Origin of the sequence: Acinetobacter harbinensis, from assembly GCF_000816495.1 — a bacterium.
GTDB lineage: Bacteria > Pseudomonadota > Gammaproteobacteria > Pseudomonadales > Moraxellaceae > Acinetobacter > Acinetobacter harbinensis.
Genome location: NZ_JXBK01000001.1, coordinates 2,422,512 through 2,480,182 on the forward strand (window position 1 = coordinate 2,422,512; position 57,671 = coordinate 2,480,182).

At 41.8% G+C, this 57,671-nt stretch carries 53 protein-coding genes; 21 read left to right on the forward strand and 32 right to left on the reverse strand.

Annotation, left to right across the window (positions count from 1 at the left end; translation table 11 throughout):
• Positions 1–359: 359 nt before the first annotated feature.
• The 3 genes from dut to SE27_RS11270 all read right to left on the reverse strand — a co-directional run bounded on the left by dut (position 360) and on the right by SE27_RS11270 (position 3,664).
• On the reverse strand, positions 360–812 hold the full coding sequence (gene dut, locus SE27_RS11260; protein ID WP_039623464.1) for a dUTP diphosphatase: 453 nt from the start codon (positions 810–812) through the stop codon (positions 360–362).
• 35 nt (positions 813–847) lie between these two features.
• The gene (locus SE27_RS11265; RefSeq protein WP_039623467.1) at positions 848–2,887 is read right to left on the reverse strand and encodes a UvrD-helicase domain-containing protein; all 2,040 of its coding nucleotides are present in this window, start codon (positions 2,885–2,887) and stop codon (positions 848–850) included.
• Positions 2,888–3,013: 126 nt separating this feature from the next.
• Positions 3,014–3,664, reverse strand: a complete 651-nt coding sequence (locus tag SE27_RS11270; protein ID WP_039623469.1) for an OmpA family protein — start codon at positions 3,662–3,664, stop codon at positions 3,014–3,016.
• Positions 3,665–3,908: 244 nt separating this feature from the next.
• Between SE27_RS11270 and SE27_RS11275 the strand changes: the two genes are divergently transcribed.
• The 6 genes from SE27_RS11275 (at position 3,909) to SE27_RS11300 (ending at position 8,307) form a co-directional block, all read left to right on the forward strand.
• Positions 3,909–4,862 (forward strand): acyltransferase, encoded by a 954-nt coding sequence (locus tag SE27_RS11275; RefSeq protein ID WP_052251737.1) that lies wholly within the window; start codon positions 3,909–3,911, stop codon positions 4,860–4,862.
• A complete protein-coding gene (locus tag SE27_RS11280) occupies positions 4,849–5,922 on the forward strand; it encodes a hypothetical protein (RefSeq protein ID WP_039623471.1) in 1,074 nt (357 codons plus the stop codon). The genes SE27_RS11275 and SE27_RS11280 overlap by 14 nt, the downstream gene beginning before the upstream one ends.
• A 119-nt stretch (positions 5,923–6,041) precedes the next feature.
• Complete coding sequence (gene minC / locus SE27_RS11285) at positions 6,042–6,773, forward strand: septum site-determining protein MinC (RefSeq protein ID WP_039623473.1); 732 nt, start codon at positions 6,042–6,044, stop codon at positions 6,771–6,773.
• Positions 6,774–6,839: 66 nt separating this feature from the next.
• Complete coding sequence (gene minD, locus SE27_RS11290) at positions 6,840–7,652, forward strand: septum site-determining protein MinD (RefSeq protein WP_039623474.1); 813 nt, start codon at positions 6,840–6,842, stop codon at positions 7,650–7,652.
• Positions 7,653–7,654: 2 nt separating this feature from the next.
• A complete protein-coding gene (gene minE / locus SE27_RS11295; RefSeq protein WP_039623476.1) occupies positions 7,655–7,927 on the forward strand; it encodes a cell division topological specificity factor MinE in 273 nt (90 codons plus the stop codon).
• Between the two features lie 92 nt (positions 7,928–8,019).
• Entirely contained in the window at positions 8,020–8,307 is a 288-nt protein-coding gene (locus tag SE27_RS11300; RefSeq protein ID WP_039623478.1) for a PA4642 family protein, read from the forward strand.
• A gap of 186 nt (positions 8,308–8,493) precedes the next feature.
• Here SE27_RS11300 and SE27_RS11305 read toward each other — a convergent pair whose 3' ends face one another.
• Positions 8,494–11,562, reverse strand: a complete 3,069-nt coding sequence (locus SE27_RS11305) for a DNA translocase FtsK (protein WP_039623480.1) — start codon at positions 11,560–11,562, stop codon at positions 8,494–8,496.
• A 286-nt stretch (positions 11,563–11,848) separates the two neighbouring features.
• Between SE27_RS11305 and trxB the strand changes: the two genes are divergently transcribed.
• The 3 genes from trxB to SE27_RS11320 all read left to right on the forward strand — a co-directional run bounded on the left by trxB (position 11,849) and on the right by SE27_RS11320 (position 14,488).
• On the forward strand, positions 11,849–12,802 hold the full coding sequence (gene trxB / locus SE27_RS11310; protein ID WP_039623482.1) for a thioredoxin-disulfide reductase: 954 nt from the start codon (positions 11,849–11,851) through the stop codon (positions 12,800–12,802).
• Between the two features lie 114 nt (positions 12,803–12,916).
• Positions 12,917–13,648, forward strand: a complete 732-nt coding sequence (gene aat / locus SE27_RS11315) for a leucyl/phenylalanyl-tRNA--protein transferase (protein WP_039623484.1) — start codon at positions 12,917–12,919, stop codon at positions 13,646–13,648.
• A gap of 21 nt (positions 13,649–13,669) precedes the next feature.
• Positions 13,670–14,488, forward strand: a complete 819-nt coding sequence (locus SE27_RS11320) for an arginyltransferase (RefSeq protein ID WP_039623486.1) — start codon at positions 13,670–13,672, stop codon at positions 14,486–14,488.
• An 8-nt stretch (positions 14,489–14,496) separates the two neighbouring features.
• Here the strand turns inward: SE27_RS11320 and rimI are convergent, their stop codons facing one another.
• From rimI to SE27_RS11350, 6 genes are all read right to left on the reverse strand, one after another.
• Positions 14,497–14,958, reverse strand: a complete 462-nt coding sequence (gene rimI / locus SE27_RS11325; RefSeq protein WP_039623488.1) for a ribosomal protein S18-alanine N-acetyltransferase — start codon at positions 14,956–14,958, stop codon at positions 14,497–14,499.
• A 309-nt stretch (positions 14,959–15,267) separates the two neighbouring features.
• Positions 15,268–16,458 carry an elongation factor Tu gene (gene tuf, locus SE27_RS11330; RefSeq protein WP_039623490.1) on the reverse strand — a complete coding sequence of 397 codons (1,191 nt, stop codon included), beginning with the start codon at positions 16,456–16,458 and terminating at the stop codon, positions 15,268–15,270.
• Between the two features lie 90 nt (positions 16,459–16,548).
• Positions 16,549–18,687 (reverse strand): elongation factor G, encoded by a 2,139-nt coding sequence (gene fusA, locus SE27_RS11335; protein ID WP_039623993.1) that lies wholly within the window; start codon positions 18,685–18,687, stop codon positions 16,549–16,551.
• A gap of 131 nt (positions 18,688–18,818) precedes the next feature.
• Positions 18,819–19,289, reverse strand: a complete 471-nt coding sequence (gene rpsG / locus SE27_RS11340; RefSeq protein WP_004648014.1) for a 30S ribosomal protein S7 — start codon at positions 19,287–19,289, stop codon at positions 18,819–18,821.
• 179 nt (positions 19,290–19,468) lie between these two features.
• Complete coding sequence (gene rpsL / locus SE27_RS11345; protein ID WP_002050319.1) at positions 19,469–19,843, reverse strand: 30S ribosomal protein S12; 375 nt, start codon at positions 19,841–19,843, stop codon at positions 19,469–19,471.
• A gap of 170 nt (positions 19,844–20,013) precedes the next feature.
• The gene (locus SE27_RS11350; protein WP_039623495.1) at positions 20,014–21,450 is read right to left on the reverse strand and encodes an EcsC family protein; all 1,437 of its coding nucleotides are present in this window, start codon (positions 21,448–21,450) and stop codon (positions 20,014–20,016) included.
• 277 nt (positions 21,451–21,727) lie between these two features.
• Here SE27_RS11350 and SE27_RS11355 point away from each other — a divergent pair, with 277 nt between their 5' ends.
• Both SE27_RS11355 and hemJ read left to right on the forward strand, forming a co-directional pair.
• Complete coding sequence (locus tag SE27_RS11355) at positions 21,728–22,957, forward strand: beta-ketoacyl synthase N-terminal-like domain-containing protein (protein ID WP_039623496.1); 1,230 nt, start codon at positions 21,728–21,730, stop codon at positions 22,955–22,957.
• 18 nt (positions 22,958–22,975) lie between these two features.
• On the forward strand, positions 22,976–23,428 hold the full coding sequence (hemJ, locus tag SE27_RS11360; protein ID WP_039623499.1) for a protoporphyrinogen oxidase HemJ: 453 nt from the start codon (positions 22,976–22,978) through the stop codon (positions 23,426–23,428).
• 427 nt (positions 23,429–23,855) lie between these two features.
• Here hemJ and SE27_RS11365 read toward each other — a convergent pair whose 3' ends face one another.
• The 5 genes from SE27_RS11365 to SE27_RS11385 form a co-directional block, all read right to left on the reverse strand.
• On the reverse strand, positions 23,856–24,719 hold the full coding sequence (locus tag SE27_RS11365; RefSeq protein ID WP_039623995.1) for an IS982 family transposase: 864 nt from the start codon (positions 24,717–24,719) through the stop codon (positions 23,856–23,858).
• A 165-nt stretch (positions 24,720–24,884) separates the two neighbouring features.
• Positions 24,885–26,312: an amino acid permease gene (locus tag SE27_RS11370; protein WP_039623500.1), complete on the reverse strand. Its 1,428-nt coding sequence runs from the start codon at positions 26,310–26,312 to the stop codon at positions 24,885–24,887.
• Between the two features lie 169 nt (positions 26,313–26,481).
• Positions 26,482–26,841, reverse strand: coding sequence for a RidA family protein (locus SE27_RS11375; protein ID WP_039623502.1), 360 nt, complete (start codon positions 26,839–26,841; stop codon positions 26,482–26,484).
• A 53-nt stretch (positions 26,842–26,894) separates the two neighbouring features.
• Entirely contained in the window at positions 26,895–27,998 is a 1,104-nt protein-coding gene (gene alr / locus SE27_RS11380) for an alanine racemase (RefSeq protein WP_039623505.1), read from the reverse strand.
• Positions 27,999–28,031: 33 nt separating this feature from the next.
• The gene (locus SE27_RS11385; RefSeq protein ID WP_039623506.1) at positions 28,032–29,291 is read right to left on the reverse strand and encodes a D-amino acid dehydrogenase; all 1,260 of its coding nucleotides are present in this window, start codon (positions 29,289–29,291) and stop codon (positions 28,032–28,034) included.
• Positions 29,292–29,429: 138 nt separating this feature from the next.
• Here SE27_RS11385 and SE27_RS11390 point away from each other — a divergent pair, with 138 nt between their 5' ends.
• Positions 29,430–29,894 carry an Lrp/AsnC ligand binding domain-containing protein gene (locus SE27_RS11390; protein ID WP_039623509.1) on the forward strand — a complete coding sequence of 155 codons (465 nt, stop codon included), beginning with the start codon at positions 29,430–29,432 and terminating at the stop codon, positions 29,892–29,894.
• Between the two features lie 77 nt (positions 29,895–29,971).
• Here SE27_RS11390 and SE27_RS11395 read toward each other — a convergent pair whose 3' ends face one another.
• A complete protein-coding gene (locus tag SE27_RS11395) occupies positions 29,972–30,631 on the reverse strand; it encodes an HAD-IA family hydrolase (RefSeq protein WP_039623511.1) in 660 nt (219 codons plus the stop codon).
• A 101-nt stretch (positions 30,632–30,732) separates the two neighbouring features.
• Here SE27_RS11395 and SE27_RS11400 point away from each other — a divergent pair, with 101 nt between their 5' ends.
• Positions 30,733–31,500: a hydroxymethylpyrimidine/phosphomethylpyrimidine kinase gene (locus SE27_RS11400; RefSeq protein WP_039623513.1), complete on the forward strand. Its 768-nt coding sequence runs from the start codon at positions 30,733–30,735 to the stop codon at positions 31,498–31,500.
• 217 nt (positions 31,501–31,717) lie between these two features.
• Here the strand turns inward: SE27_RS11400 and SE27_RS11405 are convergent, their stop codons facing one another.
• From SE27_RS11405 to acnD, 10 genes are all read right to left on the reverse strand, one after another.
• Complete coding sequence (locus tag SE27_RS11405; protein WP_039623515.1) at positions 31,718–32,059, reverse strand: zinc ribbon domain-containing protein YjdM; 342 nt, start codon at positions 32,057–32,059, stop codon at positions 31,718–31,720.
• Between the two features lie 93 nt (positions 32,060–32,152).
• Positions 32,153–32,506, reverse strand: a complete 354-nt coding sequence (locus SE27_RS11410; RefSeq protein ID WP_039623997.1) for a DUF488 domain-containing protein — start codon at positions 32,504–32,506, stop codon at positions 32,153–32,155.
• 182 nt (positions 32,507–32,688) lie between these two features.
• The gene (locus tag SE27_RS11415) at positions 32,689–35,088 is read right to left on the reverse strand and encodes an AI-2E family transporter (RefSeq protein ID WP_227504640.1); all 2,400 of its coding nucleotides are present in this window, start codon (positions 35,086–35,088) and stop codon (positions 32,689–32,691) included.
• A gap of 405 nt (positions 35,089–35,493) precedes the next feature.
• On the reverse strand, positions 35,494–35,877 hold the full coding sequence (locus SE27_RS11420; RefSeq protein WP_039623517.1) for a ribonuclease E inhibitor RraB: 384 nt from the start codon (positions 35,875–35,877) through the stop codon (positions 35,494–35,496).
• A 206-nt stretch (positions 35,878–36,083) separates the two neighbouring features.
• Positions 36,084–36,785: a DUF1003 domain-containing protein gene (locus tag SE27_RS11425; RefSeq protein ID WP_039623518.1), complete on the reverse strand. Its 702-nt coding sequence runs from the start codon at positions 36,783–36,785 to the stop codon at positions 36,084–36,086.
• 64 nt (positions 36,786–36,849) lie between these two features.
• Positions 36,850–36,996 (reverse strand): DUF6868 family protein, encoded by a 147-nt coding sequence (locus SE27_RS14260; RefSeq protein ID WP_406564549.1) that lies wholly within the window; start codon positions 36,994–36,996, stop codon positions 36,850–36,852.
• Between the two features lie 629 nt (positions 36,997–37,625).
• The gene (locus tag SE27_RS14045) at positions 37,626–37,760 is read right to left on the reverse strand and encodes a zinc ribbon-containing protein (RefSeq protein WP_081406898.1); all 135 of its coding nucleotides are present in this window, start codon (positions 37,758–37,760) and stop codon (positions 37,626–37,628) included.
• Between the two features lie 187 nt (positions 37,761–37,947).
• Positions 37,948–38,232 (reverse strand): hypothetical protein, encoded by a 285-nt coding sequence (locus SE27_RS11430; RefSeq protein ID WP_039623520.1) that lies wholly within the window; start codon positions 38,230–38,232, stop codon positions 37,948–37,950.
• Between the two features lie 57 nt (positions 38,233–38,289).
• Positions 38,290–39,189 (reverse strand): HNH endonuclease, encoded by a 900-nt coding sequence (locus tag SE27_RS11435; protein ID WP_039623522.1) that lies wholly within the window; start codon positions 39,187–39,189, stop codon positions 38,290–38,292.
• A 94-nt stretch (positions 39,190–39,283) separates the two neighbouring features.
• Positions 39,284–41,890, reverse strand: a complete 2,607-nt coding sequence (acnD, locus tag SE27_RS11440; RefSeq protein ID WP_039623524.1) for a Fe/S-dependent 2-methylisocitrate dehydratase AcnD — start codon at positions 41,888–41,890, stop codon at positions 39,284–39,286.
• A 260-nt stretch (positions 41,891–42,150) separates the two neighbouring features.
• Between acnD and ygfZ the strand changes: the two genes are divergently transcribed.
• Together ygfZ and SE27_RS11450 are read left to right on the forward strand one after the other, a co-directional pair.
• Entirely contained in the window at positions 42,151–42,873 is a 723-nt protein-coding gene (gene ygfZ, locus SE27_RS11445) for a CAF17-like 4Fe-4S cluster assembly/insertion protein YgfZ (protein WP_039623525.1), read from the forward strand.
• Between the two features lie 61 nt (positions 42,874–42,934).
• A complete protein-coding gene (locus SE27_RS11450) occupies positions 42,935–43,333 on the forward strand; it encodes a hypothetical protein (RefSeq protein ID WP_148308936.1) in 399 nt (132 codons plus the stop codon).
• Between the two features lie 64 nt (positions 43,334–43,397).
• Here the strand turns inward: SE27_RS11450 and SE27_RS11455 are convergent, their stop codons facing one another.
• Entirely contained in the window at positions 43,398–43,649 is a 252-nt protein-coding gene (locus SE27_RS11455; protein ID WP_039623530.1) for a hypothetical protein, read from the reverse strand.
• Positions 43,650–43,997: 348 nt separating this feature from the next.
• Between SE27_RS11455 and SE27_RS11460 the strand changes: the two genes are divergently transcribed.
• Positions 43,998–44,804: a tetratricopeptide repeat protein gene (locus SE27_RS11460; RefSeq protein ID WP_039623532.1), complete on the forward strand. Its 807-nt coding sequence runs from the start codon at positions 43,998–44,000 to the stop codon at positions 44,802–44,804.
• 66 nt (positions 44,805–44,870) lie between these two features.
• Here the strand turns inward: SE27_RS11460 and SE27_RS11465 are convergent, their stop codons facing one another.
• The 3 genes from SE27_RS11465 to SE27_RS11475 are packed head-to-tail and all read right to left on the reverse strand — an operon-like array spanning position 44,871 to position 49,154.
• Entirely contained in the window at positions 44,871–45,794 is a 924-nt protein-coding gene (locus tag SE27_RS11465; protein WP_039623534.1) for an AEC family transporter, read from the reverse strand.
• A gap of 52 nt (positions 45,795–45,846) precedes the next feature.
• Positions 45,847–46,974 carry an NADH:flavin oxidoreductase/NADH oxidase gene (locus tag SE27_RS11470; RefSeq protein ID WP_039623536.1) on the reverse strand — a complete coding sequence of 376 codons (1,128 nt, stop codon included), beginning with the start codon at positions 46,972–46,974 and terminating at the stop codon, positions 45,847–45,849.
• Between the two features lie 11 nt (positions 46,975–46,985).
• A complete protein-coding gene (locus SE27_RS11475; protein WP_039623538.1) occupies positions 46,986–49,154 on the reverse strand; it encodes a TonB-dependent receptor in 2,169 nt (722 codons plus the stop codon).
• Positions 49,155–49,482: 328 nt separating this feature from the next.
• On the opposite strand from SE27_RS11475, the gene mutM reads away from it, so the two are divergent.
• Positions 49,483–50,337: a bifunctional DNA-formamidopyrimidine glycosylase/DNA-(apurinic or apyrimidinic site) lyase gene (gene mutM, locus SE27_RS11480; RefSeq protein ID WP_039623539.1), complete on the forward strand. Its 855-nt coding sequence runs from the start codon at positions 49,483–49,485 to the stop codon at positions 50,335–50,337.
• Positions 50,334–50,615 (forward strand): peptidylprolyl isomerase, encoded by a 282-nt coding sequence (locus SE27_RS11485; protein ID WP_039623540.1) that lies wholly within the window; start codon positions 50,334–50,336, stop codon positions 50,613–50,615. The genes mutM and SE27_RS11485 overlap by 4 nt, the downstream gene beginning before the upstream one ends.
• Before the next feature lie 88 nt (positions 50,616–50,703).
• Here SE27_RS11485 and mscL read toward each other — a convergent pair whose 3' ends face one another.
• Positions 50,704–51,141, reverse strand: a complete 438-nt coding sequence (gene mscL, locus SE27_RS11490; protein WP_039623542.1) for a large conductance mechanosensitive channel protein MscL — start codon at positions 51,139–51,141, stop codon at positions 50,704–50,706.
• A gap of 223 nt (positions 51,142–51,364) precedes the next feature.
• Positions 51,365–53,200: a translational GTPase TypA gene (typA, locus tag SE27_RS11495; protein WP_039623544.1), complete on the reverse strand. Its 1,836-nt coding sequence runs from the start codon at positions 53,198–53,200 to the stop codon at positions 51,365–51,367.
• Positions 53,201–53,373: 173 nt separating this feature from the next.
• Here typA and SE27_RS11500 point away from each other — a divergent pair, with 173 nt between their 5' ends.
• The 3 genes from SE27_RS11500 (at position 53,374) to SE27_RS11510 (ending at position 57,313) form a co-directional block, all read left to right on the forward strand.
• Complete coding sequence (locus SE27_RS11500; RefSeq protein ID WP_039623546.1) at positions 53,374–54,744, forward strand: uracil-xanthine permease family protein; 1,371 nt, start codon at positions 53,374–53,376, stop codon at positions 54,742–54,744.
• A gap of 65 nt (positions 54,745–54,809) precedes the next feature.
• On the forward strand, positions 54,810–55,844 hold the full coding sequence (locus tag SE27_RS11505) for a class I SAM-dependent methyltransferase (protein WP_039623547.1): 1,035 nt from the start codon (positions 54,810–54,812) through the stop codon (positions 55,842–55,844).
• Positions 55,844–57,313, forward strand: coding sequence for an amino acid permease (locus SE27_RS11510; RefSeq protein WP_039623549.1), 1,470 nt, complete (start codon positions 55,844–55,846; stop codon positions 57,311–57,313). The genes SE27_RS11505 and SE27_RS11510 overlap by 1 nt, the downstream gene beginning before the upstream one ends.
• Positions 57,314–57,671 lie beyond the last annotated feature (358 nt).

Genomic DNA, 57,671 nt, shown 5'->3' on the forward strand with positions numbered 1-57,671 from the left:
AAAAAGACCATTTATATGCGGATCAATAAAAAACAGTAAATGACTCTAATTTTTTTGTTTTTATTTGTTTATCCTTCCACCAAATTTAAGCTTTAAAGCATACATTCATACAAACCATCACAGCAAAAACCTTAATCTGTCTATTAAAAACACAACGCTCTGTATTGCAGTGGATGTCAATGAAAAAGTGACATTTAACTGAATTGACAGCGTATTGAACTCTTTTTCAATACGATCGAAGATAGAGCGAATATAGTCTTTTTCTCAGTTAAGCAGGATCGGTTTAATTCAATAAAATGCTGCTAAAAAGAAAAATCTTATTTAGCAGCATTTCATGTGAGCAAAACAAAATTGCTGACTTAGTTTTGACCCGTATGCCCGAAACCGCCCGCACCACGTTCAGTGGCAACAAACTCTTCTACCTGTTCAAATTCAGCTTGTAGCACTGGAACCAACACATATTGAGCCAAACGCTCGCCCGGCTCTAAGGTAAATGCAGTTTGGCTACGGTTCCAAACAGATACCATCAGCTCACCTTGATAATCAGAATCAATTAATCCCACCAAGTTACCCAGTACGATGCCATGTTTATGCCCCAAACCTGAACGTGGCAAAATTAAACCGGCAAACTGAGGATCTTCGACATAAATGGCAAGACCAGTTTTAACCAATACTGTTTGACCCGCTTCAATCACAGTGGCTTGCTCAACGCACGCGCGTAAGTCTAATCCTGCTGAACCTGCTGTTGCATAACTTGGCATCGGCCATTCTTTGCCTAAACGGCTGTCGATTACTTTGACTTGAACTTTCATGTGTTCTGTCCTTGGGAGTGAGTTTAAATAAAATTTTAACGCTTGATCAGCGCACGTAAATTTTCCAAATAATGCTGTGCTTGCAACTTTGGATCAATATTACCGGCGAGTTTTTTCTTACGCCCCAGCCAATCTAAATCGTCTTGAGGTAATTCATCCAGAAAACGACTTGGCGTCATTTGCTTCATCTGTCCGCCATTCTTGCGCTGCTCAGCCAGCGTTAAGGTCAGACCTTGGCGCGCACGCGTAATGCCCACATACATTAACCGACGTTCTTCCTCAATCGTTTCGGCTGCAATCGAGTTTTTATGGGGCAGTAACTCTTCTTCTAAACCAATCATATAGACATAAGGAAATTCCAATCCTTTGGCGGCGTGCAGCGTCAGCAGATTGACTTTATCGGTATCCTCTTCTTCTTGTTGCTGCTCTAACATATCCAGCAGCACCATTTTACGAATCACACTTTCAATATTTTTATCATCAACATCTTCAGCGCGATTAATCAAGCTTTGAATACTGCTATACAGCACTTCAATATTATCCAGCTTGGTTTTTTCCTGCGCAGGACTGGCGGCTTGCTCTTTGATATAGTCGATATAGCCGGCTTCATGCATCATTTGACGAATAATCGGCACGGGCTCATCATCTTCAAGCAAATTACGGGTAAAGGTGCCAATAAAATCAGCAAATTCTGCCAACTGCGTGGTGGCCTTTTTCGGAATCACCATGGTGAGGCGCTGATCGCCTGCGGCACTTAATAAAGACAAATGATTTTCTTGCGCAAATAAGCCTAATTTTTCCAGTGTAACTGGGCCGATAGCACGCTTAGGGGTATTAATGATGCGTAAAAAAGCACTGTCATCTTCAGGATTAATAATCATCCTTAAATAACTCATCAAGTCTTTAATTTCAGCACGACCAAAGAACGACTGCCCACCCGATAATTTATAAGGAATTTGCATCTGACGCAGATAGGTTTCTAAGATTCGTGCTTGAAAATTACCCCGATATAACACTGCATAATCTTTCCAGCTTTTACCATTCATCAGCTTATGCGTAATCACATCTTTAACCACGCGTTCGGCTTCATCATCATCATTGCGGCAGGTAATCACACGAATGATTTCACCATGGCCTTTGTCTGACCAAAGCTTTTTCTCAAACAAATGCGGATTATTACCAATCACAGTATTGGCTGCCTTTAAAATACGGCTGGTCGAACGGTAGTTTTGTTCTAGTTTAATCACATTTAAATTGGGAAAATCTTCTTTTAACAAGGCCATATTTTCAGGCTTTGCACCGCGCCATGCATAAATCGATTGATCGTCATCGCCTACAGCAGTGAACTGCCCCATCACACCCACCAACAGCTTCACCAACATATACTGCGCAGTATTGGTATCTTGATATTCATCGACCAACAAATAACGCACACGATTCTGCCATTTATCGCGCACTTCAGCATTTTCTTGCAATAACCGTGTTGGCATAACAATTAAATCATCAAAATCCACAGCGTTATAAGCCCGTAGATTACGCTCATATAGTTGATACAAATGGGCAAACTGCACATCTTCTGTAGTTTCACAAGTGGTGTGTGCTTGCTCGGGTGCGATCAGATCATTTTTCCAATCCGAAATCATACGCATGGCTTTGGCAATCAATTCTTTGCTTTCTGCACCAGACAAATTATCGCGATGCATTAAATCCATTAAAATGCGCTTACAGTCATCGGCATCTAAAATAGAAAAGTTATTTTTAAGCGGTGTGTGTTTTAATTCTAAACGCAGTAAATTTAAACCAAAGGTATGGAAGGTAGAGACTGAAAGCCCTTTGGATTCTTCACGAGACAATAACTTAGAGACCCGCTCTTTCATCTCACGCGCAGCTTTATTGGTAAAGGTCATGGCGGTAATACGGTAAGCTGGAATACCGCAATTTTGTACTAAATGCGCTACTTTTCGCGTGATTACCGACGTTTTACCTGAACCTGCCCCCGCAAGTACTAACAAGGGCCCTTGAGTATATTTCATGGCTTCAAGTTGCTTGTCATTGAGTTGACTTGCCGACGACATAGTATTTCCTCGTTTTAATTCGAGCTCGATTATAGTCATCTTGCTCAAGCTTGCATAACCTGAAATACAAATTTGACATTCGTAAAAAAACCACCGTGACGGTGGTTTTTTTATATTCAATCGACTTTATTGAATCGCGTAGATGCTAATTTCTACACGACGGTTTTGTTCACGACCCGCCGCAGTTGCATTGCTTGCAATTGGGTTGGCTGAACCTTGACCTTGTGCATTAATACGTGAAGTAGAAACACCTTGAGATGCGAGGTAGCTTGCTACAGATTGTGCACGTGCTTGAGACAATGGAATATTGATCGAATCATTACCAGTACTATCGGTATAACCCGTTACCAAGATACCGCTCTTGTTATCTTCAGTTAAGGTTTGAGCAACTTTATTCAAAGTCGCATAAAAGTTTGGTTTGATATTTGATTTGTTGGTATCAAAAGTAATGCTACCTGGCATAACCAGACCTACCGAACCATCTGGATTACGGTTTACATCTACACCAGTACCTTGCAATTGTTGACGAAGTTTTTTCTCTTTATTATCGAGATAGACACCCGTTGCACCACCCAATACAGCACCAAGTGCTGCTGCGCGGTTGTTTTGTGCGCTGCTATTTGCACTGCCTTTAGAAATACCATAACCCGCAGCAGCACCTACAAGTGCGCCAATGGCAGTTTTGTCGTATTCTACGCCGCCTAAGTTATTACCTGTGGTTGAACAACCTGATAATACCATTGCCCCGACTACTGCTGAAATTGCTAGTGCACGCATTGCATGACTCCTTTTTGTGTTTTGTTGTATGTTCGAATCATGAAGTAAAGAACGCAGGCATACCATTGATTTTTTGTAAATAATATAAACATATTTGACATTTTGTAATAGTTTTTGTATGTGTAACTCAGCAGTTCCGCATAATTCCTTCACAGTTAAAGGAATTACTTTTTTATTTCAACCGATAGACTTATATTAACAGACAAGAAAAAATTAGACGACTTCATCTCAGGACCGTTTTTATATGTCATCGCAATCTAAGAAACAGCCGCTATTAAAAAAAATATCTCGAGCACTCGCTGTTGGTTCAGTCATTACAGGAAGTACTTTTTTTCACGGTCCACCGGTTTTGGCACTTGGCCTGACTAAACTGATTAAAAAATCACGTAAAGTTGATGAAACCAATATTCACATTACCAACAGTTGGTTGGGAGTGAACAATTGGTTGATTGATCATGTTTTACCTGAGCTAAAATGGCAGATCAGTATTGATGAACATTTAGATCTAAGCATGCAAGGGCGTTATTTGATGATGTGTAATCATCAAAGCTGGGTCGATACCACGGTGAATCAATATTTCGGTTTAACGCGTATGCCGCTGACACGCTTCTTTACCAAATGGGAACTGATCTTTATTCCATTTGTTGGGCAAGCCTTTAAAATTTTAGGCTTCCCTATGATGAAGCGACATACAAAACAACAAATAGCCGCCAATCCAATGCTTAAAAAACGTGATTTAGAAGAATCACGTAAAGCCTGTGAGCAATTGCTAAGTCAGCCGTTTACTTTACTGAATTATTTGGAGGGCACACGTTTTAGCCCAGAAAAACATGCCAAGCAAAACTCCCCTTATCAACACTTATTAAAGCCAAAAGCCGGTGGTTTGGCATTAGCCTTAAATATTCTAGGCGATAAAATTGACGCTTTGGTGGACATGACCATTGTCTATCCTGATGGCGCGCCCGATTATGATGATTTTTGGTTAGGCAATGTACAGCGCATTGCCATCGATGTGCGTAAAATTGAGATCCCCGATTGGGTCTTAGGCGGCAATTATGAAGAAGACCCTGAATACCGTGAGCGTTTTCAACAGTGGGTCGATGCATTGTGGACTGAAAAAGATCAACTGATTCAGCGCATGAAACAAAATTTTGCCGAAAATGGACCAATAGCTAAGGAAGACAATGAAGCAAGATGAAAAAATAAATCAATTTCGCTTTGGTTTTTTAACAAAAGGCTCGTGGGGCTGGAAAGTTGGACTGGGTTATGACATTTTTATGATGGTCTTAATCGTCATCAACTTGTTTTGCTTAAGTGCCAATGCCGTATTAATGAGTGATTTTGGCGGTTGGTTATTTGACTTTATTCATCTGCCTGAGCTATTACAGTTTTATCGTACTGCATTGCGTCCATGGGTGATTATTACAGAAAGTTGGTTCACCAGTTTTCTAATTATTGAATTAATCCTGCGCTGGATTATTGCCATTTTGGGACAGCATCATCGGCGTTGGTTTTTCTTTCCCTTTATTCATTGGTATGAAATTTTATCCGTCATTCCGCAGCTACGTTTTTTACGGCTTTTACGTGCTGGCTCTATTGCCTATAAACTGTATCAACATGGCTATAAAGTCATTCCAGATTTATGGTATCAACGTGCCAATTTTTACTATCACATGGTGCTGGAAGAACTGACCAGCCGTATTGTGATTACCGTTTTAGATGGCGTAAAACGTGAATTATTAACCAGTAACACGCATCGAAAACTCATTGAGGATTTGGTGGATCATCACCGTGAAATGTTTGCTCGCGCTTTGGCAGATATTTTACAAGAATCTTTGGGCAAAGAATTACAGGCACAACGCATCAATATTGCTAAAAATGTCGGTAATATTGTCAATCAAGCCATTGAAGACACACCGGAGCTGACGCAATTGTTACGCCTAATTCCCTTGGTCGGCGCACGTATAGAACAGCAAATTCAGAGTATTGGGCAGCGCTTGGGAGAAAATATTACCCAAGGTTTAATTCAGCCCTTTGCTCAAAATAATACTGCAGCTAAAAATCCGCTTTACAGTGAAATTGCACAGAAGGTCAGCCAAATTGCGATTGAGAAAAATCCACATGTGGAAAAATTAGTGGTGTCTGCGGTATTTGATAGTCTTGAGGCCGTGCGCCAACAGGTGAAAGTGAAACAATGGCAGCAGCTCCTCGATCAGCATGATCAGGTGGAATCCACCCTATTGACGAAAAATAGTTAAAGCAGCGCTAGAGAAAAGCTGCAATTTGTTCTAGCATTTGTTTTATTTAAAATTTTACTTCGATTTACACCACGACTTCGATCTGACTGAAAAGAGCACAGAAGTTTTAAGGAATAATTATGGCAGATATACGGATTACGGGCAGAATGTTTAATTTAACCCGCTTAACATTAGACACCAATGACCAGCACGCAATCCGCCAAAAATTGACTCAAATGCTTCAAGGTACAGCCGCTTACGGCACCTTAGTCATTATTGATAGTATGGTAGAGCAAGAGTTAATTGCACTGATTCAATTGCTGGCCAGTCTTGATTTACAGCCCGTTGGCGTAATTGACGGCATTCTGAGCAATCAAGCACGTGCCATTCAATTCCCTATTTTCCCAACAGATAAGCAACCTTTACAGCGCATTAAAGCCACGCATGAACAAGTGCTGGAATTACCTGCAGAATCTACTGAGGACACAGCGAAAAATGCTACGCCAGATGAGGCAAAACCGAGCCGAACCATCAGTCATGTGACCTCTTATCACAATGAAATTTTACGTACGGGTCAATGCTTAGTGCAAGATCACGGCGACATCATTTTAAATGCCGGAATCAATAGCGGCTCAGAAGTAATTGCTTCAGGAAATATACATATTTATGGTAGCGTCCGTGGTAGAGTCATTGCCGGTTTAGGTGGGGACAATGCAGCACGCATTTTCTGTCATTCTTTAGAAGCTGAACTGGTCTCTATTGCCGGCACTTATTGTGTCGCAGATGATATTCCACCACATGTACTGAAAAAGTCTGTACACATTTACTTGAATAATCAGCAAGAACTGGTCTTTGAAGTTCTCGAATTTTGATGTATAAATAAACACCAAAAGCCCCATATCTAATAGGGGATTTAAACCATAACAGGAGCGGAATCGGTGGCGAAAATTGTTGTCGTAACATCAGGCAAAGGCGGCGTAGGTAAAACGACCACAAGCGCATCTTTTGCAACAGGTTTAGCCCTTCGCGGCCACAAAACTGTTGTGATCGATTTTGACGTAGGCTTACGTAACCTTGATTTAATTATGGGTTGTGAACGTCGCGTTGTTTATGATTTTGTAAATGTACTCAATAATGAAGCTCGACTTCAACAAGCGCTTATTCGCGATAAAGATATTGAAAATTTATACATTTTACCTGCATCGCAAACCCGTGATAAAGACGCCTTGACTGATGAAGGCGTTGCTCGGATTATGGATGAACTATCACAAGAGTTCGATTACATTATTTGTGATTCACCTGCCGGTATTGAGCGCGGTGCGATCCTTGCGATGTATCATGCGGATGAAGCGATTATTGTCACCAATCCTGAAATCTCTTCAGTACGTGACTCCGATCGTATTATTGGGATGTTAGACAGCAAAACTAAAAAAGTAGAACAAAACGAAGGTCGTATCCGTAAGCATTTATGCATTACACGCTTCAATCCTGAACGCGCGGATAAGCAAGAAATGCTGACCATCGACGATATTTCGAAAGATATTTTACGTGTTCCTACTTTGGGTGTGATTCCTGAATGTGAAATTGTGTTGCAAGCATCGAATGAAGGTAAGCCGGTGATTCTTTTTCAAGACACTGCCGCAGGTCAAGCCTACGATGATTTAGTGGCACGTTTCTTAGGCGAAGATCGCCCTTACCGTCATATTACGGTAAAACCTAAAGGTTGGTTAGCACGATTATTTGGAGCGTAAACATGGCAGGATTTTGGAGTAAAATATTCAGCAATGATGAAAAACCGACAAGCGCTCAGACAGCCAAAGATCGCTTAAAAGTTATTGTTGCCTCAGAACAAGGTTTAGGTAAACGCCTGAGCCAAGATAAGATTGATCAAATGAAGCTAGAGATCATGCAAGTGGTCAATCGCTATGTTCGCGGCGTAGATGAGCAACACATTCAAATGTCCGTGCGTTCTGAAGCCAATCTTGAAATGTTAGAAATGAATATCAATTTACCTGAAGAGCGATAATCTGAATTCTGATTAGTTAAGTAAATTGATTCAAGGCAAAATAGCGGCAGTTATTTTGCCTTTTTTATTTATTGATTATTAAGGAGATTGCGATGGCATTATCTCAGCCAGCCACATTCAATGAAGAATGGTCCGATGCACGTGTATTTGCCTATTTAACCCAACTACCGCCTGCAGGAGTCAATGCAGACTTTCATGTGTTGTATCATGCATTTAAACATATGCGTCCGACTGACTATGAACGTCTACTGAGCCAATTCGTTGCTGATGGCCGTGATCTAAACGCCACCAATACACAAGGTCAGCGGATTCACGATATTATTGCTGAGTATCCACGCCAAAGTGAAGGCTTTTTAGCAATTTTGGCTAAATTTGCTTAATACTGAGCCTAAAAAGCCGGCCAATTGATATCAACATCCGGTTTCTTACGCTTCAACAGCATCTAGATGACTGGGTTTACTATTATTTTGTATGATCTCATCTGCTTTGAGTGCGTTCAAATAAGTCTATTAAAATTCAGTCATAAAAAAACCTGCACAGTGCAGGTTTTTTTATGACTTTAAAATTTAAACCAGAATTTCGCGTTTACCATTACCGCCCATGGCACTGACAATCCCATTTTCTTCCATTTGATCAATAATCCGTGCAGCACGGTTATAGCCCAAACTGAATTTGCGTTGTAACGATGAAGTAGACGCTTTGCGTGTTTCTAGAACAAACGATACACATTGATCATATAAGGCATCTCGCTCAGAAGCAGCATCACCATCTTCAAAGCCACGCGAAGTCGGTTCTTCATCATACGGCGTTAAAATCTCATCGACGTAGTTCGGCGCAGCGCGTTCACGCCATGCATCACAAATATTGTTCACTTCATCATCTGAAATAAATGCACCATGCACACGTTCTGGCTCAATTTTACCTGGGCCTAAAAATAGCATATCGCCATGACCCAACAGATCTTCTGCACCACTGGCATCTAAAATAGTCCGTGAGTCAATTTTACTGTTGACACGTAAGGCCACACGGGTCGGAATATTGGCTTTAATCAACCCAGTAATCACATCCACCGATGGACGCTGAGTCGCCAATAATAAGTGAATACCGGCAGCACGTGATTTTTGTGCCAAACGGGTAATCATCTCTTCAGCTTTTTTACCCACCTGCATGATCATATCGGCAAATTCATCCGCGACAATCACAATTGAAGGCAATGCGGTTAAACGTGGTGCACGCTCTTGGGTGGCGGAATCACTCGGTTTCCACGTCGGATCAATCAGATCTTCCCCATTGGCAATGGCTTCATCCACCTTGCGGTTATAATCGCTCAGCTTACGAATTTTTAAGTAGGACATCAGCTTATAACGACGTTCCATCTCATTCACACACCAATTGAGCGCATTCACGGCATCTTTCATGTCCGTGACTACAGGTGTTAACAAATGCGGAATATCGTTGTAGTTGGCCAATTCAAGCTGTTTGGGGTCAATCAAAATTAAACGTAGTTGATTTGGGGTATATTTTAACAGCATTGATAAAATCATGGCGTTAACCGCCACCGACTTACCCGATCCGGTGGTGCCTGCAACCAACATATGCGGCGCTTTTGCCAAATCGGTCAACACGGGATTACCCGAAATATCTTTACCCATTGCCATGGTGATCAGACCATTTGGATCGCGATACGTTGGCGTTTCAAGAAGCTCAATCAGACGAACCATTTCACGCGCAGTGTTCGGTACTTCAATCCCGATATAGGGTTTACCCGGAATTACTTCCACCACACGTACTGACGCCATGGACATCGAACGTGCTAAATCGCGTGAAATATTGGTGACTTTAGAGGCTTTAACTCCTGGGGCTAAATCTAATTCAAAACGCGTCACCACTGGCCCCGGCTGTGCTTCTATCACTTTGGCTTTTACATTAAATTCTTGTAGTTTAATTTCCAGCAATTCAGACAGACGCGACAATTGCTCTTCGGTGAAGTTGACTTTTTTATTCAAATCGACGGCATCGAGTAACTCAAGCCCAGGTAAGGTAGACAGATCACGACGTTTTTGCGCCACTTGCATAGCCAGTGACATTGGACGCCCCATAGCATCCGTCAATGGTGCATCTAAATCAAAATCATCATCTTCGTCTTTTTGCTCTTCCACGGGCTTGCCAGCCGTTTCTTGCCACACTTCACGAAACACATCTTTATTGGAGGAAATGAGCGCTTTTTCATCAGCTGAGATTATAGTCGGCTGAAGATGGGTTTGAATATCGCGGTTCACTAAAGCTGAGGACTGTGCATAACTGCTGGTGGTGCGCGCAACTACAGGCTCGGGTGCGACCACATCATCCACATCGACCAACAAATCTTCCAGTTGATCCAGCTCATCGGCTAAGTCATTATTTTGAATAGTGTGATTTAACGGTGTTGAAATTATTGGTGCAGCCGGTGCAATTACTACTTTTTCTAGCACGGCAGTCGGTACAGGTTCAATCGACTGTGGATTAAACGGCGTATGAATATCGGTCGCTGTTTTGCTATTGGGAACCGCGGCAAGTAACTCATCAAAAATTTGATCATCATCCCAATCCACAGAGTGCTGATGAGCAAGCACCTCAGTCGGAGGTTGCTCATGCACAAAGTGTTTAAGATGCTCAGTGGGCGTTTGCGGTGTAGACTCTTCTGCTGCTTTTAATAAAGCCTCAATATCTTGTTTATGATTTTGCTCAGGATCTGAATGCAATGCGCGCCACACTTCACCGGTGGTCACAGCATTTTGGGTGTTTTTTTCTAAGCGATGGGCTTTTTCTAACACCTGCTCAAATTCAACTTCATCTTCAGTATCCATTTGCTGCACTGCTTCATATTCTGGTTCGGCATATTGCTCTTTTTCCAGCATATCGTTAAATAAGCGCTCTGCGGCTTGATCTTGAGCCACGCTAGAACGGATTGGCGCTTCATGCTGTGCTATTGCTGCAACAGGCTCTGATACTATTTTCTGCACAGGAGTTAGTGGTTTTTTTACTTCAGGACTGCTGCGATCAAATGCCGACTCGGTCTCTGGTACATTCTTATAAAATAAATCTTGTAAATAGGCAGGTGTCGCTTTAAGCGTGGCCCACGTTTTGTTCCATTTTATTCCAAACGCCAAGGTAAACAGTATCCACCAGAACACCACCAAAAATAGTGTTGCGCCATAAATGGTCAAAATCTGCGATAAACTTTCACCTAGCTCATAGCCAATAATACCGCCAGAGGCATTGTCTAAGGTATCTGCTGGCACTTGCCAGAACAAATACAATAGGCTGGCTGTGGCCAATAAAATAAAAAATTGCGCCGCATAGCGAAAGGGTTTATTCAAAAAACTATACGGCCACCAGACCTGAATAGCTTCAACGAATAAAAAAATTGGAATGAGCAAGCTTGCCCAGCCTAAGAAACCGAATAATAAGTCTGCTATCCAAGCGCCTGCTACCCCGCTGGCATTTGATACCTGTTGGGTATCACTGGAAATATGCATCCAGCCCGGATCAAAAGGGGTATAAGTCACTGTTGCTAGGAATAAATATATTCCAAATGAGACTAAAAATAATGTCATTATTAAGCGCTGTGCATAAGCACTCGACACCGCAGTCATATACTGTCCTGTAGCTAATTTTTCATTCATGTTTTTGTAAGAAACTAAGACAAAATAGTTTCACAATTAAACGCGATATTATGCACCTGTTGAAAGAAAAAAGATGCAATATTATGTATAGGCGGCTAACAGCAGCCTGAAGCAATTGAGTATCGCGTACAGCCGCTTTATTGTATATAGCGTAAAACGATGTTCATGATCAATAATATCGACATCGAAGCCACACAACTGTGAACAAGTTTCACGTATAATTTGATAAATTTCTAAATAAAAAAGGATGCCGCGAATGAGCGCTCGTCACTCACGTTTGATTATTTTAGGTTCAGGTCCAGCAGGTTATAGCGCAGCAGTCTACGCTGCACGTGCCAACTTAAAACCAATGCTCATTGCGGGTTTACAGATGGGCGGTCAGTTGACCACCACCAATGAAGTCGACAACTGGCCGGGTGATCCTGAAGGTCTAACAGGCCCTGCCCTCATGGAACGTATGCAAGCCCATGCCGAACGTTTTGGTACTGAACTTGTGTATGATCACATTAATGAAGTGGATTTAACGGTTCGCCCTTTCGTGCTCAAAGGCGATATGGAAGAATTCACTTGTGATGCCCTGATCATTGCCACGGGTGCAACTGCGCAATATTTAGGTTTAGAATCTGAAGCGAAATTTATGGGGCAAGGCGTGAGCGCATGTGCCACCTGTGATGGCTTTTTCTATAAAAACCAAAAAGTCATGGTGGTCGGTGGAGGTAATACTGCGGTTGAAGAAGCGCTGTATTTATCCAATATTGCCTCTCATGTGACTTTGGTACATCGCCGTGAAGCGTTACGTTCAGAGAAAATCTTACAAGACCAACTGTTTGAGAAACAAAAAGAAGGCAAAATTAGCATTCTTTGGAACAATCAAGTCGATGAAGTTCTAGGCGATCAAACGGGCGTTACCGCTGTACGTTTAAAATCAACCACCGATGGCGCAACACAAGATGTTGAGGTACAAGGTTTGTTTGTGGCGATTGGTCATAAACCCAATAGCGGCATGTTTGAAGGTCAACTCACCCTGCGTGAAGGCTATATTCAAGTGCATAGCGGTACAGCGGGTAATGCAACAGCTACCTCTGTTGCCGGTGTATTCGCCGCGGGCGATATTGCGGATAGCGTTTATCGTCAAGCCATCACGTCTGCCGGTTCAGGCTGTATGGCTGCGCTAGATGCTGAAAAATATCTAGATGGTCTAAGCCTCTAAAAGTATCTGATCAGAGTATTACCTCAAAAAACCGTCCTTGCTTAGGGCGGTTTTTTTGTATGATAAAAACCATAAACCCCATTATTTTGTACTTTTTTATTCAGGTCGAATCTTATGCATAGTCTCCCGCCTTCTGAATTTATTTTCCCTCATCCCATCGATGCCGATCCGGACGAACAAGGACTGATTTGCATTGGTGCGGATCTCTCTCCTGCTACACTTTTTGAAGCCTATACCCACGGTTTATTTCCTTGGTTCTCAGAAGGCGAACCGATTTGTTGGTGGAGCCCTGAACCACGCTGCATTATCCGCCCGCACGATTATCACCCCAGTAAATCCTTAGTGCGTAATATGAAAAAATTTGATTATAAAATTACGATCAATCATGCTTTTGAGCACGTCATACGCTGCTGCTCACTGCCGCGAAGTTATGCAGAAGACACGTGGATTTCTGAAGAGATTATTGATGGATATTGCCAATTATTTGCAGCCGGCTATGGCTATAGTGTAGAAGTATGGGATGAAGATCGAATTGTTGGCGGTTTATACGGAGTGACGATTGGCAAAGGTTGTTTTGGTGAATCGATGTTTAGCACCCAAACTGATGTATCAAAAATGGCATTTTATACCCTGATGTTACTGGGACAAGAAAATAACTTACCGTGGATTGACTGCCAATTGGTCAATGAGCATCTATTAAGTTTGGGGGCTTGTACAGTTTCTCGGCAAGCGTATCTTAATTCGTTACAAGATATGATTAAACAGCCTGTTATCGATTGGAAAAAATATCAGGACAGTGTATTTTCAAGTAAAACAATAGCGCAACACGCGCGACTAATTGAATGACAATAAAACAGGGAGCTAGTTATGAACTCATATCACCCAACGTCCCTATTGAACGATTTACAGTATTATATTACGCCGCCGCACAGTTGCAGCTATCTTGAAAATAAATCTGCACGTATGGTCTTTTTAGATCCTGCACATCGCATTGATGTATTAAGCTTATCAGAGCTGTCACGAGTGGGCTTTCGTCGCAGTGGCGATTTTGTCTATCGGCCTGAATGTCATTTATGCCGTCAATGCTTATCCTGCCGTGTTCCGGTGGCTGAATTTCAAATGAACAGCGTGCAAAAAAAGGCATGGAAACGCAATCAAGACTTAAGCATTAAAATCACCCGTACCCAAGATGCGTTAGAAAGTGTGCATTATGCACTATACGAACGCTATATCTCTGAACGTCATGCCGATGGCGATATGTTTCCACCCAGTTTAGATCAATTTGAAAAATTTTTAGTGCATAGCTGTACAGAGAGTTTTTTTCTCGAGTTTTGGAAAGACGATAAACTGATTTGTGTCTCCAGTTGTGACCCCTTAGATGATGGTGTCTCTGCGGTGTATACTTTTTTTGATCCAGATGAAAGTCGACGCTCACTAGGCATCTTTGCCGTACTGAAACAAATTGAACATGCCCAAAGTCTTGGCTTGCCATACGTCTATTTGGGGTATTGGGTACCGCATTCGCCTAAAATGAACTATAAGTCGCAATATGTTCCGTTAGAGTTACTGATTGATGGGCAATGGCGACGCTTAAACAGAATGTTAAACGCAGAAGAAATTCAACAATTGGGAAACTCACTGATGAGCACCTTGCCCTCTGGATGGAATAACCCAATTATTAAATGATGCGGTGCTTATGCTTTAAACAGTAAGGAAAAATCATCACTACAGGATTTCACCATAATAATGGCATGCTCACGAGAACCATCCGGCTTAGGATAGTAATTTTTGCGTAAATCAATTTGATGGAAGCCTGATTTTTCATATAAGGCGATGGCGGCTTGATTACTTTCTCGGACTTCTAAAAAAATTTGCAGTGGATTATTTTTTAATAAAGCAATCGAGCTTTCAAGCAATTGATAGCCCAGTCCCTTACCTTGTTGACTCGGATGAATCGCCATTAACAATAAATTGGCTTCATCGAGTACCGGCTGCAAGATACAAAAGCCCACCACCTGCCCTTGCTGCTCCACCACTGTAGCCACATAAGAAGCTATCGATTCTTCAAACTGTTTGGCTGTCCACGGATGGCTTTGTACCAATTGCTCAATTTGCGTGATGGAATTCACATCCGCTTTTTGCATCAAACGAATCATCTTCGTTCATCTTTTAAATAACAGAAAGATGGCATTATAGGAACTTTAGATAAAAAATCGAGTAAAAAAGCAGACAATATTGATGTTCTTTGCTTATAGCTGATTTAAAAAATAAATCTTGGTTCTATGCAATTAATAGATATGACGCCAAGAGGATAAAAATCGAACATAACGATTAAACAAAAGTAGAAATATGTTAAATGTATTGGCTTAAACTCTAGGGGTAATGAATAGCTCAGAAAACAACGAAGTGATTGATTGACATAAAAAAAGCGCTCCTAAAGGAGCGCTTTTTTTATACAGAACGGATTATAGTGTTACTTTAGCAACAACACCAGCACCAACTGTACGGCCGCCTTCACGGATCGCAAAACGTAGACCTGGGTCCATTGCGATTGGGTGAATAAGCTCAACTGACATCTCAACGTTGTCACCAGGCATAACCATTTCAGTACCTTCTTGTAATTGGATTGCGCCAGTTACGTCAGTGGTACGGAAATAGAATTGTGGACGATAGCCGTTAAGGAATGGTGTATGACGACCACCCTCTTCTTTTGAAAGTACATATACTTCAGCATCGAATTTAGTATGCGGTTTGATTGTACCTGGTTTAGCAAGTACTTGACCACGTTGAACGTCTTCACGTTTAGTACCACGTAGTAAAACACCACAGTTCTCGCCAGCACGACCTTCGTCAAGCAATTTACGGAACATTTCTACGCCAGTTACAGTTGTTACAACTGTATCTTTAATACCAACGATTTCAACTGATTCGCCAACTTTAACGATACCAGATTCAACACGACCTGTTACAACCGTACCACGACCAGAGATAGAGAATACATCTTCGATTGGCATTAGGAATGCTTTATCGATTGCACGTTCTGGTTGTGGAATGTAAGTATCTAGCGCTTCAACAAGAGCAAGAACTGCAGGAACGCCATATTGACCTTCGTCACCGTTAAGTGCAGCAAGCGCTGAACCACGGATGATTGGAGTATCATCACCAGGGAAGTCATAAGTAGAAAGAAGTTCACGAACTTCCATTTCTACCAATTCAAGCAATTCTTCGTCATCAACAAGGTCGCATTTGTTTAAGAATACGATGATGTAAGGTACACCAACCTGACGAGACAACAGGATGTGTTCACGAGTTTGTGGCATAGGACCATCGGTCGCTGCACATACAAGGATTGCACCATCCATTTGCGCCGCACCAGTGATCATGTTTTTAACATAATCGGCGTGACCTGGGCAGTCGACGTGCGCGTAGTGACGAGCTGGAGAGTCGTATTCTACGTGTGAAGTATTAATGGTAATACCACGTGCTTTTTCTTCTGGTGCAGAGTCAATTGCCGCGTAGTCTTTCGCTTCGCCGCCGAATTGTTTTGCACATACAGTTGCAATTGCAGCTGTTAAAGTTGTTTTACCATGGTCGACGTGACCAATTGTACCCACGTTTACGTGTGGCTTATTACGTTCAAACTTAGCCTTAGCCATGAGAGCTTCCTTTTTAAACTACTCATGGGTCTCCCCATGAGCACTTGGTTTTTAACTATGAATTAGTTTGGACTAATAGTAATCGAAAGATTACTCGTCGTCACCTCTTTTACCACCAGTTTGGAACTTAGAAATGATGCCTTCAGCCACGTTACGTGGAGTTTCAGCATACTTCGCAAATTCCATAGAGTAGGTCGCACGACCTTGAGACATAGAACGCATAGAAGTTGCGTAACCAAACATCTCTGCCAATGGAACTTCAGCTTTAATCGCTTTAGTACCACCAGGTAAGTCTTCCATACCCTGAACCATACCACGACGACGACTTAAATCGCCCATGATATCACCCATGTAATCTTCTGGAGTTTCAACTTCAACTTTCATGATTGGTTCAAGCAAGATTGGATCTGCTTTCATGAAACCATCACGGAATGCATACGAACCAGCCATTTTGAACGACAATTCATCAGAATCCACGTCATGGTAAGAACCATCAAATAATGTCGCTTTAATACCCACGATTGGGTAACCAGCCAAGACACCATTTTTCATACGTTCTTGAATACCTTTATCAACCGCACCGAAGAATTCTTTAGGTACAACACCACCTACAACTTCTTCAACGAATAGATATTCTTTACCAGCTTCTTCAACATCCATAGGCTCTAAACGAACATATACATGACCGAATTTACCTTTACCACCGGTTTGACGTACGAATTTGCCTTCTTGCTCAACAGTCTTTTTGATTGTTTCGCGGTAAGCAACCATTGGTTTACCAATGTTTGCTTCAACGCCAAACTCACGTTTCATACGGTCAACAAGAATATCAAGGTGAAGCTCACCCATACCCGCAATAATAGTCTGACCAGATTCTTCGTCTGTGCGAACACGGAACGATGGATCTTCTTTTGCCAAACGACCAAGCGCGATAGACATTTTTTCTTGGTCAGCTTTTGTCTTAGGCTCTACAGCTAAAGAAATTACTGGCTCTGGGAATTCCATACGCTCTAGTGTAATGATGTTTTTCTCATCACACAGTGTATCACCAGTTGAAACGTCTTTAAGACCTACACATGCCGCGATATCACCAGCGCGAATTTCTTCAACGTCTTGGCGATCATTGGCGTGCATTTGTACGATACGACCAATACGTTCACGTTTAGACTTAACTGGGTTATATACTGGATCGCCTTGTTTAAGGACACCAGAATAAACACGTACGAAAGTCAAGTTACCTACAAATTTGTCATTCATAATTTTGAATGCAAGTGCAGAGAACGGAGCTTCGTCAGATGCTTCACGAATCGCGCGAGTTTCAGCTTTATCGTCAAGAATACCTTCGATTGCTTTAACTTCAGTAGGCGATGGCAAGAATTCAATTACAGCATCCAACATACGTTGAACACCTTTATTTTTGAACGCTGTACCACATAACATTGGCTGAATATCACAAGCCAATGTACGTGCACGAATACCAGCAACGATTTGTTCTTTCGACAATTCGCCAGTATTTAGGTATTCATCCATCAACTCTTCATTAGCTTCAGCCGCAGCTTCAACCATGTTGGTACGCCATTCTTCAGCAAGCTCTTGAAGATCTGCAGGAATATCTTGATATTCAAATTCCATACCTTGAGACGCTTCATCCCAAATGATTGCTTTCATTTCAACAAGGTCAACAACACCTTGGAAATTATCTTCAGCACCAATTGGTATAACAATTGGTACAGGACTTGCACCAAGACGTGTCTTCATTTGCTCAACAACACGGAAGAAGTTGGCACCAGTACGGTCCATCTTGTTCACGAATGCTAAACGAGGCACTTTATATTTATTTGCTTGACGCCATACAGTTTCTGACTGCGGTTGAACACCACCTACAGCACAGTAAACCATGCACGCACCGTCAAGAACACGCATAGAACGCTCAACTTCAATCGTGAAGTCAACGTGTCCTGGGGTGTCAATTACGTTAATACGGTGTTCTGGGAATTGTTTACCCATACCAGACCAGAAACAAGTGGTAGCAGCAGAAGTAATGGTAATACCACGTTCTTGCTCTTGTTCCATCCAGTCCATTGTCGCTGCACCATCATGTACTTCACCAATTTTGTGAGATACACCTGTGTAGAACAATATGCGTTCTGAAGTGGTGGTTTTACCAGCATCGATGTGAGCAGAAATACCAATATTGCGATAACGAGAAATTGGGGTTTTACGAGCCATGATTTCTTGCATTCCTAAATTTTGTTGTTTAAAACAGGACGCTTTAAGCCGCAAAGCAGCTTAAAGCGCTTTGACGATAGTTCAGTAAAACCTGACCTATCATCGTCCTGATTAAGGCCTGTTTTAGTCGATTAGAAACGGTAGTGAGAGAACGCTTTGTTGGCTTCAGCCATACGATGCACATCTTCACGTTTCTTGATCGCTGAACCTTTACCTTCAGCTGCATCAAGCAACTCACCAGCAAGACGTAAAGCCATTGTTTTTTCAGAACGCTTAGCAGCAGCGTCTACTAACCAACGCATAGCTAGGGCAGTACGACGGGATGGGCGCACTTCCATAGGTACCTGATAAGTAGCACCACCAACACGGCGTGCTTTTACTTCGACCATAGGACGAACTTTTTCAAGAGTAGTCTCGAAAAATTCAACTGGGTCTACTTTCGATTTTTCTTGAACGCGGTCTAAAGCACCGTAAACGATACTTTCAGCAATAGATTTTTTACCATCTTGCATTACGTGGTTCATGAATTTAGCGATTGTTTGGCTGCCGAACTTAGGATCCGGAAGGATTTCACGGGCAGCGACTACGCGACGTCTTGGCATTTTAATACACCTATAAATATGACACTTCAGGTTTATCCAGCATGAGTACAAAGTGTCATGTACTGTTGGCTGGCCTTACTACACGTCGCTTGAATTTTCACAAAATTAATGCAGAAATCGAGCAAGCGAGACGATAAAGGATTGCGGTTCTACGTGCTTAAGATTTAATTCTTAACGAATTATTTCTTAGGACGTTTAGTACCGTATTTAGAACGTGACTGGTTACGATCTTTAACACCAGCGCAGTCTAAAGAACCACGAACGGTATGGTAGCGTACACCCGGTAAATCTTTAACACGACCACCACGGATAAGAACAACACTGTGCTCTTGTAGGTTATGGCCTTCACCACCGATATAGCTTGATACTTCAAAACCTGAAGTTAAGCGAACACGGCAAACTTTACGCATTGCTGAGTTAGGTTTTTTAGGTGTAGTTGTGTAAACACGTGTACAAACACCACGACGTTGTGGACAAGCCTTCAACGCAGGAACTTTTGATTTTTCAACCAAAGTCGTACGACCCTTACGGATCAACTGATTTGTTGTTGCCATTTGGCAAATCTCCCGTTAATAAAAATCCTCAAAAAAATACTACTTTTTCGAGGGCACACAATTGTAAGCGAAGATAGAAAAATGGTCAATATTCGATGCGCTATCAAATAGTGACCATTTCCTTGTGTTTAGCCAGTTTGAAGCGTTTTAGATCACTTCAGACTGTATTTTTAAGACTTCTTTTTTGTAACTTTTTTAGTGACCGCGGTAGATTCATCCTTTTGTACGGCTTTAACTGCGGCCGGTTCAGATTTTTCTGTCTCAATTTCTTCAAATTCCGGATCATCCTCGGCTAAAAATTCCGGCTCTTCAGTACTCAAAGCGGGCTGTTGTGGCTCAACCTGTTCATGCTCTTCAACCATTTTTTCAGCCAACTTTTCTAAACCTTGCTGAACCTGTTCGCCTTTTTCCGTGTCATCGGGTTTTGCTTCCTCTGTTTTCTTTTTAATGACCACCTTGGAGATGGTTTGATGATTGGCCACTTCAATATCTTGATCTAACTTAAGCGCCTCTACCGGTGCTTTGACCGCGACTTGCTCTGCCAAGAGTTTTGGCGATGCATCATCTAACAAGGCGATAGATTTTTCATAGGCGGCAATGGCCGACAACTCAGCACCCTCATTTTGCTGTAAATAGCTACGTGCATGAGAGAAGATCTGTTGCGCTTTTTGGTTCACATCTTCAACCAACTTCCAACTGTATACTGCGCCAATACTGGCTCCTGCCACAGGGGTAAGTTTACTGATCAGGGAGAGTTTAGGAATGTGGTTTAACCATGACCATTTAACCGCGCCATCTTCATCCGAAAGCCATTTTTTCACGGCTTCAATATCACTACTTGAACCCAACATTTGCTGCAATTGAGAAATATCTTGGGTTTGTAGCATATTGGACAGTGCTTTTAATGCCATCAACACACTTTGTTTTTCAGCAATTACACCTAAATCGATTTGTTTAAACACAAATTGGACAATTTCTTGTTCTGTTTCTTTATTTAACTCAAAACCATAAGAACGGCCAACTTGATAAATCATTCTTAATGACATCACCAAAGATAATGGTACATCAACTGCAGAACCAATCACGCCTGTAGCACCGCTAATTGCGCCTTGCACCGATGCAATCCATTTGTTCTGCTCAGCCAAAGCTTGGCTAATACGCTGTGAACGATTCACATCTTGGGTCAGTTCTTGTAAATTTTTTGCACCCGCTTGATCGAGTACAGTATCGACCGAGCTAATATTTGAGGTAAATTGATTCAATTGCTCAAAAAAGTAGTCCGATACTTTGTCAGAAAATTGTGGTGAGACAAAATTGGCGACACGATTAATTTGGCTATAACGGCGACCCAACAATTGTTTTGATACGTTGGGCAAATAGTCACGCAGCATATGCTGTGGATTGTCATATTTTTGGCTATTTACCGTGCCTGACGCACGGGCACTTCCTTCAATGACTTTATTGTTTTCAGCAGGCTGTGTGATCTTGCTTACGCTGTCTGCAGTACTGTTATTGAGCACCTGCATTCCAGCGACGCTGATCTTTTTAGCCACTCCAAAGGCATTGGATAAAAAGCCATGCGAATGTTTATTATTACTATTTGTCATTATTTATCCTCATTTTCAATTCTTACAATTATTGATAAATACTAGATATAGTCTAAGTTTATCTCAATATTAATGTGTATCTTTTGGTTAATTAACTGCGGTAATTTTCACAAATGGAAACAAAGCGTAATAGGTATAACCTTTGCCATAAGAATTCAAAAGTCTTTCTGCTATGATGAATGCCATTGAAACGCATGAGTGATGGGCGGGTTTTTGCTTGAAGTAAAAACATTTTTTAACGCCATTTGCTCAAAAACTATCATAAAGGGATCTGTAGATGAAACGTGTTGTTATCACTGGCATGGGGATTAACTCATGTATCGGTAATTCTTTAGAAGAAGTGACCAATTCTTTGCAAAACGGGATTTCTGGGACACGTTTTAACCCCACTTATGCTGACATGAATTTCAAAAGCCACGTTAGCGCAGCAGCTGAGCAAGACTTTGACCATATTGACCGCAAACTCAAGCGCTTTATGGGCGTCTGTGCCATGTATGCTTATAATTCAGCACTTGCCGCAGTACAACATGCAGGCTTACAACCTGAAGATATCGGCGGGAATCCGCGTTACGGTATTGCTGGTGGCTCAGGTGGCGGTTCAACTGCATCTGTCATTGAAATGAAAGAGCTGTTAGACACCAAAGGCGCCCGTAAAGTCGGCCCGTTTTTTGTACCACGCAACATGAGTAACACCATTACCGCAAACGTCGGTGTCGCATTTAAATTACAAGGTGTTGCTCACACCATTACCAGCGCCTGTGCCACCTCTGCCGATGCAATTGGCTACGCTTACAATTTAATTCAATTGGGCAAACAAGATTTAATGTTGGCCGGTGGCGGTGAAGAAGATCACTGGTCACAAAGCTTACTCTTTGATGCGATGGGCGCACTGTGCTCTAAATACAATGACACGCCTGAAACCGCATCGCGTCCCTATTCTGCTGACCGCGACGGTTTCGTGATTGCCGGTGGTGGTGGTTTTGTGGTGCTTGAATCACTTGAGCATGCACAAGCACGTGGCGCGACAATTCTGGCTGAAGTGGTGGGTTATGCTGCCAACAGTGATGGCGCAGATATGGTTGCACCCTCAGGTGAAGGCGCAACACGCTGTGTGATCATGGCTTTAGATGAAGCCAAACAGCATGGTGTAGATAAAATTGACTATGTCAACACGCATGGTACGTCAACCCCTGCCGGTGATGTGACAGAACTAAAAGCCATGGAACGTGCATTTGGTGAAGGACAAGTCCCTGCACTAAGCTCCACCAAATCGATGACCGGTCACAGTTTAGGTGCCGCCGGTGTACAAGAAGCTATTTACTGTATCTTAATGATGCAAAATGACTTTATTGCGCCAAATATCAATGTCACTGAACTTGATCAAGATGCAAAAGGGTTTGATATCGTACTTGAAAAACGCGACGCAAAACTGAATACTGTCATGAGTAACAGTTTCGGCTTTGGCGGTGTAAACGCCTGCCTCGTTTTCAAGAAGTGGGATGCATAATCCCCAATAGGATATTCGATGGATGTACCTTCTGATGCTTTCTTGTGGGTAAAAGCATTCCATATTATTTCGATCGTGTGTTGGTTTGCCGCGTTGTTCTACTTACCGCGCTTATATGTGTACCATGCGATGAGTAATGATGCGGTCAGTCATCAGCGTTTTCAGGTGATGGAACGCAAGTTATATCGCGGCATTATGTGGCCATCGATGATTGCCACGCTAATTACCGCACACTTTCTGGTGGATTGGGGTGACGCCACACAGCACTATCATGAAGCGCTGTGGTTTTACTTAAAATTAGGCTTGGTCGGATTATTGGTCATCTATCATTTATTCTGTGGTTATTACCGACAAAAACTTATATTAGATGCACACTATAAATCGCATAAATTTTGGCGTTTCTTTAATGAAATGCCCACGTTTATCTTGGTTGCAGTGATCATTTTGGTGGTGGTTAAACCGCACTTTTAAACTATATATTGTATAAAAACCTCAGCTTAGTCTGGGGTTTTTTCTATTTAAGAGACTCCATCTTCTTTCAAGCGCTCGCTGTGATATGTGCAATCTACTCTTAGCATCTTCATAACTGATTCGTAGCACTTATAGCCCTACATACTTAGAAATTTATCCAGACATGCAAACAGTACATGACCCTAAATCAATCTAACTGCAATCGTTATGACGGCGTTTTAAGCTTAAAGACTGCCCTGTTTCAAGCTGATTTGAATCTAAATGAAAGCACCTTTTAAGTTTGATCTACAGACTGCGCAATAAAAGCGTTGCTAGATACTTTTTTCATGGTTGATTCATATTGTAGATATGGAAGTTAAAGCCACTCAAAAGCTTAAATAAAGCACATTACTATAAAGATAAATAACCTGAGTTCGACGAAATATTTTTAGCTTTTTAGCATATTTTGGAAAGTTGGCTTATTGGGATTTAAGCAATAAGCCACTATCGCAGCCATAATATTCACCATAAAGTTATTGACCGAACGATGACGTGAATGTTCAATTTGATGCAAGTTTTTTAACTGATCATTCACTGTTTCGATCAATCCTCTTCTGCAAAGTAATTGCTTTTCTTCTTCAGTGTAGATGGGTTTATTTTTCATATTCTTACGTGACGGGGTCAATAATTTTAGTCCCCTTGCTGCTAAAGCTTCAGTTTTTACTTTACTCAAATACCCCTTATCGCCCAGTAAAATGCCTTTTAACTCTTTGGTTAAAGATTCAAGTACAGCAACATCATGAACATTCCCTGATGTAATCTTGAGATTAATAATTTCACCTAAGTTATTGATAATAAGATGGACTTTAAACCCATAAAACCAACCTGTACTACTTTTACCGCGACCGGCAAAGCCTTTAAACACACGATTTCTTTTAATTCTAAGATTATGACAAACGACCAATTTAGTCGAATCAATAATACAAATTCCGGTATCTTGTCCTTTAACTTGATGGAAGAAACTACTCAAAGCTTGTAAACAACGCGGCATAATTTCAATAAAACGATTGTAACTAAGAAGCTTGGGAAAAGCTGATTTCCAAAATGGGATGATCATATGACAATAAAAATATTTGAAAAATCTAAACCCGGATTTATGAAATAAAATGACAATGGTCATGACTTCAGACAAGCTTAAAGCTGACTTTTTCATTGTTGTTTTTTGATCAGAAATTAGAGCTTTCTCTAAAGATTCATTAAATTTTTTGCAGAAATCATCCAAAATACAAAATAATTCGGTAATATAGTCCATGAAAAAGCCTTGCTCTGAAATGTTTTGTCTTCGTAACCAAGATATTACAGATGCTAAGGCTTTTTTCATTTATTTTTTATGTCGAACTCAAGTTAAATAGATATTCCATAAAAAAGAACGATCTAAATCGTTCTTTTGAAGTGGATAATTGAATGCCTTTACGCTTTATGCATGCGGACCATGCTTTTTCATGCGTGGTTTATACAGCACACGATAAGTCACCGCTAAAATCACCAACCACAATGGGCTAATCATTAACGCTTTTAAGGTATCTGGCTCTAAACTTAGAATAATTAACGCAAACAACATGAATGCCAAAATAACATAAGACATCCAGATGCCGCCCGGCATTTTAAAAGTAGATTTAGCATGCAGTTCAGGGCTACGTTTACGATAGCGAATGTAGCACACCATGATCAAGCTCCAAATACTGATAAACAAAATTACACAGAGCGAACTGGCCAAGGTAAATGCTTCCAGTGTATTCGGGACGAAATACTGCAATGCCGCACCGGCCATAATAAAGAAGCAGGAGAAAATCAGTCCTTTTGCAGGTACAGCGCGCTTAGATAACTTACTTAAAGCTTGCGGTGCTTGTCCATCTTTGGCCAAACCAAACAACATACGACTGGTGGAGAAAACGCCACTGTTCATCGATGACATCACCGATGACAACACCACCAAATTCATAATAATGGCCGAAGTCGGAATACCGGCATGCAAGAACAAAGTGACAAATGGACTTTGATCGGCAGGAATTTGATTCCACGGCGTTACAGACATCACGATAAACAATGACACCACATAAAATAAAATGATTCGGGTGGGAATGGCATTTACCGCTTTGGGTAAATTCTTTTCTGGATCTTTGGTTTCAGCCGCCATGGTACCAATTAATTCGACCCCAACAAATGCAAACAAAGCAATTTGGAAACCGGCCAAGAAGCCACTGGCACCTTTGGGGAACATGCCGCCATGCGACCATACATTGCTAAAGCTGGCAATTGGACCTTCAGGTGGCTGGAACTGCATAAACACCATATAGCCGCCAATGAAAATCAGCCCCATGATGGCCAAAATTTTAACCAAAGCAAACCAAAACTCAATTTCACCAAATAGTTTTACCGTTAACAGGTTAATCCCCAGCACCAACAACACACAGCCGGCACTAATCAGCGCTTGTCCCATCGGGGTAAAGGCTTCTCCGGGCGGTAGCCAAAAGCCAAGATAATTAATAATGGCGGCTAAATCGGCAATACCGACCAAAACCCAGCCCAACCAATACGACCAACCAATATAATAGCCAGCAGCAGGACCAATCAGGTCATGTGCCATGTCGATGAAAGATTTGTAATGCAAATTTGACAGCAAGATTTCACCCAATGCACGCATCAGGAAGAAAAACATGGCACCAATAATCATGTAAATAATCAGAATAGACGGGCCGGCCAAGGAAATGGTTTTCCCTGAACCCATAAATAATCCGGTACCAATCGCGCCGCCAATGGCGATTAATTGTAAATGACGATTGGACAGTTTTCTTTGCAACTCATGTGGAGAGGATGATTCATCCACTTGGTTTGTTGTTGTCATCTTGGAATATCCTTATATAACCGTTTACAGGTATAAAGTATTGCGCTGAGTTTTCCTCACCGCGCGCAATACCACCTTTTGAACTGGATCAATGCGCACATCCATCCAGTTCGTTGAACGATTTCTAACTTAAATTTTGGGAGATGATGAAAATATTCTAACTAGCGGATTACTTTTGTGCAGCAGTCACGGCAATTTCGATCAACCAATTTGGATTGACCAAATCTGCTTGAATGGTGGCGCGTGATGGCGTGACACAACCTTTTAACCACTCAATCCAGATAGCGTTGACTGCTGGAAAATCTTCAAGATTTTTCACATACAACTGTGCAGACAACAAACGTGATTTGTCGCTGTTGGCCTGAGCCAATAAGGCATCAATGGTCGCTAAGATATCTTTGGTTTGTAGTTCAATGTCGGGCGCTGTGATTTTCGGCACTTGGCCGGACAAATACACCACTTGATTAAAAATGGTTGCGGCACTCATCACTTCGGTGCTGTTAATTTTTTGTATATCTGCATGTGACATATCAATTTACCTCTGTTGAGTAAAGAAGGAGAAAATAGAGTAATACGGTAATCTTAAGATTCAATTTCAAACGGGACGCGTAAAGTCACGGCGCACATCAGCTCATAACCCACGGTGTCTGAACTGGCCGCAACCTCATCAATGGGCAATACCACACCTTGTGAGGATTTACCCCACAACACCACTTCACTGCCGACATCGGCATCGGGGATGTTGGATAAATCCACTGCCAACATATCCATGCTGACGCGACCCACAATTTGTGTACGGACCGAATCGACTAAAACCGGCGTACCGGTTGGAGAAATTCGTTGATAGCCATCGGCATAACCACAGGCCACAATACCAATTTTTAGCGGTTGTTCAGCAATGAAGCGCGAACCATAGCCGACACTTTGTGTCGCTTGTACCTGTTGTACCGCAATAATTTGACTGCGTAACGACATGCTCGGCTCAAGCTGCCAATCTTGGATGTTGTGGGTTGGATAATCGGGAGAACTGCCGTAGAGCATGATGCCACTACGAATATAATCAGAATGTAATTGCGCTGAATAACGCAAAATCGCGGCGCTATTACTGATAGAGCGCTGACCCGGCAAGTCTTTAACCGTCGCTTCAAAGACTTCCTGTTGATAGCGAATGCCCTGCTCACCAAAGCGCTCGCCATCAGCATCAGAAAAATGCGTCATATGGGTGATGGATTGCACACAGGCTAAATGATTAATACTGTGCCAAGCAGCGCCATAGCTGTCTGGAGTAAACCCCAAACGATTCATGCCACTGTTCATTTTTAAGAACACATCGAATTGAGCATTACCTTGAAACTGTTTTAACCAATCAATTTGATACTGACTATGGATGGTAAAGCTTAAATCCAGTGCCGCACAATCTTTTAAATCTGTCGCGCTAAACAGCCCTTCTAGCAGTAAAATTTTACCTTGCCAACCCAAAGCACGAATTCGCTTGGCTTCTGCAATATCTAACAAGGCAAAACCATCGGCTTGCTTAAACGCATCATAGACCCGTTCAATCCCATGACCATAGGCATTGGCTTTGACCACTGCCAACAGCTGACTGTCCGGCATCATGTTGCGGGCAACCGCTAAATTATGACGCAATGCCGACAGATGGATAACCGCGCGAATAGGACGTGACATATATTCATCCTTGAATATTAAAAGAAATTTGAATTAGCCAATATTGGGATAGCGTTTAATCGATAAGCCTTCGGTGTTGATATCAGGAGTATGATTAAGTACCAAATCGCTGATTAACTTGCCTGAACCACAAGCCATGGTCCAACCCAAGGTGCCATGTCCGGTGTTTAAGAATAAATTCTTAAAGCGCGTTGCACCAATAATTGGCGTACTGTCTGGGGTCATCGGACGTAAACCGGTCCAGAATGACGCCTGCGCCATATCACCACCAGGGAATAAATCCTGCGTGACCATTTGCAAGGTTGCACGGCGATTCTCATTTAAAGCATGGCTAAAACCACTTAGCTCGGCCATTCCGCCCACACGAATACGCTCATCAAAACGGGTAATGGCAATTTTATAGGTTTCATCGAGTACGGTGGATTGCGGTGCAAAAGCAGGATCGACAATAGGAATGGTCAGTGAATAGCCTTTCACCGGATAAACCGGTAAATCCAAATGAAGCGGTTTCAGTAAATCGCGCGAATAGCTACCAAATGCCAACACATAACGGTCTGCGGTTAAGACTTGACCATCCACCACCACACCTTTAATTTCATCGCCTTCAACCACCAGTTTTTCAACTTTTTGATTGAATTTAAAATCGACACCCAATCCTTTAGCCAAATCAGCTAAGGCATTGGTAAATAAGTAACAATCGCCTGTTTCATCATTGGGTAAATGCAGACCACCGACCAATTTATCTTGTGCATAGGCCAAGGCCGGTTCAACTTTCGCCAAGTCTTCTTTAAGCAATAATTCGTAGTCAACACCACATTCTTTCAACACTTGAATGTCGCGCTGTACTGCTTCGAGTTGCGCTTCATTACGAAAAACTTGTAAAGTACCTTTAGCGCGGTTTTCATAGTGAATACCGGTGTCTTTACGCAGCTCTCTTAAGCAGTCACGGCTATATTCAGCCACGCGTGTCATCCGTTCTTTGTTGATGGCATAACTCTGTGGATTACAGTTTTTAAGCATTTGTGCCATCCACTGTAACTGCCACATGCTGCCATCCATATTAATGGCTAAAGGTGCATGGTGTTGGAACATCCATTTGACGGCTTTAAAGGGAATACCAGGCGCCGCCCAAGGGGTGGAATAACCGGGAGAGATTTGACCTGCATTACCGAAACTGGTTTCTTCTGCTGGACCGGGTTGACGGTCTAATACAGTTACGGTTGCTCCTTGCTTCGCGAGGTAATACGCGCTTGCTACGCCAATGACACCACTACCTAAGACAATTACGCGCATTTCAAATCCCTCGAGCACCTTTAGTTTATTTACCTAGTATATTTTTGGTTCAATAGTTTTTTTCACTGTTTTACAGCCTATAATCTAGGCAATTGAATGGATTTATCATGAAAAAAATTCAAAAAAAGGAAAATATTGATGCGTAAATTAGACCGTATCGATCATCAGATTTTAGAGATTCTACAAAAGGATGGACGCATTGCCATCAGTGAGTTGGCATCTCGGGTGAATTTGTCCACCACACCCTGCTCTGAACGGGTCAAACGCTTAGAACGCGATGGCATTATCATGGGCTATTACGCGCGTTTAAATCCGCAGTTGGTGGACCGAAATTTATTGGTATTTTTAGAAATTAAGTTATCGGCAAAATCCGGTGATGTGTTTGATCAAGTGGCGCGTGATTTGGTGGAAATTCCCGAAGTTCTAGAGTGTCATTTAATTTCAGGAGAGTTTGATTATTTGGTCAAAGCACGGCTGAAAGAGATGACCGCCTATAGACGCTTATTGGGCGACTTATTAAAAAAACTGCCATCTTCGGCCTCATCACACAGTTACATTGTGATGGAAGAAGTCAAAGAAACCTTATATTTGGATATCGGCTAAGCCCAAACATTGAATCTTTAAGCTTAAAAAAGGATCCTTCAGATCCTTTTTTTTATCATTGTTTAAAGTACAGCTATTTAATGTTGCAACAGTTCAATCTGTGCAGGCAATTGTGCAATTTTTTGGATGCGTGCTCGAGGCTGCGCCTGATCTAACTCATCTGCTGTGCCATAGCCATATTCGACCGCGATGGTGTCAATACCATTGTGACGCGCACCTAAAATGTCATGTTCACGGTCACCGACCATAATGCACTCGGCTGCCTTTAACTGCTCTTTTTCTAAAATATAGGCAATCAGATCGGCTTTATTGGTGCGAGCACCATTTAATTCACTGCCGTAAGCATGGATAAAATATTGCAACAGATCAAAATGCTGCAAAATTTGTGTGGCATACACTTCCGGCTTAGCGGTGGCTAAAAACAGTCGATAGCCTTTTTGCTGCAAGCTGTTTAAAGTCTCTGCCACATCTGCAAAAACATGGTTTTCATATAGGCCTTTGACCGCAAAACGTTCGCGATAGCCCATCAGTGCTTGTTCAGCCAACACATCATCAACCGCAACATTCAGAATTTTGGCCAATGAGGCTTGTAACGGCGGTCCAATAATCCAATCAATATTCAGATCATCGGCAATGGGATGTCCCACTTTATTTAAGCCATAGCGCGCACTGCGGGTAATACCAACTTGCGGGTCTGTGAGTGTCCCATCTAAATCAATCAAAATATTTTTAATCACAGACGAATCCTTTAACGTTAAATTTTTACTCAATAAATACTGTCGAGACTTGGCTCAAACTTGCCTATACTAACGTAAATTTTACGAAGAAGGACATCATTGTGCGCACAACTGTACTGTGCTTTTCTGGTTTAGATCCCTCAGGTGGTGCTGGTTTACAAGCCGATATTGAAGCGATTGGTCAAAGTGGCGCGCATGCTGCCATTGCCTGTACTGCGCTGACCATCCAAAACTCGCAACAAGTCTTTGGCTTTCAAGCCACCTCAAAAGAATTACTGTTGGCTCAAGCGCATGCGGTGGTGGATGATTTACCGATTAAGTGCATAAAATCCGGCATGTTAGGCACCACAGAAAATATTGCAGCTTTGGCTGAATTTTTACGTGAACATCCTGATTATCTGTATGTTTTAGATCCCGTTTTGGTCGCCAACAGTGGCGGTTTACTGGGCAATCAAGCCACGTTGGTCAAAGCCTTTGCCGAGCTCATCCCACTGGCCACGGTGCTGACACCGAACACCGTCGAGCTGCGCGCTTTAACGGGAATTGATGATTTAGAACAGGCCACGCAGCAGCTGTTTGCCATGGGCGCTCAAGCGGTCTTGGTTAAAGGTGGCCATGAAGATACGCCCGCGTATATTCGTAACGCACTTTATATAAACGGTGAACTGGTTTCTGAAACACGCTGCCCACGACTAGAAGGTGAATATCATGGTTCAGGCTGTTCATTGGCAAGCTTTATGGCCGGTCGTTTGGCACAGGGTGATAACTTAAAACAAGCGGTTCATCATGCTGAAACGTGGTTGTTTGGCGTGCTGAAACAAGCCGAAATTCCCGTGCCGAATGGTCAAAGAATCCCAAAACGTTTTTAAGTATATGGGGTTAGCGCCTCAGTCTTGATGGCACTGAGTCATCAAGCATCAGCTCAAACACAGCTAACAAACCTGCCGTTGCTGCTTAAAAAACTTAAGCACAGCGGCAGCCATACCGCATAAAAACACACTGCTTTAAAATAAGATTACAGGTGAAGCGGCATAAAAAAAGCCCCAGCATAAGGCTGGAGCTGATTAAAGCTGAATCAAATTAAAATTAAGCTTTTTTCACAAATTCAGATTTCAATTTCATGGCGCCAAAACCTTCAATTTTACAATCGATATCGTGGCCATCACTTGAGTCAGGTAATAATCGAATATTTTTTACTTTGGTTCCGACTTTAATTGCGGAAGATGACCCTTTCACTTTTAGCTCTTTAATCAAGGTCACGCTATCGCCATCGCTTAAGGCATTGCCGTTAGCATCTTTAATTACTGCAGCTTGTTCCGCTGAGTTTTCACCATCTTTCCACTCATGTGAACATTCTGGGCAAATCAGTAAATCGCCATCTTGATAGGTATATTCTGAATGACATTTCGGGCAATTGGGTAAAGACATAAAAAACCTCAAAAAGTCTACTATAGCATTTTATAAATCAATCGCTGAATAAAGGCCTATTTATTTTATGGAATAATGCTTAGTTCGGGATGCTCATTCTTGTTCTAACAGCTGTTTCAGCACAAGGGCATGGTTATAATCTGCACTTTTAGTGGCGGTAATGAAAGTCACTTTTTCCTGTTGTGCCAACTGACGGATTTCCTCAAGTTGCTTAGCTTGCGCATTTAAACTCAGTTCCGCTGTGTAGCGCTGCTGAAACTCAAGCCAACGCTGTGGATCATGTGCATACCATTTTCTTAATTCTGCGGATGGACTGATCTCTTTCGGCCATAGATCAATTTTTGCCTCTTGCTTTTTAATGCCTCGCGGCCACAGCCGGTCCACCAAAATACGCTTGCCATCTGAAGCCAACACTTCAGCATAGGCTCGTTTGATTTGGATCTGCATCATAGCTCACCTCCACGAATTTTCAGCATTTCGCACTAACGCTATCTGCGCGTATCGTATGCTATATCCCTAAACACGTTAATGATTCTAAACTAATGACTTGCTACGGTTTAAATAAAAAATATGCTGCTGATACGCGTTAATTGCTATGGATTCAGCTTAGTCAGATTATACTAAGCCACTCAATCATCTTTCGCTTCTGCTTTGTGTAATTTAGCAATTTCTTCCAACTTTTGTCTGTGGACTTTGTCATCACTTAAGGTTTCAATTAAGTCGGCGGCCAACTCATTTAACAAGACCAAATCATCTTCACTGACATGGCGCACCTGTTTGTCTAAAATACACAAACTGCCCAAGACTAAGCCTTGTTTACTGCGCAACGGCACGCCGGCATAAAATTTAATTTTATGTCGTTTTAATTCTCGATTGTGATTAAAACGCGGATCACGCTCGATATCCTCAATAATCAAAGCTTCATTTTGATAGACCAAATGAGTACAGATAGAGTCTTCACGCGGAATTTTCGCTTCAATTGGATTTTGATTTTCAGCCGCCAATGGACTGGCCGGCGTATTAACCCAAGCGGCATCCACCAAGGAGATTTGTGCATAATCGACATTAAAGGCTTGGCAGGCTTCTTCAATATATTGCTGATAAATCGGTAGGCTCTCTGGCGCCAGTAAATGTAACTCATGCAAAGCCGCTAAACGTGCTGGTTCATTTTCTGCCATCAGTTCACGCGCAGGATTCTGCCCCTGTTGTAGCATAAGAGCATCAATACTGAGCATCAATTCATTGACAGTAGACACCACCGCATCGGGCTGAAAACGCTGCTGAATTTTATCGCGTAGCACATCACTGGTATTGCCCCATGTGGCAAAAATAATTTTTAGATGCGGCAACTGCGCACGAATACGATGATTCAGTAGACGAATCTGTGCCAACGGCTGCGGATGAAACATTGAAATACAGATGATTTCGGCGCTTTGCGGTAAAGAATCGAGCACGTTACTTTTGCTTTGAATCAGCACCTCGTTGTAACTTTTGGCAGCAATTTTTCTTAAATTTAAACCATGTGCCACCATGGATGCGGTCAATACCCCAATTTCCCAGCGCGCCCCTACAGAGATGACTTTAATCGCCTCATCCTTTGCTGAAATGGCATATTTTTTTTGAAAATCATGATTAAATAACTTTAAACCTTGATGCATTCTTAAGCGGTGTTCGGCACTGGCTTCAGTACTGTGACCTTCAGAAAATAGACGAATAGCCGGAATGGCCACATCATCATAAAAACTATTGACCTTACGCACCAACATTTCTTCACTGGGTTTTTTCGGTAATTTTTGTTCGATATATTGCTGCGCCACTTTCAGGGCATCATCAACATCATCTGCCACCAAACGCTGATAAAAGCGCTCGGGTGGAGTAAGCACGGGTTCACTGCCAATCAAAATTTTAATAAAACTCAAAGCCGGAATGTAATTGGCCAACACCAATAAACACGCGGTCAGCGGTGTAGAGAGAATCAGCCCCACCGGCCCCCATAGCGTGGTCCAAAAAGTCGCGGCAATAATAATGGCCAAGGTCGATAAACCGGTACTTTCACCATATAACCACGGTTCAATAATATTATTACTGATCAGTTCGAGCAGTAAAATTAGCCCCATACTCCACAACACCATATTCCAACCGGGATCGACCGCAAAGGCCAAGGTCAGCGGAAATAATGCCGAAATCATCGGTCCGACATAGGGTACAAAACGCATGACGATGGCGACCATACCCCACATCAGCGCAGCCGGTACACCAATGAGCCATAAGCCCAGCGCCATCGGAATACCATAGGTGACATTCACCAACAACTGCATCCGCAAATAGGTACCTATTCGATCCGCGGCTTCATCTAAAGCGTCGGTACCAACATTTAAATTGCCTCCGAGCAACTTCAGCAAACGGTCATGCAAGTCTTTTCGACTCAGCAGAATCAGCACCACAAATAAAAAAACAATCCCCACCGTGACCAACGGACTCAAAATGGTGATGCCCCACTGCTTGGCTGTTTCAGTTGCACTGGGCGATTTTCCCACCACCTCAACCTGTGTGACATTAGCCTTGGCTGGCATTGGCGCAAGATCACGCATCGAGTTTTCTACCGTGTCGATGGTGCTGATTGCACCATCCCAAACGCTTGGGCCTTTGGTCAGATTTTTAACTGAATCTAGTTTGTGTTTGATGGTGTCCTGATACTGCGGCAACTCCTGACTTAAGCTACCTAATTGATAGCCCAAATAGGTGGCTGCACCGCCCAATAGGCTTAAGGTAAATAGCACGACCAAGGCAATGGAAGGCAATTGCGGTAAACCCCATTTTTTTAAGCGTGACACCAACGGTTCAAGTAAAAAAGCCAGCAACACCGACAGTGCCAAAGGAATTAAAATATCTTGACCAAAATACAGCGCTAAAATAATTACGGTGGCAATAACAAAGCCTGCCATCATGCGTAACAGCTGCAAAGTATCGGATTTTGGCTTGACGTGTGCAGCTGAAAATTCTGAATGCGGTCGTTTTTCATTCTTCACGTTAAAGGCCTTCTTGTTTTTATCTCTCTGTGTATATTTAAAATTTTAAGCGACAAAACTCTACAGCCTTAATGTAAATACCATCCTTTTTTAGTTCATCGTGTTGACCGTACTGATCTATTTTTAGAGGCTGCTTTTAAGCAAGACTTTTTAAAATATCTAGAAAATAATGATGCCTTTTTAATGATGCTTTATTTATGCCAAATATATTTCAAGCTATTGAGGTTAAAAACAGATGATCAGGCTATTTGCTAAGCACTTTACCGCTCATCCCCAATTCATTTACCCAATAGATAAACCCCCAAGCGCTTACACGTTTGGGGGTTATTGAAGTCAGCACGCACTGCGTTAATTTAATAGTCAGCCCAGTGCATTACAGCACATCTTAAACGGATAGCACAAACCTTATGAGGTTTGAATCTCATCGTCTAAGTCTTCATCATCGTAAACATAGGCCATGCAGCCCCAACCATCATATTCACCGCTGTGTTGTTCAGCAATTTTAGTAAACCATTCTTCAAGGTCGACGATGTCTGAATATTCAGGTTCCATATACACATAAACCGTGATAATCCACTCTGAAGTATCGCTTTCTTCATCTTCAAACAGGCTGATTTTTTGTTCTTCTTTGAGCAAATAAAGCGCACATTTTTCAGCTAATTCTTGGCTTTGAAAGGCAATTGAATACTCAATTTCATGCGCTTCAATTAAATCATCGCCATCTTCAGCCATTTGCCAAAGTACATTACCGTTTTCATCATCAGGAAATTTATCAAAATCGCGGCTCATGGAGTATTCCTTATCATCATTTTAGGCTTCACTATTGTACGCAGATTAGCGCGGCTTTGTTTTAATTTACAGACGATTTACCCAGACCGGCCGCTTTTTGTGCTTTTGAGCGAACACAGACCATGTAAAGGTCATGTTTGAGCTATCATCTTGCTAAATGCATCGTTACTACATTTAAGCCAACTTTAAAAGTATATCCTTCAAAATTAGTGCTTCTTGCTCATCTCTGAGAGCAAATCCAATTGAATTTCCTGCATCTCCGCCAAGCGTTGCCATTGATGCGATAACAGATGATCTAATTTGTCATGTAAATGTCGAATTTCCAGTTCAGCTTTTAAATTAATTTGATAATCATTTTGTGAGCGTAAACGGTCTTTGGCTTCTTGTCGGTTTTGGCTCATCATAATCACCGGCGCTTGGATGGCGGCCAAACAGGACAAAACCAAATTGAGTAAAATAAACGGATAAGGGTCGGCAGGACGTGCCACCAATAACGTGGTGTTAAGCACAATCCAAATCACCAAAAAAATGGCAAAACAAATCAGAAAGGGCCAACTGCCACCAAAAGTGGCAATTTTATCAGCCAAGCGTTCGCCAAAAGACCACTGCTGCTCTAACTCATCTTCGGTATTTTTGGTGATTAATTCTTGCTGCTGCATACTGCGAATTACTTCCAATTCCAGTGCAGTCACTTCCCCCTTTTCCGACTTTAATAAAGAATGCACATATTGAACACGGTACAGGGTTAAATCGGCATGACAAATATAGCTGTCTGTCGACCACTGCGGAAAATCTTGTAAAATTTCTTGATTGATCGCGTCGCGTATCACACCGCGCGGGGTCAGTTTTTGTAGCGGAAATTTTTTACCACAGACAGCGCAGGCATGACATTCATTTTTTTCGTGCATGAGGTTCCCCTTTATTGGCCTATTTAGCGCGTTTTACTCAATTATTTATATGTCGAGGTGTGGCTTAACTTTTTTCTATCCAGTAAAGCACGATAAGCGGAATTAAATTAAAGAAAATAATCATGATTTTATACAGCGTCAGCGCTGCGTAATGAAGGGTATCAAAACTTTCATCACTGAGCTTAAAGCATTTACGCTGTAGGCGATTGATTGCCTCTCACGCGTAAATCAAACCCCAGAACCAGAGCAATAAAACGGTAATATTTAGGATAAGCGCATAAAGAAGAAAGTGAGTAATAACGGTGATATTCATATTTTTATAGGCTATATGTTTTGTTTATTTTAGCCTTATTTTTATACTATCAAGAATTTTTTAAGGGGTGAGGGAAAACATATTTTGTTTACTTCAACAACCATGACTGGATAAGTCATAACTCTGTGCCTATAAATTTGTAATCTATAGCGTCCTAAGCCGAATCGAGACCTTGTGGGCGAGTACTACACTCACGTTGTACGCAACTGGTAGCATCTACTCTCTTCGATCCCCATCACACCCTTGAGATATAATTTAACAAGATCACCTCGGAATTAATTCCCGAAGATTCGCTATTTTTTGATTATTTTGGCATTTTTTATCGCATAAAATAAAAATAACCGAATTATTTACTATTAAGGTTAAAATAGTGATTTTTTATTGCGAAAATAAGATATTTATTGATAATTTTGTTCACTTAACCTGTAGATTTCTGGAATAAAAAAAACTGAGCAAAAAGCCCTATCGGGTAATAGGGCTTTTGTTTAAAACAGGATAGCTGTTTTATGAACGTTGCTTAGGCAAATTTATTTTTTAAATTGATTGCCATGGCATTTGGTACACGGGGGTAAACGATCTGTACCAATTTCTAAGTAAGCGCGGTATCCGCACTGAATACAAAAATAGAAGCCTGTTCCGGGTTTTTCGCCAGCAGTAACCATTTTTGTTCTCCATGGGTTTTAGAAATGGTAGATTTAGTATATAACCCTAATGTGATGATTGTCTATTGTCCATTTCGATAAATGATAGTGGCGTTTGGGCGAAGGAATTTTATTGTAAATAAAAACTTTATATTCTTTCAGAATACTCTATTAACTTTTCCAAAGCGACTTCACTTTCAATATAACATTAATAAATTCCACAAAATTTATGTACTGCAACACGATCAATTGCCGTTGAATAATCAGTTAATTTTTTCATATCTGAGATGCCTATAATATTTACAAGTATAGAATAATCAAATTTAAAGCTACATTTTTTGATAGTTTTAGCATCAAAGAAAATTCGAACTTTATTTGAAGAATTTTCTATTTGATAACAACGCATTTTATCTGTGTTATCCACCTGATAAGATTTTTTAATGCGTCCTATCAGACTTTCTAAATATTTTGATGCATTCTGACCATTTAACACTCTGTTATCCAAAGAAACCTTTATAGGGCACAATACTATAAAAAATCATATAAACCTTCATCTTATACTTCCTATTATTTTTTTTAGCTCTTCAATTTTTAACAATGGTTTTCCTTTATGCAACATTCTATGACAGTTTGAACAAACAATTGCTAAATCATCTAATTTTGTCTCAACAAGACCATCCGCCTGATTTAATGGAATTAAATGATGAACTTCACAGAAATTATTACCTATCTCACCGTAAATAGCTTTAAAATTAAAAGTACAAACTTCACATTCTAACTTTCCAGCTTGAGCTAATATTGTTTTCTTTTTCTGTTGAACTATTTCCCTGTTTCTTTCTCTAACTAAATGTGTTCTAAATCTTGGATTCCCTTCTACACCTATTATCTCATGATCAACATCAACCATATCCTCAAAGACTGTTTTATTACTAATATATTTTTGTACTCTTTGGACAAGATTCTGTGCCTCAGGTGATTGCGCATACCAAACGTTACTTTGCCCTATACCTCCTTTGACAGCTCTAGGAATTAATAAGTTTCTTTTCTGAAGAGGAACAAGATATGCATCTGAAAAATTAGCCTCTATAAGATAAAAATCTAGTTTATTTTTTTCATGAAAACCAGATGCTTTTAATAATTTTTGAGGCTCTTTATAAACTTTTGCATTTTCATACCATCCAATAACTACCGTCCCACCACTATCAGGCCCTGCTGTCCATACGACAGTTACCTCATCTACAAACTCATCATCTTTATTAGCTCCTAATTTCTGGATATCAATTTTTCCGGAGGAACGGACATATCCAAATACTTTTTCATTTAGGTTAGTAAAATTACATACTTCATGACCAATTGAATGATCATTGAAAGCACCCCCTCTACTCAAAATATCTCCATCTATTCCATTATAACTTTCCATCCAACCAACATTACAAAATAATATTGTCATAACTAATCCTTAATTTTATTTTTCAATATATAAAAAACCCCACTTCACAGTAGGGTCTTTTTATAACAATATCAATTACTTTTAAAACAAAATATTAAGCCATATTCCCTTCTAAAAAGTCCTGTGCAAAACGCTGTAATACACCGCCTGCTTCATACACATGCACTTCTTCTTCAGTATCTAAACGGCAAGTCACTGCAACTTCAACCACTTGATTTTTACCGTCTTCAGTCGCGCGCTCAATCACCAAAGTTAAGTCAGAACGTGGCGCAATATTACCCAGTACGCTATATAGCTCTGTACCATCTAGCGCTAACGTTTTACGGTCAATACCGGCTTTAAACTCAAGCGGTAATACCCCCATACCCACCAAATTGGTGCGGTGAATCCGCTCAAACCCTTCTGCCACAATCACTTCTACACCCGCAAGACGAACACCTTTAGCAGCCCAATCACGGCTTGAACCCTGACCATAATCTTTACCGGCAATAATAATCAGCGGTTGTTTACGGTTCATATACACTTCAATGGCTTCCCACATCCGCATTACTTCGCCTTCTGGTTCCACCCGTGCTTTTGAGCCTTGTTTTATGCTGCCATCGGAACGGCGCACCATTTCATTAAACAATTTCGGATTGGCAAAAGTGGCGCGCTGCGTAGTCAGATGGTCACCGCGATGAGTCGCATACGAGTTAAAGTCTTCTTCTGGCACGCCCATTTTGGCCAAATATTCACCCGAGGCACTGTCTAACACAATCGCATTGGAAGGCGATAAATGATCGGTGGTGATGTTGTCACCTAAAATGGCCAATGGACGCATATTGCTTAAAGTGCGCGGTGCAGCCAATGCGCCTTCCCAATATGGCGGACGACGAATGTAGGTACTTTGCGGACGCCAATCATACAGTGGACTTGCTGCTTTAACCGCCTCGCCCAAATCAAACATTGGAATATAAACTTTACGGAACTGTTCCGGCTTAACCGATTTGGCCACCAAAGCATCAATTTCTGCATCACTTGGCCAAATGTCTTTTAGGTAAATCGGTTGACCGTTTTGATCATTGCCTAAACTGTCCTTTTCAATATCAAAACGAATGGTTCCGGCAATGGCATAGGCCACAACCAACGGTGGTGATGCCAAAAAGGCTTGTTTGGCATAAGGATGAATACGACCGTCAAAATTACGATTGCCCGAAAGCACTGCGGTTGAGTACAAATCACGTTCGATAATTTCTTGCTGAATTTGTGGATCAAGCGCGCCCGACATCCCATTACAGGTGGTGCAAGCATAGGCCACAATCCCAAAGCCCATTTTTTCTAAATCGTGCAACACGCCCGCTTCTTCTAAATATAACGCCGCCGCTTTAGAACCGGGTGCAAAAGAGGATTTTACCCAAGGTTTACGCGTTAAGCCCAACTCATTGGCTTTACGTGCCAGTAAACCTGCCGCCACCGTATTACGGGGGTTGGAAGTATTGGTACATGAGGTAATCGCAGCAATAATAATGGCACCATCGGGCATTAAACCATCGGTACGGTGTTCCACCACGCCAGCAATACCTTTGGCTTTTAAATCGGCTGTTGATACACGCGCATGTGGATTAGAGGGTCCGGCAATATTGCGTGTTACTGTGGATAAATCAAAACGTAAGATACGGGGATACTGCGCCTCTTTCATCTGAGCGCCCCACAAGCCAATTTCTTTGGCGTAGGTTTCAACTAATTTAATTTGTTCAGCTTCACGGCCGGTTAAGGTCAAATAATCCAGCGTATTTTGGTCGATATAGAACATGGCTGCGGTTGCGCCATATTCTGGGGTCATATTGGAAATTGTGGCGCGATCGCCCACCGACATGCTGTCTGCACCTTCGCCAAAGAACTCTAAATAAGCGCCCACTACGCGCTCTTGACGTAAAAATTCTGTCAAAGCCAAGACAATATCGGTGGCGGTAATACCGGCTTGACGCTGCCCGACAAATTCAACCCCAATAATATCTGGTACACGCATCCAAGAAGCACGACCGAGCATGACATTTTCTGCTTCTAAACCGCCCACTCCAATCGAGATCACGCCCAACGCATCGGTATGCGGCGTATGTGAGTCCGTACCGACGCAGGTATCAGGGAATGCCACACCGTCGCGATTTTGAATCACAGGTGACATTTTTTCTAAGTTAATTTGATGCATGATGCCGTTACCGGCAGGAATCACATCAACATTTTCAAAGGCCGTTTTGGTCCATTCAATAAAATGAAAACGATCTTCATTACGACGATCTTCAATGGCACGGTTTTTCGCAAACGCGTCTGGATCGGAACCACCAAATTCCACCGCCAAAGAATGATCGACAATCAACTGGGTCGGAACCACGGGATTAACTTTAGATGGATCGCCACCTTGTTCCGCAATCGCATCACGCAAACCGGCCAAATCCACCAAAGCCGTTTGACCCAAAATATCATGGCAGACCACGCGTGCTGGATACCACGGAAAGTCCTGTTCTTGTTTATGCTTAATCAGCTGCGTTAAAGACTGGGTTAAAATGGCCGGATCGCAGCGGCGCACCAATTGTTCAGCCAGCACTTTTGAGGTATAGGGAAGTTTGTTGTACGCACCTGACTGAATATCTTCTACGGCTTGGCGCACGTCAAAATATTCAAGCTGGGTATTTTGCAGGGGTTTACGGTAGTTGTTATTCATAGCGTAGCGGCCTCTAGAGCGTTTTTTCTTGCTGTGTATTGTTGTAGATTGCGAACAATCGGTTCACAGGCATTGTACGCTTGGCAAAAGCCATTTCCCAAATCTTATATATTTCATATATTTAGCTATAAAAATATGGGTTTTTGAAATATTTCATTACATATGATTTTGAATATCTGCACTAAATGTGCTTTTTTCGGCAAAATAGTGGAAAATTGAGCTAATTCTTTAGTATTAGATACAGCATACGAGCGTAATAAATGAACAATTTAGCTTTCTCTGCCTTCACCTTAAACGGTGTAGATGCACAAAAATTCCTGCAAGGACAAGTCACCCTAAATGTTGAGGCTTTGGCTGAAAACGTGACACGCTATACTGCCATCTGTAATTTAAAAGGTCGTATTCAGTTTGGACTGTGGTTAAAAAAATGTACTGCAGAAAGTTTTGAGCTGGTGACCACAGCAGATCAAAGTGAAGAATTTGCCACGCATATTAAAAAATTTGGTGCATTTGCCAAGATGAAATTGGAGCAAATCGCACCGGTATTTCCAATTTTAAATGGGGATCACACAGACTTTTCTAGCACTGAAAGCGATATAAATTTATGGCAACGTCAAGCCATTGAAAGCGGTCAAGCGTGGATTTCTGCACACACCACAGGACTGTTTCAACCGCAAGAATTGCGCCTGCACCAACGTGAAGGCGTGCACTATGACAAAGGTTGTTATATTGGTCAGGAAATTATTGCGCGCTTGTGGTTTAAAGCCAAACCGAAACATTGGTTGCATTTGGTACAAGGCACAGGTGATGCACCAGACGTGGCCAGCAAGCTGCATAATGATGTGGAAGTAGTGAATAGCATTGCCATTGCTGGCGGTTATCAAGCTTTGGTGGTGGCAAAACCGGCTGCGCTAGAAGCGTTGGGTTTACAGGTTTTAGAGTTGCCGGAAAGTTTACGTGGTGATGTGGCACGTGATCAGTAACGACATCAAGTAAAAGTCTGAAGCATTTAGCTTTCAGTGGCGCGCTCGTTAAGGAAATGGTATGAGAACAATCGATTTTATAATCATGATGGCTCTGACTGTATTCTGCGCGAGCGCTGCTTTTGCGTGTGAGCCAATAGCACTCAATTGGGATCAATTTTATGCGCTCAATGATCAAAATAAGGATAAAAAAATTCAGCGCAGTGAATGGCAAAATTTAAATTTTAACGGTTCAAACTATGATGCAGGCTTTGAGTCTTCTTTGCCGCGCGCACAAATTTTTCAGCAAATGGATAAAAATAAAAATGGCACTCTTGAGGAGCAGGAAGTTTACGATCTGTATCTATATCTACCCAATCCCTGTGCGGACTTTGATATGAGAAAGAATATGCCGGATCAAAAGGCAGATTGGTTTTCACTGCAAAAAATCAGCGCATTTTTTAATGAATTATTTGATTAAGAACTTATTCTGCAGTAGTCATAAGTTTAAAAAAGCCTCCCTATGCGGAGGCTTTTTAGATGACTTACAAATTAAAATCGTGAAAAAGTTTATTCATATCTTTAATGACATAATCTTTAAAATGATAGGCACGTGCATGTTTTGCATCAATACGCGCGGTATGACCTTCATATTCAAAGATATAAACGCGGTCTTCTTTGCTCACCAAAAAGTTTTTGCCTAATCTCATCAACAATGCATCAAATTTGTCTTCATCTGGAATCGTGTCATCCAAATTAATTTGTTCATATGCCCGTTTAATACCTTTGATGAACATTCAACTACTCGCAATTTTATTAAGCGCTGATTTAACCAAACATTGAGGCAAAAGCAAAGTGAAGTTCGCAGCTCGTCACCTTTTTATCTGTCGTGAAGCAATTTTAGTTAGAATTTTAAAGGTTAAAAAGCGCATGCTTTCATGATTTAAAATTGCTGTGCTGGATATCAAGCTTCTTAGGCTTAAATTAAATACAGATAAGCAAGCGATTGATCAAAACTTATAGCAATACACAAATCATATATTTACATTTATGCAATAAAACTTATCATGTGGTACTGAGTTTTCTACTGACATTCCTAAACACATAAATGGAATTATGTGCCTGTTTATAAAAGGTTTAAAAATATGAAAAAAATTATACTTGCAAGCATTTTAGCCTTATCTTCACATCTTGCACTTGCAGAGATGACCAGCAATTCTGTCGATCCTGCCTTTGCTAAAATTGAAAGCTTGGTGAAAACCAATGATATGACAGGCGCGTATCAAGAATTGGAAAAACTGGCCAAAAGCGGCAATCCACAAGCGATTTATAACTTGGGTTATTTAACTCAAACTGGTCAAGGCACCCCTCAAAATGAGAAAAAGGCCATCGAGCTTTATGAGGCTTCGGCCAAAAAAGACTATCCGGTGGCCAACTATGTGTTGGGTAAAAGCTATATGGCCGGCACCTTAGGCCTAAAACAAGACACGAAAAAAGCCAAACAATATTTAGAAAAAGCCTCTAATCAAGGCTTTGCCGATGCCAGTATTGATTTAGCGATTTTATTATTTGCAGAAAACACCCCTGCTTCTGAAAAATTAGCCTTACAAAAATTGGAGCCTTTAATTCAAAAAGGCAACTATCAAGCAATTCATGCCAAAGCCTTATATGACATTAGTTTAGGCTTTAAAAATAAAAATGAAGCGCCCATTAAACAGGGCTTAAAAAGCATTCAGGATTTGGCACAAAAAGGCTATATCCCTGCGCTGATGGCTGTGGGCAATATGTTTGCCAATGGCAAAATTGTTCCGCAGAACCTACCCGAAGCGCAGAAAATATTCTCAGCCTTGGCCAAAGAAAATATCCCACAAGCCAAAGAATCCTTGGCTGTGGTGGATAAAATGATGGCCGAACAAGCCAAAGCACCCGCGAAAGCCATAAAGAAAAGCTAATTTTATGATGAAATTTTAAGTTAAAAAAAGCCGCAGCTGATGCGGCTTTTTTTAACATTAAAATATTTACCACCACACAGTAATTAAGCCACTAATCAACATAAAGCCCAACAGCGTACTAAGCATTAATGCACTTAAAGCTTTATCGCTTAAGCCGTAATTCTGCCCAAAAATACCAAAGATAATCGGCATTGGTAAAGCGGCCAACAGCGTACCAGCATAACGCATCTCTTGCGTTACATTGGGTAAAACACTTAAGAGAATAAAAATTGTGAGCGGCATTAGCACCAGTTTCAGCAGTACCAAAATTATGCTTTGTAGGTCGATGGCTTTTAAGCTCATTCCTACCAAGCTGCCGCCAATCACAAATAAAGCCACCGGTGATGCCGTTTTACCCAACATAGCTAATACCTGTATCAGGGATAATGGCAGTTGCAGCTTAAACAGCACACACAACATGCCAAATACAATAGACAAAATAATGGGGTTTTTAGCGACATTTTTCAGTGTTTGCTGAACCACGGCAGCAGTGCTTTGATGTTGATGAATCCCCGCTTCGGCCAGAATTAAAGTTAATGCCACAATCAATAAATTTTCAATGATTAGGGTTAAAGACAAATAAACTGCCGCTTGTTGCCCAATGAGTAGCGTCAGGATGGCCGTACCGATAAAACCGGTATTCGACATCGACGCGCCCATCGACAGCACGGCTGATTCACTTAAACGGCAACGAAAGTATTGATGATACAACGCAAAAGCCACGGCAAAAACCAGCAGTGAACCACCGGCATAACCGATAAAATAACTGCTGTTCCAAATTTCATCAAAACGTCGACTGGCCAAAGCCAAGAATAAAAATGCCGGTAACGAAATTTTAAAGACAAACTGGCTTAGGCCTTGAATATGCTCGGGTAAAATAAATTTAAATTTTACACAAACAAAACCCAACAGCAGCAGCAAGCAGATGGGTAAAATCACTGTTAAAACCACCACTGCTCCTTAGATTTGAATAGGCCGTCATCGTCTGTAGCGATTAAATTACTTAGTCTGCAATTTGCGTCGCAAAAGGCTGAAATAAAGATTTCACTTCATGCGGCTGACAGCGTAAATACTGCGGTGCAATCGCAATTTTTGCCCCTAATTTTGCCGCAGCATGCCACGGCCAGCGTGGGTCATAGAGCATGGCGCGCGCCAAGCCAATGGCATCGGCATCGCCATTTTGTAAAATGCTCTCCGCCTGTGTCGCTTCGGTAATCATGCCCACAGCAATCACTGGAATATGTACCACCTGCTTCACGGCATGGGCAAAAGGCACTTGATAGTTAGCCCCAATGGCAATGTCTTGCTTGACATGCAAACCACCGCTTGAGACATGAATATACACTGCCCCCAGTTGTTCTAGCGCTTTAGACAGTCCCACGGCCGATTCAACATCCCAGCTGTCTTGCCCCTCCATCCAATCGGTTGCCGAAATACGAATGCCGACTGGATAATGTGCAGGAACCGCATTTTTTATGGCTTGCAGCACTTCTAGGGTTAAACGAATACGGTTCTCAAAACTGCCACCATATTCATCCTGTCGTTGATTGGACAAAGGCGACATGAATTGATGCAACAGATAACCATGTGCAGCATGCAGTTCAATCAAATCAAAACCGGCATCCACGGCGCGTACAGCAGCAGCGGCAAAGTCAGCAATAACTTTTTGAATTTCGTCATGGCTTAAGGCATGTGGGGCATGTTCATGGGCTTGAAATGGAATGTCGCTGGCCGAAACAGTTTGCCAACCGTGTGCATCTTCGGGTTTAAACTGAGCTTTACCGCCCCACGGTTTATCGGTTGAGGCTTTGCGACCCGCATGCGCCAACTGAATGGCAAAAGGCATCGGCGATAAAGATTTTACTTTCACCAATAACGCTTTGATTTGTGCGCGCTGTAAATCATTCCACAGGCCTAAATCGGCATAACTGATACGCCCTTCTGGCTGCACAGCCGTGGCTTCAACAATACACAGCCCTGCACCAGACAAGGCATAATTGGCCCATTGCTGCTCGTGCCAATACGTCACTTCACCGCTGTCTGTGGCGGAGTACTGACACATCGGTGCAATCACAATTTTATTGTTTAGCTTTAACGTTCCAAACTGAATGGGTTCAAATAATAAAGACACGCTGATTCTCCTTAAAATGCTTTAGTGACGCTTAAACCTGCGCTCCAATTTCGACCATCGGCCGGTTCAAAGAATCGTGAATTGCCATCATTGACAATCACTGAGCCGACATAGTTTTTATCAAACAGGTTATCTACACGTGCATAACCACGTAATTTCCAGTCATTGTTTTTCCACACATACCCCACATTTGCTGAGGTCACACTGTAGTTAGGTGCTGTATCGGAATTGAGATCATCCACATAGATTTTATCCATATAGCGCACATCGACTCCGGCATTCAAGCCTGTTTCTGGTTGCCAACCCAAAGCCACATAGGCCTGATTTTTAGCGACACCGGGAATATAATTACCCTTAGCTATCGCATTGGCTTTTGGCTTACTTGGATCAACTAAATTCACAATTTCAGGTACAAAGGCATCAAAGGTTGCATCCAAATAGCTATAACTGGCTTGCGCCGTTAAATCACGCCATACGTTTTTATGCCAAGACAGCTCTACACCTTTACGCAACGTTTTATCCGCATTTCGGAAAGTACTACGCCCACCCTCTGTTCCTGCTGAAACGATATCATTCTGCGTTTGGCTTTGGAAAAGAGCCGCAGTGAAATTGCCAAAGTCATTTTCAGACTTGATGCCCAATTCATAGTTATCGCTGCTTGCAGGTTTTAAATCGAAGTTAATCCCTGATTCACCTGTGACCGGATAAGCCATTTCGGTAAAGGTTGGGGTTTCAAAACCTTTGGCATAACTGAAATAGCTGCTGAGTTGCGGGCGAATCTGCCACGTCAATGCAGCAGAAGGTAACAGTTTTTGATACGCTTTTTCACCACTGTCATCGCCATTATTTTTACTAGGGTCAATATTGAATCGAATGTAATGATCTTTGGATTTATAATGCACATTACTATAGCGTAGGCCACTGTCTAGTCGCCACGTCGGTAAAAATTGCCAAGCAGCTTGTAGATAAGGGTCTAAATTCCATAGGGTATTATTCTCATCACGGCGCAAATTTCCTTTTACGCCATACTTGCCATCGCTATCAAAATTTTCATAGCCTTGACGGTCTTCATCCATAAAATCGAGCGCTAAACCCGCTGTGAATCGGGTATTCGGGAGTAAATCTTTACCTGTCCAGCGCAGATCCGTTCCGTAGAAATTACGACTAAAATCAATCACGCCACCGGCCTGTCGAGGATTAGCTTGAGTCGTTTTGGGAATCGATTGATATTGAGTCACTTCACGATGTCCGGCATACACCATGCTGTACAATTCATGCTGATCATTAATCGGTTTTAACCACGTTAGTCCGGTTTGGGTCTGACTAATTTCTTTACGTACATCATAAATATTTTTTGCATCATTGACTTGTTTTGGATTGTCTTTCCACTGCTGACGATTCAAACCTTGCGGATCATCGGCATTAATATCCACGTGATTGACAATCCAATTCACTTTAGCGCCGTCATCTAAATCCCAAGTCAGTTTGGCATTACTCAACACTTTTTGTGCGGCGCTGTGTTCACGATAGCCACCGGTATCAAAATAAGATGAACTGACCACATAACTGGGTTCATTCGCGCTTGATGCACCGCCTTGCAGAATCATATCCGCACGGCCTTTGTGATGACTACCGCCAGCATAGCCCAACTCGACAGAATCCCGCCCCTCACCTTGTTTGGTGGTGGTTAAAATCGTGCCGCCTGAAGAGTTACCATACAGCGAGGAAAATGGCCCACCCAAGACTTCAATATGGTCCAAGCTGCTTAGATCAATATTGGAGGTTTGACCCTGACCATCTGGCATGGTCGCCGGAATACCATCCACATATAAACGAATACCGCGCACGCCAAAGGTCGAGCGCGCACCAAAACCACGCATCGAAATTTGTAAATCTTGTGCGTAATTTTCACGATTATTCAGTTGTAATCCCGGCACGCCTTTTAAGGTTTCCGAAAGATTAACACCTAAATTATTGTCGTTGTTGTTTTGTTCAACCCGATAGGCCGAAGCTGGCGTTTGCAACCAATCAGTATCCGTACGTGTGGCTTCAACTTTTAAAGTGGGCAATAAAACGGCTTGTTTTTGTAATTCAGTTGCTGCATATAGATTTTGGCAAATGCATGTCGTTAAGCACAGTAAGGTCAGATTGACATTTTTGTTGTAATATTTACCTTGCATAGACTACTCTCTAGGTCATTGTTAAATCCCACTTGGCAGCTTAAACCAACTGTTTAGACATCGTCTAGGCCATGACCGCTCATCTATCGGCTCTGCAGCATTTATACAACAAATCAATTAAATAGCGGTTCACTTTTAAAGCACCATCCATTTTAATCACCGCGCACAAACTTTTATTTATGCCGCTATCTTCGACGGCTCAAAATCATTTAGATTTAATGATATCTCTGCATCTATAGCCTGTTGATTTTTGATTCTGCGCAATAAAACTTGCATTCAGCGCGTGATAACCCAATATTGGTTTTATCTTTGGAGATTACCCCGCCCTATGCCTGAATTACCTGAAGTTGAAACCACCAAAAATAGTTTGCTGCCGCTCATTGAACAAAAAGTACTTTCGGTGCAGGTGCATCAAGCCAGTTTACGTTGGCCTATTCCTGCCGATATCCAAAAACTGATTGGGCAAAAACTGATTCAATTAACTCGGCGCTCTAAATATATTGTGGCGCAGTTTGAGCAGGACAGTATGTTGTGGCATTTGGGAATGTCGGGCAGTTTTAGACTCTGTGACAGCAACACCGAACTGCGTAAACATGATCATTTGATCATTCAGTTTGAGGATGTGCAACTGCGTTATCACGATCCGCGTCGTTTTGGCTGTATTTTGTGGTTAGACCCACACAGCCAAAGCAAACTGATTGATACGCTTGGCCCCGAACCGCTGACAGAGCTCTTTAATGCCAACTATTTATTCGATAAATTTAAAAAGAAAAATGTCGCGGTCAAAGTCGCGCTGATGGACAATCACATGGTGGTTGGGGTCGGCAATATCTATGCCACCGAAAGCTTATTCAATTTAGGCATTCATCCTGCGCAGCCGGCATCGAGTCTCAGTTTTAAGCACATTGAAAAACTGGTGCTCGAAGTCAAACGGATCTTAAAACAAGCCATTGACTTGGGCGGCTCGACCTTACGCGACTACACCAATGCCGCCGGTGAAAATGGTTATTTCCAACAAACCTTATTGGCTTATGGCCGCGCGGGTGAAATGTGTGTGAACTGTGAAACCACGTTAGAAAATTTAAAGCTTGGACAACGTGCCAGTGTGTTTTGTCCGCAGTGTCAGCCATTAAAAAACGTTAAAATAGCCAGCAAGACTCCCTCTACAGAGAACAAAGCATGAAATCGGCCATTGTGCGTCATATTTTAGTGAAAGATAAAGAGTTGGCTGAACAGCTGAAAAAGAAAATTAAAGCTGGGGCAGATTTTGCCAAACTGGCCAAACAGCATTCCACCTGCCCTTCAGGTAAAAAAGGGGGTGAATTAGGGGATATTAAAAAAGGTCAATTGGTCGGCCCGATTGATAAAGCCGTATTTACCTTGGCAGAACGTGAATTGCACGGCCCGATTAAAAGTCAATTTGGTTGGCATTTACTGGAAATTAAATTCCGTATGGATTAAAAAACTTCTGCTGGTTTTTATCGTGTTTGATCAGAAATTTCATTCATAAAAAACGGCGCACACAGCGCCATTTTTTGATTTTTAAACGTTAAATCCGTGGACGATTTTTCAATTCATCACGAATTTCACGCAGCAACTCAATATCTGCGGGTGTGGCTAAAGGCTCTACCACAGGCTCTTCTTTTTTACGTAAACGATTCATAAATTTAACCAGCAGAAAAACCACCCATGCCAGAATCAGGAAATTTAAGAACACTGTTAAAAAGTTACCGTAGGTTAAAACATTCACGCCTGCTTTTTGTAAAGCATCTAAAGATTGTAAGTTTTCAGGATTACGTCCTAAGATAAAAAATTTCTGGGTAAAATCGACGCCACCACCGGTAATCACCGAAATTAACGGCATAATAATATCTTTAACCAATGAATCAATGATTTTACTAAAAGCACCACCAATGATGACACCAATGGCCAAATCCATCATATTGCCTTTAATGGCAAATTCTCTAAATTCTTGCGCAATACTCATCTGTTTCTCCAGTTTGAGGTTCAATATTTTTTTATTTAAGTCAGATTTAAATCACCACTCATCTTGAACGCCAAAATGAGAACTGGTGCAAACTTATGCCTACTTTACTGATAATTATTGTATTTGAATATATCGAGCTGCCAATCTTCAACAAAAAAAAGTGCCATCAATTAATTGATGGCACTTTTTGAATCAATATCGTCGGGATTAATAATTTTTTAAATTATTTACCACGGTTACGTTTACGATCAGTTTCAGTCAACCAACGTTTACGAATACGAATCGATTTAGGGGTAACTTCAACCAATTCATCATCTTCAACAAACTCAAGCGCTTGTTCAAGGGTAAATTTAATGGCTGGCGTTAAAGTTAAAGCTTCATCCGTACCAGATGCACGCATGTTGGTTAACTGTTTCGCTTTTGTTGGGTTCACAGTCATGTCGTCAGAACGTGAGTTCATACCCACAATCATACCTTCATACACTTCTAACTGTGGTTCAGCAAATAGACGACCACGGTCTTGTAAAGTGAACAATGCAAACGCTAAGCAAGTACCGTTAACCATTGAAACCAATACACCGTTTTGACGTTTCGCAACAGTACCGGCTTTAGCAGGACCATAATGCGAGAAGCTTGAAGTCATAATACCAGTACCAGAGGTAATGGTTAAGAATTCAGAACGGAAACCGATTAGACCACGTGAAGGAACAGTTGCTTCAATACGGATGCGGCCTTTGCCGTCTAATTCCATATTGGTCATCTCGCCTTTACGGAAACCCATTTGTTCCATGATTGAACCTTGATGTTGTTCTTCAACGTCAAAGTTTACAATTTCATATGGCTCTTGTTTTTCGCCATCAATTTCTTTCATGATTACTTCAGGACGAGATACACCCATCTCGAAGCCTTCACGGCGCATGTTCTCAATCAGAACAGACAAATGAAGCTCACCACGACCAGATACTTTGAAACGATCAGGAGATTCAGTGTCTTCAACGCGTAAAGCCACGTTATGAATTAATTCACGATCTAAACGTTCACGAATGTTACGTGAAGTTACAAATTTACCTTCGCGACCAGCAAATGGCGAGTTGTTGACTTGGAAAGTCATCGACACTGTTGGCTCATCTACAGATAAAGGTTCCATTGCTTCAACATTTTTCGGATCACAAATGGTGTCTGAAATGTTCAGTGCATCAAGACCTGTAATACAGATGATGTCACCTGCAGAAGCATCTTCAATATCTACACGTTCAAGACCATGGTAACCCATGATTTTTAAGATACGGCCATTACGTGTTTTGCCATCTTTATCGATAACAGTTACTGGCGTATTGGTTTTAACTGAACCACGTTGAATACGACCAATACCAATAACACCGACGAAATTATTATAATCAAGTGATGAAATTTGCATTTGGAAAGGACCGTCAACGTCAACCTTTGGCGGTTCAACAATATCAACAATCGTTTCAAACAATGGCGTCATATCTGGCGCTAAGTTATCAACTGAAAGACCCGCAATACCGTTTAAGCCTGAAGCATAAACCACTGGGAAATCTAACTGTTCGTCAGTTGCACCAAGATTATCAAACAAATCAAATACTTGATCCATAACCCAATCAGGACGTGCGCCCGGACGGTCAACTTTGTTCAATACAACGATTGGCTTTAAACCGCGTGCAAACGCTTTAGACGTTACAAAGCGAGTTTGTGGCATTGGACCGTCTTGTGAGTCTACAAGAAGTAATACACAGTCAACCATCGACATTACACGTTCAACTTCACCACCGAAGTCAGCATGTCCCGGGGTGTCGACGATGTTAATGCGGTATTCAGTGTCGGTACGTTTATCTAACCATTTAATTGCAGTATTTTTTGCAAGGATAGTAATACCGCGCTCTGACTCTAGCGCATTCGAATCCATGACACGCTCAATCTCGCCCGCACGATCACCGAGAGCACCTGATTGTTGCAAAAGTTTATCTACAAGAGTGGTTTTACCATGGTCAACGTGCGCAATAATGGCAATATTGCGGAGTGTTTTAATATCTGACATGTAAATTCGATACGCTATAAATTTGAAGCCAAATTATACAGAAAATTAGAAACTTTTAGTAGTCACTGTTCATCCTCAGTTACAAGTTTTTTTAACAATTGCATGGTTTTTTCGTTTGTAATGTCCTGTAACTCGATTAGAATAACCGCAAATTGCTGCTGTACCTGTCTTACATGTCTGATTTAAAGAATTCTCCAGAGCATCAAGATCGCCTCGATTTAGTCTACGGATTAAACGATCGTCCTCAACCATTCATCGCTTTTTTAGCTGCCTTGCAACATTTGCTTGCCATTATTGTGCCGATTGTCACACCCGGCCTCCTGATTTGTTTAGCGCTGGGCGTGTCAAAACAAGACACCAACATGATTTTATCCATGTCTTTGGTGATCTCCGGTATTGCTACTTTTCTGCAATGTAAAAAGGTTGGCCCTTTTGGTGCCGGCTTACTCATTGTACAAGGCACCAGTTTTAACTTTATTGGCCCGATCATTGGTATTGGCTCGGCGATGGTCGCGGCCGGTACACCAGTTGAAGCGGTAATGGCCTCTATTTTTGGGGTGGTGATTGCCGGTTCATTTATTGAAATGGGCGTATCGCGTATTTTGCCTTGGGTAAAAAAGCTGATTACGCCATTGGTCACCGGCATTGTGGTGCTGCTGATTGGTCTAACCTTAATTAAGGAAGGCCTGATTAGTATGGGCGGTGGTTATCAAGCCATGGGCGATAAAACCTTTGCCAGTACCGATAACCTGATCATGTCCTGTACGGTTTTGGCCATTATTGTGCTGCTCAATCGTGCACGCGTAACGTGGATTAAAAGCTCAGCGATTTTGATTGCCTTAATTATTGGCTATACCTTGGCCGGTTTTATGGGTTATCTGGATTTTTCTGGCTTAAAAGATGCCCCAATTGTTCAAATTCCAACGCCGATGCATTTTGGTCTGAGCTTCTCTTGGAGTTTATTTATCCCAATGGCCTTTATTTATCTGGTGACCTCACTTGAGGCCATTGGTGATATTACCGCCACATCAAAACTGTCGAATCAAGCGGTTGATGGACCACAATGGATGGAACGTATTAAAGGTGGTGTATTGGTCAATGGTGCTAATTCGTTCTTGGCGGGTATTTTTAATACTTTTCCCAGCTCCGTCTTTGCCCAAAACAATGGCGTGATTCAATTGACCGGTGTGGCAAGTCGTTACGTCGGCATTTGGATTGCAGCATTACTGGTGATTTTAGGTTTATTTCCTGCTGTGGCAGGTGTAATTCAAGCCGTGCCTCAAGCGGTGCTGGGCGGTGCAGTTATGGTGATGTTTGGTGCAGTGGCCGCCTCTGGTATTAATATCCTTTCTGGTGTACAACTAGACCGCCGCGCTTTACTGATTATTGCAATTTCCCTAGGCTTGGGCTTAGGCGTTGCGCAAGTACCGCAAATACTTGAACATCTCCCTGAATTATTCCGTAATATTTTCAGTTCAGGTGTGGCAACAGGTGGTATTGCAGCATTGTTATTAAATATTATTCTTCCAGAGTCGAAGAAATAATTTCATTTCAGCACCAATTCTGCCCAGCATTGTCTGGGCAGAATTGTTCAATGACGAGATAAAAAATGGATCCGAGAAGTGAAGTTGTCATTCGACAGCACGAATATTTATCTGGACGCGTACTGTTGGTGAATGCACCGACAGATGACTTAGTCGCCAATTTAGCCGCCAACATCACGCCATCATTATGGACATGGGATTATAATGAGCTGCAATATTTTCAAACGCAGCAAGCCAATGTACATTTTGGAGTCGATCTACCTGAAGGTGATTTTGACCAAGCCATTATTTTTGTCCCCAAGTCCAAAGAACTACTCAACTACTTACTGCACAATGTGGTCAGTCGCTTAAGCGTAGGTGCATCTGTTTTCTTGGTCGGTGAGAAAAAAGCCGGGGTAGAACGTGCAGCTAAACAACTATTGCCGTTTGGTAAAGCCTGTAAATTAGATAGCGCGCGTCACTGTCAAATGTGGCAAATGAGCATTGCAGCCAATGTAAACGCCAAACCTTTGGCCGATTGGGCACAGCACTACACCGTTGCCACGCCAGAAGGTGAATTAACCATTTGCGCCCTACCGGGTGTCTTTAGTCAAAATCGCTTAGATATAGGTACTGCGGTATTGCTGCCTTTTTTATCACAAGTGACCTCCGGTAAAATTGCTGACTTTGGCTGTGGCGCAGGGGTTATCAGTGCCTATTTAGCCAAATTAAATCCGCAAAACCGAATTTTCGCGATGGATGTCGATGCCTTTGCTTTGGCTTCTACCCATCTGACTTTTGAAAAAAATAATCTCTCCCCTGAGCAACTGGAAATTTCTGCGGTTACGGGTATTGAAGATGCACCACTGTTCTTACATGCCATTGTCAGTAATCCACCTTTTCATCAAGGGATTCACACCAATTACAACGCCAGTGAAAATTTATGTAAAACCTCACGCCGTCATTTAAAATCGGGTGGTGAATTGTGGATGGTTTCAAATCGCTTTTTAAATTATCCATTATTAATTGAGCAGAATTTTGGTCAATGTAGCGTTAAAGCAGATCAACAAGGCTTTAAGGTACTGTTTGCCAAGACGCAAAAAAAACTTAAGGAACAATGATGAGCGAAGCAAATCAACCAATGCATCTCCAGCGTAAGCTGGGTGCACGCCATCTAAATATGATTGCCATTGGTGGCTCGATTGGGACAGGTTTATTTTTGGCATCCGGTGCAACCATTGCCAATGCAGGTCCAGGCGGTGCATTATTGGCCTATGCGTTAATTGGCTTAATGATTTATTTCTTAATGACCAGCTTAGGCGAATTGGCTACACACAACCCTACTTCTGGTGCATTTTTCACCTATGGTACCAAATATGTAGAAAGTGGTTTTGGCTTTGCTTTAGGCTGGAACTATTGGTACAACTGGGCCATTACCGTGGCCTTTGAGTTGGTTGCGGTACAGTTCATTATGAAATTCTGGTTTCCCGATATTCCGGGATTCTACTGGAGCGCCCTCTTCCTTGGCATTATCTTTGCGATTAACTCACTGACGGTCAAAGGCTTCGGGGAAACTGAATTCCTATTTTCGCTGGTAAAAGTCATTGCCATTATTATCTTTATTATTATTGGTATCGCCATGATTGGGAAAATCATGCTGACACCGAATATGGTGACTTTTTCTAACTGGACCAAAGGTGATGCACCTTTTGTTGGTGGTTTACAGGCCATGATTGGTGTGGCGATGATTGCCGGATTCTCTTTTCAAGGCACCGAGATGGTGGGCGTTGCTGCAGGTGAATCAAAAAATCCCAAGAAAACTATTCCGGTTGCAATTAAGCAAATTTTCTGGCGAATCTTACTGTTCTATATTGTTTGTATCTTCATTATTGGCACCTTGGTGGCCTATGATGATCCGCGCCTACTACAAGCTGCGGCAAGTGACAATATCACCCTTTCGCCTTTTACCTTGCTGTATGAAAAAGCCGGTTTTGCTTTTGCGGCCAGTTTAATGAACGCGGTGATCTTAACGGCTATTTTATCTGCCGGTAACTCAGGGATGTATTCATCCACCCGAATGCTGTTTGATATGGCGCGTGAAGGACGGGCACCAAAATGGTTTGCCAAACTTGATCCACGCGGTGTACCGATGAACGCACTGTATGCCACCACTGCTGTTGCTGCACTCTGCTTTTTAACCACTTTTATTGGTGAACAGCAAGTGTTTAACTGGCTACTGAATATGTCGGGTATGTGCGGTTTTATTGTGTGGCTCGGCATTGCCATTTCACACTATCGCTTCCGTAAAGGTTATTTAGCGCAAGGCTATAAATTAAAAGACTTGGCGTATACGGCAAAATTCTTCCCCTTCGCCCCATGGTTTGCCTTTATTTTATGTTCGGTGATTATTTTAGGACAGAATTATGAAGCGCTGATTGGCGGTCGAATTGATTGGTTAGGCTTACTCTCAACCTATATCAGCATTCCCTTGTTCTTGGTAATTTGGTTGGGTTATAAATGGAAACATAAATCCAAACTGATTCCTTATGCAGAGATGGATGTACAACCGGTCAACGTCGAACGGGATTGATTATTCAGTTTCATAAAAAAACAGCTTTCGGGCTGTTTTTTTATGGCTCAAGATAAAAAATTGGCGTAGGTAATAAAATCACACCTCTCATACAGTGCGATGAAATTTGTATTTCCATACACTAAAAAATCACCACTTAAAGATAAGAGTCATAAATTTTATAGCATGATCAGGCGCTATATGAGCAGCAAGCTAAAAAACACCACCTCAAATAGAACTTTAAAGATTACCGTATTTTTCATATCTTAAAAGAAAGATAGCCAAAGTGTACACTCAGCGAATTAATTAAAGTGTAGAGAATATTTACCATGAATAGGCGTCCGAGCTATTTCATGTTCTTGCTGCTTTTATTTTTTAT

Bases quoted from the DNA above. Each gene is read 5' to 3' on its own strand.
- SE27_RS11305 (WP_039623480.1), bottom strand. From the start codon at position 11,562: ATGACTGCGGTGTCGAGTGCTTATGCACAGCGCTTAATAATGACATTA.
- SE27_RS11390 (WP_039623509.1), top strand. From the start codon at position 29,430: ATGCGTAAATTAGACCGTATCGATCATCAGATTTTAGAGATTCTACAA.
- mscL (WP_039623542.1), bottom strand. From the start codon at position 51,141: ATGAGTATTGCGCAAGAATTTAGAGAATTTGCCATTAAAGGCAATATG.
- alr (WP_039623505.1), bottom strand. From the start codon at position 27,998: ATGTCACGTCCTATTCGCGCGGTTATCCATCTGTCGGCATTGCGTCAT.
- SE27_RS11355 (WP_039623496.1), top strand. From the start codon at position 21,728: ATGAAACGTGTTGTTATCACTGGCATGGGGATTAACTCATGTATCGGT.
- SE27_RS11270 (WP_039623469.1), bottom strand. From the start codon at position 3,664: ATGCGTGCACTAGCAATTTCAGCAGTAGTCGGGGCAATGGTATTATCA.
- SE27_RS11460 (WP_039623532.1), top strand. From the start codon at position 43,998: ATGAAAAAAATTATACTTGCAAGCATTTTAGCCTTATCTTCACATCTT.
- mutM (WP_039623539.1), top strand. From the start codon at position 49,483: ATGCCTGAATTACCTGAAGTTGAAACCACCAAAAATAGTTTGCTGCCG.
- SE27_RS11280 (WP_039623471.1), top strand. From the start codon at position 4,849: ATGAAGCAAGATGAAAAAATAAATCAATTTCGCTTTGGTTTTTTAACA.
- SE27_RS11275 (WP_052251737.1), top strand. From the start codon at position 3,909: ATGTCATCGCAATCTAAGAAACAGCCGCTATTAAAAAAAATATCTCGA.
- SE27_RS11455 (WP_039623530.1), bottom strand. From the start codon at position 43,649: ATGTTCATCAAAGGTATTAAACGGGCATATGAACAAATTAATTTGGAT.
- rpsL (WP_002050319.1), bottom strand. From the start codon at position 19,843: ATGGCAACAACAAATCAGTTGATCCGTAAGGGTCGTACGACTTTGGTT.
- rimI (WP_039623488.1), bottom strand. From the start codon at position 14,958: ATGATTCGTTTGATGCAAAAAGCGGATGTGAATTCCATCACGCAAATT.
- trxB (WP_039623482.1), top strand. From the start codon at position 11,849: ATGAGCGCTCGTCACTCACGTTTGATTATTTTAGGTTCAGGTCCAGCA.
- minC (WP_039623473.1), top strand. From the start codon at position 6,042: ATGGCAGATATACGGATTACGGGCAGAATGTTTAATTTAACCCGCTTA.
- dut (WP_039623464.1), bottom strand. From the start codon at position 812: ATGAAAGTTCAAGTCAAAGTAATCGACAGCCGTTTAGGCAAAGAATGG.
- SE27_RS11500 (WP_039623546.1), top strand. From the start codon at position 53,374: ATGTCTGATTTAAAGAATTCTCCAGAGCATCAAGATCGCCTCGATTTA.
- SE27_RS11375 (WP_039623502.1), bottom strand. From the start codon at position 26,841: ATGTCACATGCAGATATACAAAAAATTAACAGCACCGAAGTGATGAGT.
- SE27_RS11365 (WP_039623995.1), bottom strand. From the start codon at position 24,719: ATGGACTATATTACCGAATTATTTTGTATTTTGGATGATTTCTGCAAA.
- ygfZ (WP_039623525.1), top strand. From the start codon at position 42,151: ATGAACAATTTAGCTTTCTCTGCCTTCACCTTAAACGGTGTAGATGCA.
- rpsG (WP_004648014.1), bottom strand. From the start codon at position 19,289: ATGCCAAGACGTCGCGTAGTCGCTGCCCGTGAAATCCTTCCGGATCCT.
- SE27_RS11300 (WP_039623478.1), top strand. From the start codon at position 8,020: ATGGCATTATCTCAGCCAGCCACATTCAATGAAGAATGGTCCGATGCA.
- SE27_RS11505 (WP_039623547.1), top strand. From the start codon at position 54,810: ATGGATCCGAGAAGTGAAGTTGTCATTCGACAGCACGAATATTTATCT.
- acnD (WP_039623524.1), bottom strand. From the start codon at position 41,890: ATGAATAACAACTACCGTAAACCCCTGCAAAATACCCAGCTTGAATAT.
- SE27_RS11370 (WP_039623500.1), bottom strand. From the start codon at position 26,312: ATGACAACAACAAACCAAGTGGATGAATCATCCTCTCCACATGAGTTG.
- SE27_RS11420 (WP_039623517.1), bottom strand. From the start codon at position 35,877: ATGAGCCGCGATTTTGATAAATTTCCTGATGATGAAAACGGTAATGTA.
- SE27_RS11485 (WP_039623540.1), top strand. From the start codon at position 50,334: ATGAAATCGGCCATTGTGCGTCATATTTTAGTGAAAGATAAAGAGTTG.
- tuf (WP_039623490.1), bottom strand. From the start codon at position 16,458: ATGGCTAAGGCTAAGTTTGAACGTAATAAGCCACACGTAAACGTGGGT.
- SE27_RS11450 (WP_148308936.1), top strand. From the start codon at position 42,935: ATGAGAACAATCGATTTTATAATCATGATGGCTCTGACTGTATTCTGC.
- SE27_RS11265 (WP_039623467.1), bottom strand. From the start codon at position 2,887: ATGTCGTCGGCAAGTCAACTCAATGACAAGCAACTTGAAGCCATGAAA.
- minE (WP_039623476.1), top strand. From the start codon at position 7,655: ATGGCAGGATTTTGGAGTAAAATATTCAGCAATGATGAAAAACCGACA.
- SE27_RS11320 (WP_039623486.1), top strand. From the start codon at position 13,670: ATGAACTCATATCACCCAACGTCCCTATTGAACGATTTACAGTATTAT.
- SE27_RS11405 (WP_039623515.1), bottom strand. From the start codon at position 32,059: ATGTCTTTACCCAATTGCCCGAAATGTCATTCAGAATATACCTATCAA.
- SE27_RS11510 (WP_039623549.1), top strand. From the start codon at position 55,844: ATGAGCGAAGCAAATCAACCAATGCATCTCCAGCGTAAGCTGGGTGCA.
- SE27_RS11435 (WP_039623522.1), bottom strand. From the start codon at position 39,189: ATGACAATATTATTTTGTAATGTTGGTTGGATGGAAAGTTATAATGGA.
- hemJ (WP_039623499.1), top strand. From the start codon at position 22,976: ATGGATGTACCTTCTGATGCTTTCTTGTGGGTAAAAGCATTCCATATT.
- SE27_RS11425 (WP_039623518.1), bottom strand. From the start codon at position 36,785: ATGCACGAAAAAAATGAATGTCATGCCTGCGCTGTCTGTGGTAAAAAA.
- SE27_RS11475 (WP_039623538.1), bottom strand. From the start codon at position 49,154: ATGCAAGGTAAATATTACAACAAAAATGTCAATCTGACCTTACTGTGC.
- SE27_RS11410 (WP_039623997.1), bottom strand. From the start codon at position 32,506: ATGCAGATCCAAATCAAACGAGCCTATGCTGAAGTGTTGGCTTCAGAT.
- aat (WP_039623484.1), top strand. From the start codon at position 12,917: ATGCATAGTCTCCCGCCTTCTGAATTTATTTTCCCTCATCCCATCGAT.
- typA (WP_039623544.1), bottom strand. From the start codon at position 53,200: ATGTCAGATATTAAAACACTCCGCAATATTGCCATTATTGCGCACGTT.
- SE27_RS11385 (WP_039623506.1), bottom strand. From the start codon at position 29,291: ATGCGCGTAATTGTCTTAGGTAGTGGTGTCATTGGCGTAGCAAGCGCG.
- fusA (WP_039623993.1), bottom strand. From the start codon at position 18,687: ATGGCTCGTAAAACCCCAATTTCTCGTTATCGCAATATTGGTATTTCT.
- SE27_RS11350 (WP_039623495.1), bottom strand. From the start codon at position 21,450: ATGACAAATAGTAATAATAAACATTCGCATGGCTTTTTATCCAATGCC.
- SE27_RS14045 (WP_081406898.1), bottom strand. From the start codon at position 37,760: ATGGTTACTGCTGGCGAAAAACCCGGAACAGGCTTCTATTTTTGTATT.